This is a genomic window from Caenispirillum bisanense (genome assembly GCF_039523075.1).
Taxonomy (GTDB): Bacteria; Pseudomonadota; Alphaproteobacteria; order Rhodospirillales; family Rhodospirillaceae; genus Caenispirillum; species Caenispirillum bisanense.
Genome location: NZ_BAAAEP010000044.1, coordinates 1 through 43647, shown reverse-complemented (window position 1 = coordinate 43647; position 43647 = coordinate 1). Strand labels below are relative to the sequence as shown.

Sequence of the window (43647 nt, the reverse complement as noted above, 5' to 3'; positions counted from 1 at the left end):
CGCCCTTGGGCGAGGCCTTGCGCCGGCCGCCGGTCCGGGTGCCGCCGCCGCTGGAGGACGGCCGCCGCGTCTTGGTGGCACCGCCGGCGGCTGCCTTGGCGCCGGCCGGGGCGGCAGCCGCCTTCTTGCCCGTGCCCTTGCGCGCGCCGGCACTGCCGCTGCCGCCGCCGGCGGCCGAGGCGGTGGAGGAACGGGAACGGGAGCCGGAACCGGTCTTTTCAGCCACGAAAACGCATCCTGAGGGAAAGGCGACGGGCGGTGGACGGACCCCGCCGCCACCGCTTGCGCCGCAACCTTAGCACTTTCGTCCAGAGGCTTGAAGAGTCGCCGGAAAGTTTCATTTGCCGGCGATCTTTAGTGGCAGCCGCCGCAACCGTCGCCGGCCTCCGCCAGGCTTTCCAGGATCGGGCAGTCGGGGCGGTCGTCGCCGTGGCAGCGGTCCATCAGGTGGGTGAGGGTGTCGCGCATGGACTGCAGCTCGGCCACCTTGCGGTCGATCTCCTCCACCCGCCGGGCCGCCAGCGCCTTCACATCGGCCGAGGCGCGGGAGCGGTCCTGCCACAGGGCCAGCAGGTCGCCCACGTCCTTCACCGAAAAGCCGAGGCCGCGGGCGTGCTGGATGAAGCGCAGCCGCTCCACGTCCTTGTCGGTATAGACGCGATAGCCGCTGGCGGTGCGTCCGGCCTCGGGGATCAGGTCGATGCTCTCGTAATAGCGGATGGTCTTGGCCGGCACGCCGGACTTCTTCGCCGCCTGGGAGATGTTCATGCCGCACCCCCTTTCCACCGCCGCAGCAGCAGCGAGTTGGACACCACGCTGACGCTGGAGAAGGCCATCGCCGCGCCGGCGATCACCGGCGACAGCATGCCGGCCGCCGCCAGCGGCAGCGCCACCACGTTGTAGGCGAAGGCCCAGAACAGGTTCTGGCGGATCTTGGCATAACCCCGGCGCGACAGTCCCAGGGCATCGGGCAGCAGGCCGGGATCGCCGCGCATGAGGGTGATGCCGGCGGTGTGCATGGCGACGTCGGTGCCGGTGCCCATGGCGATGCCGACATCGGCGGCGGCCAGGGCCGGGGCGTCGTTGACGCCGTCGCCGACCATGGCGACCACATGCCCCTCGGCCTTCAGCCGGGCGACTTCGGCCGCCTTGTCCTCCGGCAGCACCTCGGCCACCACCCGCTCGATGCCGAGGGCGGAGGCCACCGCATGGGCGGCGCGGGGGTTGTCGCCGGTCAGCATCACCGGCACCACGCCGGCCGCCTGCAGGGCGGCGACGGCGCCACGGGCGCTGTCCTTCACCGTGTCGGCGGCGGCCAGGAAGCCGAGCAGGCGGCCGTCGGCCTGCGCCAGCCACATGATGGTGCGGCCCTGTTCCTCCAGCGCCGCCGCCCGCTCGGCCAGCGGCGCCGTCTCCACCGACCGCTCGCGCATCAGACGCGGCGAGCCGAGCAGGATCGACCGCCCCTCCACCACCGCCGCCAGACCGCGCCCGGCCAGGCCCTGGAACTCGGCCACCGGCGGCAGCGCCAGCCCGTGCCCGGAGGCGGCGGCCAGCACCGCCCGCGCCAGCGGATGCTCGCTGCCCTGCTGGGCGGCGGCGGCCAGGCGCAACACCTCGTCCTCGGTCGCGCCGGGGGCGGCGGCGACGTCGGTGAGTGACGGGCGGCCCTCGGTCAGGGTGCCGGTCTTGTCGAAGATGACGGCGGTGACGCCATGGGCGCGCTCCAGCGCCTCGGCGTCCTTGATGAGGATGCCGCGCCGTGCCGCCATGCCCGTCGCCACCATGATGGCGGTGGGCGTGGCGAGGCCGAGGGCGCAGGGGCAGGCGATCACCAGCAGCGACACGGCGGCGACGAAACCGGCCTCCGGCGCCCCGCCGACCAGCCACCAGCCGAGGAAGGTGAGCACCGACAGCGACACCACCACCGGCACGAAGATGGCCGAGATGCGGTCCACCAGCTTCTGCACCGGCGCCTTGGACGCCTGGGCGTTCTCCACCAGCCGGATGATGCGGGCGAGCGTACTTTCCGCCCCCACCGCCGTGGCGCGGACGCGGATCAGCCCTTCGCCGTTGATGGCGCCGCCGGTGACGGCCTCCCCCGGCTCCCTGGTCACCGGCATGCTTTCGCCGGTGATGAGGCTTTCGTCGACCGAGGTGCGGCCCTCCACCACCACGCCGTCCACCGGCAGTCGCTCGCCGGGGCGGACCACCACGATGTCGTCGGCGGCGACCAGTTCGGCCGGCACCTCCAGCACCGCACCGTCGCGCTCCACCCGCGCCGTTTCCGGCCGCAGCTTCATCAGCGCCCGGATGGCGGAGGCGGCGCCGCGCTTGGCCCGCGCCTCCAGCACCTTGCCGAGCAGCACCAGGGTGATCACCACCGCCGCCGCCTCGAAATAGAGGCCGTGGTGGTCGTCGCCGGCCAGCACCCGCCAGGTGGAGAGCCCCCAGGCGGCGCTGGTACCGAGCGCCACCAGCACATCCATGTTGCCCGCGCCGCCCTTCAGGCTGTTCCAGGCGCCGGTGTAGAAGCGCCAGCCGATGACGAACTGCACCGGCGTCGCCAGCGCCAGCTGCCACCAGCCGGGCAGCATGGCGCCGCCCAGCAGCTCCGCCACCATGCCGCCCACCAGCGGCAGGGTGAGCACGGCGGCGGCGGCCAGGATCAGCAGTTCGCGCCGGTTTTCGGCCTGCCGGCGGCGCTCCGCCTCCTCCCCCGCCGCGGCACCGGAAACCGCCGGCGCCGCCTCGAAGCCGGCGCGGCGGATGGCGGCGATGACATCGGCCGGCGTCGCCACACCGTCGAGCACGGTGACCGACGCCCGCTCCGTCGCCAGATTGACCGAGGCGGAACGCACCCCCGGCAGCTTGCCCACCACCCGCTCGATGCGGGTGGCGCAGGCGGCGCAGGTCATGCCGGATATGGCGAGGTCGAGGGTCGACTCGGGCACCGAGAAGCCGGCGCGGCCCACCGCCCCCGCCAGATCGGGCACGGCGACGGCGGCGGGGTCATAGCGGATGTCGGCACGCTCGGCGGCCAGCGACACCTGCGCCGCCGCGACGCCCGCCGTCTTCGTCAGCACCCGTTCCAGCCGGGTGGCGCAGGCGGCGCAGGTCATGCCGCGCACCGGCAGCACGACTCGGGCTGCGTCGGACCCGCTGACGGGCGCCGGCGACTCTGCGGCGGCGGTCTGTTGGGCCATGGTGATGATCCTTCCCAAAACTGGAATGTTGACCCCAATGTGGGCGTTCCAGCGGCTGGAAGGTCAAGGGCCTTGCGCCCCTTCCCCGGACGGGGTGCCCCCTTCGCAGCTAAATACCTGTGATAATTCGACCTTCTCAGTCATTGACATAAATCTGTAACCTGGGCGTCATAAAGCTTTCCCACGTCGCCGGTATAAGGGAGGGCGAACACTCGCCGGTGGTTTCGCGCAGGGGTACACAAGGCGCTCGGCGGGTTCGGCCTTAATCATCCTCCAACCGCAAGAGAGGAAACACCATGACCGTCCTGTCCACGCTGAGCCGCCGCACGCTGCTGAAGGCGTCCGCCGCCGGCGCCGCCGTTCTGGCCGCTCCCGCCCTGGTGCGCAATGCCCGTGCGTCGTCGGGCGAGGTGAAGATCTTCGCCTGGGCCGGCTACATCTCCGACGAGATGCTCGCCGACTTCCAGCAGAAGACCGGCATCAAGGCGACCTACACCCCCTACGGCACCAATGACGAGCTGCTGAACCAGCTGCGCGCCACCAAGGGCCGCGGCTTCGACCTGATCATGCCGACCGTCGACCGCGTGCCGAACTACGTCGACTTCGGCCTGGTGCAGCCCATCGACGACAGCAAGATCAAGTGGGACGGCGTCATCTCCGCCCTGGTGAAGGGCTCCGAGACCCGCGGCGCCATGGTCGACGGCAAGCGTTACCAGGTGCCGTCCGACTGGGGCACCGAGGCGCTGGCCTTCAACCGCGACAAGGTGAAGGCGGAATACGGCACCCTGTCCTATGGCGACCTGCTGCGCGACGACCTGGGCGGCAAGATCACCCTGCGCGGCCATTCCTCGCTCATCGGCATCGGCCTCTACCTGGAGAGCATCGGCAAGCTGCCGCACCCGCTGATGGAGCAGTTCAAGCCCGGCAACGAGGCGGTCGCCCGCGCCAACTTCGACGCCATCCTGGCCGAGGCCGTGAAGGCGAAGAAGAACGTGGTGCAGTTCTGGACCAACGAGAACGAAGCCCAGGGCGCCTTCCGCACCAACGGCGCCGTGCTCGGCCAGACCTGGGACTCCACCGCCTACGCCCTGCAGAAGGAAAACCTGCCCATCGGCTTCATGGCGCCGAAGGAAGGCGCGCTGGCGTGGATGGAAGGCTTCAGCATTCCGGCCGGCGCCGAGAACCTTGAGCAGGCCTATGCCTTCATCAACTGGTTCTACACCCCGGAAGCGGGCGCCATGTACACCGAGAAGAGCGGCATCGCCAGCGCCTCGGTCGGTGCCGAGGACAAGCTGGGCGAGACCTGGAAGTCCTTCGTCACCGAAGCCTATCCGGCCGATGCGCTGGACAAGCTGTGGTGGTGGCCGGTGCAGGACCCGGCCTATGTCGCCATCCGCAACGAGTACCAGGACCGCTTCCTGTCGGCCTGACCTGTCCCGTAAGGACCGGCCGCCCGCGGCGCTTCGGCGCCCGGGCGGCCGTCCCCGTTTCTGACGAGGCCCCATGAGCCAGAGCGTCGATCTCGACCACGTCACCATGCGCTTCGGCGACTTCACCGCCGTACGCGATGCCCACCTGACCATCAACGGCGGCGAGTTCTTCAGTTTCCTCGGCCCGTCCGGCTGCGGCAAGACCACCATCCTGCGCCTGATCTCCGGCTTCATCGAGCCGACCGAAGGCGCGGTGCGCATCGGCGGCCAGGACATGCGCGGCCTCGGCCCCAACCGGCGGCCGACCACGCTCATCTTCCAGAACCTCGCCCTGTTTCCGCTGATGACGGTGGCCGAGAACATCGCCTTCGGCCTGGAGGTGCGCGGCGTGCGCCGCGACGTGCGCCGCAAGCGCGCCGACGAACTGCTGGAGCTGGTGGCCCTGCCCGGCATCGGCGACAAGCGGGTGTCGGAGCTGTCGGGCGGGCAGAAGCAGCGCGTCGCCATCGCCCGCGCCCTGGCGGTGGAGCCGCAGGTGCTGCTGCTGGACGAGCCGCTGTCGGCGCTTGATCTGAAGCTGCGCCAGCACATGCGGTCGGAACTGCGGTCGCTGCAGAAGCGCACCGGCGTCACCTTCATCTACATCACCCACGACCAGGGCGAGGCGCTGGCCATGTCCGACCGGGTGGCGGTGATGGACGTCGGCCGCATCGAGCAGGTGGACACCCCCGAACGCCTCTACGACGACCCGGCCAGCCCCTTCGTCGCCGGCTTCGTGGGCGAGAACAACCGCTTCCCCGGCCGCGTCACCGACATCCTCGACGGCCTCGCTTGCGTCGACACCCCCGCGGGGCGGCTGGTGGCGCGGGCCGGCGACGGCGTGCGCAGCGGCGATGCGGTGATCCTGTTCGCCCGGCCGGAGCGCATGCGCATCATTTCCCCGCGCGACGGCAGCGTGGCGGAGAACCGCATCCCGGTCACCGTCGCCGACCGCGCCTTCGAAGGCGCCTTTGCGCTCTATTCCCTCGTCACCGCCGGCGGTCACCGGCTGAGCGCCCATCTGGTTCATACCGGCAGCGAGGGCATCCGCCCCGACATCGGCGAGACCACCGTCGTCGCCTTCCGCCCGCACGAGGCGGTGGTGCTGCCCGCCCCCGCCGACGGCCGCGTCGGCGCCGATGCCGACGCCGGGGCGGAGGCCGTGGCATGACCACCCTCGTCCGCCGCTACGGCTGGCCGCTCGCCGGCATCATCCTGCTGCTGTGCGTGTGGTGGGTGGTGGTGATGGTCATCCTGCCGCAGCTGGTGATGGTGGACTATTCCTTCCGCTTCAACCTGCTGCCCCGCGACATCGGCACCGAGAAGGACGTCTGGACGCTCAGGAACTACCAGACCCTGTGGGGCAACCAGATCCACCTCGCCATCTTCTTCAAGACCATCTGGGCGAGCTGCCTGGTCACCGCCGTCACCTTCCTGGTCTGCTATCCCATCGCCTATTACATGGCGCAGGTGGCGCGCGGGCCGCGGGCGGGGCTGTTCGCCGTGCTGCTCATCATCCCCTACTGGGTGAACGAGATCCTGCGTACCTTCGCGTGGTACATCCTGCTGTCGCGCGGCGGCCCCATCAACGAGGCGCTGATGGCCCTCGGCCTGATCGGCGAGCCCATCGACCTGAAGCAGGGCGATGTCGGCGTCATCCTCGGCATGGTCTATGCCTACATCCTGTTCATGGTGTTCCCGCTCTACACCGCCATGGAGAGCCTGGACCGCAACCAGATCGAGGCCGCCCGCGACCTTGGCGCCTCCATCCCGCGCATCCACTGGCGGGTGGTGATCCCGCATTCCAAGCCGGGCATCGCGACGGGCTGCATCATGACCTTCATGCTTGCCGCCGGCTCCTACGCCGTGCCGGCGCTGCTGGGGTCGCCGGGCAGCCGGTGGTTCACGGAAATCATCTACAACTGGTTCTTCGAAGGCGGCGACTGGCCGCAGGGGTCGGCCTATGCCTTCATCCTGCTGCTGCTCTGCCTCGGGTTCATCCTGCTCATGCTGAAGCTGTTCAAGGTGCGGCTGGGGGACATCGCGAAATGACCGACGTGGCCCCCGACCGCCTTGCCGCCCTGGCCGAAGCCCAGGCGCCCCGCCCTCACCCCCGGCCGCGCCGCTCCGCCGCCCCCGCCACCTCGGGCGCCGAGCGCCTGCGGCGCGGGCTGACGCGGTTCTATCTGGTGCTGTTCTTCGCCTATCTGTTCCTGCCGCTCGCCATCATGTCGGCGGCCACCTTCAACGACAGCCGCTTCCCGACCGTGCTGCCGTGGGTGGGCACGACCACCAAATGGTTCGGCGTGCTGCTGGACGACCGGCTGATGTGGGACGCCCTGTGGACCAGCCTGATCGTCGGCGCCGGCGTGGTGGCGGTGTCACTGCCCACCGGCGTCGCCGCCGCCCTGCTGCTGAGCAGCCTGCACGCGCGGGCGCGCAACATCGTCTATGCCCTGATGGTGTCGCCGCTGCTGACGCCGGGGGTGATCATCGGCATCTCGACGCTGATCTTCTGGGACCGCGCCTTCGGCATGGCCGGCGGCGTGGTGCTGACCATCCTGGCGCAGGCGAGCTTCATCACCGGCTATGTCATGCTGATGGTGCTGGCGCGCATGCAGCGCTTCGATCCGGGGCTGGAGGAAGCGGCGCTCGATCTGGGCGCCAGCCATGCCCAGGTGTTCCGCCGCATCACCCTGCCCTTCCTGATGCCGGCCCTGGGTGCGGCGGCCGTCATCGCCTTCCTGCAGAGCTTCGAGAACTACAACACCACCCTGTTCGTGAAGGGCCTCGACACCACGCTGACGGTCTATCTGGCGAGCCAGGTGCGCACCGGCCTGACGCCGGCGGTGAATGCGCTCGGCGTCATCCTCATCGGCATCACGGTGGCGGGGGCGGTGCTGTACGAAGTGAAGCGGCGGGCCGACCTGCGCCGGCAGGAAGGGCGGTAAGGCAGGCGGCACCGGCGCCGCCGCCACCCCCTACCCCTCCTGCTGCGCCAGGTCTGCCAGCGTCTTCAGCAGGCGCTTGGCGCCGTCGATGCGTTCCTTCGGCGTTTCCCACTTGCGCTGCACCACCAGCCGGTGATCGGGGCGGACCTTCACCGTCCCCACCTGCTGGCTGATGAAGCGCACCAGGCCGGCCGGGTTGGGGAACCTGTTCTCGCGGAAGCCGACCACCGCGCCCTTCGGCCCGGCGTCCAGCTTCTCGACGCAGGCGATGCGGCAGAAGGCCTTGATCGCCACGATCTCCAGCAGGTTTTCCACCTCCGGCGGCAGCGGACCGAAGCGGTCGATCATCTCGACGGCCAGCGCCTCGATCTCCTGGCTGTCGGTCACGTCGCCGATGCGGCGGTAGAACGACAGCCGCAGGCCGAGATCCTTGACGTAGGTGTCGGGGATCAGCACCGCCGTCCCCAGGTTGATGCTGGGCGCCCAGTCGCTCGCCACGTCGTCGCCCAGGCCCTCGCCCGACTTGGCGGAGGCGACGGCTTCCTCCAGCAGGTGCTGGTACAGCTCGATGCCCACTTCCTTGATGTGGCCCGACTGCTCGTCGCCCAGCAGGTTGCCGGCGCCGCGGATGTCGAGGTCGTGGCTGGCGAGGTTGAAGCCGGCGCCGAGCGTATCCAGCGTCTGCATCACCTGAAGCCGCTTTTCCGCCGCCGCCGTCAGCGGCTTGTTGGGCGGCAGGGTCAGGTAGGCATAGCCGCGCGCCTTGCCGCGCCCGACGCGCCCGCGCAACTGGTAGAGCTGCGCCAGCCCGAACATGTCGGCGCGGTGGACGATGATGGTGTTCACCGACGGCATGTCGAGGCCGGATTCGATGATGTTGGTCGCCAGCAGGATGTCGTATTCGCCGTCGGCGAAGGCGGTCATCACCTCTTCCAGCTGGGTCGGCGCCATCTGGCCGTGGGCGATGGCCACCTTCACCTCGGGCACCAGACGGCTGAGGCGGTCGGCCACCCGGTCGATGTCGGCCAGCCGCGGGCAGACGTAGAAGCACTGGCCGTTGCGGTAGCGCTCGCGCAGGATCGCCTCGCGCACCACCACGCCGTCGAAGGGCAGCACGAAGGTGCGCACCGCCAGGCGGTCCACCGGCGGAGTGGCGATGATGGACAGTTCCCGCACGCCGGTCAGCGCCAGTTGCAGGGTGCGCGGGATCGGCGTCGCCGTCAGGGTGAGAACGTGGACGTCGGCGCGGAACTGCTTCAGCCGCTCCTTGTGCGCCACGCCGAAGTGCTGTTCCTCGTCGACGATGACGAGGCCGAGGCGCTTGAAGGTCACCGACTTCGCCAGCACCGCATGGGTGCCGACCACGATGTCGAGGGTGCCGTCGGCCAGTTCCTTCTTGGTGGCCGCCGCGTTCTTCGCCGTCACCAGCCGCGACAGCTGGCCGATGCGCAGCGGCATGCCCTGGAAGCGATCCAGGAAGGCGCGGTAGTGCTGGCGGGCGAGCAGGGTCGTCGGCACCACCACCGCCACCTGCATGCCCGACATGGCGGCGACGAAGGCCGCCCGCAGCGCCACTTCCGTCTTGCCGAAGCCGACGTCGCCGCACACCAGCCGGTCCATGGGACGCCCCTTGCCGAGGTCGTCGATGGTGTCGGAAATGGCCTTCAGCTGGTCTTCGGTCTCGGTATAGGGGAAGCGGGCGCAGAACTCGTCCCACAGCCCTTCCGGCGGCGTCAGGCTCTGGGCCGGCTTCAGCTGGCGCACGGCGGCGATGCGGATGAGCTGTTCCGCCATGTCGCGGATGCGCTCCTTCAGCTTGGCCTTGCGCGCCTGCCACGCCGGGCTGCCCAGGCGGTCGAGCGTCACCCCCGCCGTCTCCGAGCCGTAGCGGCTGAGGACGTCGATGTTCTCCACCGGCAGGAACAGCTTGTCGCCGCCGTCGTAGATCAGGCGCAGGCAGTCGTGCGGGGCGCCGCCAACCTGCAGCGTCTCCAGCCCGTCGTAGCGGCCGATGCCGTGTTCCACATGCACCACCAGATCGCCTTCGGCCAGCGCCGAGACGTCCTGGATGAATTTGTCGCTTTTCTTCTTCTTGCGGGCCGGGCGGGCAAGCCGGTCGCCCAGCACGTCCTGTTCCGAGATCAGCGCCACGTCAGGGCCGGTGAAGCCGTGCTCCAGCCCCAGCACCAGCATGGCGACGCCCTTGGGGCCGACCTTGCGGGCGTCGGCCCAGGTATCGACGTACTCCAGCCCGGCGATACCATGCTCGCGCATGACGCCGCCGATGCGGTCGCGCGAGCCGGCGGAATAGCAGCACATGACCACCGTGCGGCCCTGCTGCTGCAAGCCGACCACATGCTGGCGCAGGGCGTCGTAGACGTTCTCCCCCGGCCGGGCGCGGACATCGGCGAAGTCGCGGCCCGGCAGGCCGCCGTAGTCCACGGCGGTGGAACCCACATCCGGCGCCGCGAAGGGCGAGAACAGGGCGTGCGGGCGGGCATTCAGCAGGCGGTCGAACTCGTCGCCGACCAGATACAGCCGCTCCGGCGGCACCGGGCGGTAGACGAAGCCGCCCTCGGCCATGTTCTGGTCGGAGAGGGTGCGGCGGGCCTCGTAGTATTCCTGCACCATGTCCAGGCGGGCGGTGCGCGCTTCCATGGCCTGGTGGTCGAGCGTCACCACCGCCTCGGGCACATAGGCGAACAGGGTGTCGAGGCCGTCGTGGAACAGCGGCAGCCAGTGTTCCATGCCGTTGAACTTGCGGCCCTCGGAGATCGACTCATAGAGCGGGTCGCCGCCCGTGGCCGCCCCGAACAGCTCGCGGTAGCCGGTGCGGAAGCGGGCGATGCCGTCGTCGTCGAGGAACACTTCCGACATGGGCTTCAGCAGCACCTGCTCAGCCTTGCCGGTGGTGCGCTGGGTCATGGGATCGAAGGTGCGGATGCCGTCCACCTCGTCGCCGAACAGGTCGACACGGAACGGTTCGTCGCTGCCGGGCGGGAACAGGTCGATGATGCCGCCGCGCACCGCGTATTCGCCGGGCTCCATCACCTGTTCGGCGCGGCCGTAGCCGTTGCGGGCGAGGTAGAGCGACAGCTCTTCCATGTTCACCGTGCCGCCGAGGCGGATGGCGAACACCACCTGCGCCAGTTCCTCCCGCCGCGGCACGCGCTGCACGGCGGCGCCCACCGTCGCCAGCACGATGCGCGGCCCCTCGCCACCGGTTCGCGGCTGGCCGAGGCGGGAGAGCGCGTCGATGCGCCGCGCCACGATGTCGACGTTGGGGCTGACGCGGTCGTAAGGCACGCAGTCCCACGCCGGGATCTCCAGTACCTCCACATCCGGCGCAAAGACCGCCAGCGCCTCGCGCAGGGTGGCGAGGCGCACGTCGTCGCGGGCAATGTGGAGGAGTTCCGGGGCGACGCCGGAGCGGGCGAGGTCGGCCAGGAACAGGGCGTCCATGCCTTCCGGCAGGCCGGCGACGGTGCGGCGGCCGGCGGCGGCGAACAGCCTTTCGAAGTCGGACACCGGCCGGCTCACCGATAGGCTTCGCGGTCGGCGGGCTCGAAGGCCTTCAGCATGGCGAAGACATCGTGATCGTGGCGGGCCGGCACCGGCTGGCGGTCCATCACCCAGTCCATGATGTCGAGGTCGAGTTCGTCCATCAGGTTTTCCAGCCGATCCACCTGATCGGGCGTCAGGCTGTCGATATGGGTCTCGACGAAGCGGCCGATCATCACGTCGGCCTCCTTCATGCCACGGTGGTTGGCGCGATAGATCAGGCGCTTGCGGCGAATCTCGTCCACGGGGGCTTGTCCTGCTCTGCTGGTACGCGGGCGGTGCGGTAGGATATATAGCCTCCACACCCTCCTGTCAGCAGCCGTCCGACCCGAGACATGCGCCCCGAGATCCTCTACCCCCTGTTCGCCCCCCTGACGGTGCTGCCGGGCGTCGGCCCCAAGCTGGCGCCGCTGGTGGAGCGTCTGGTGGAGGGTCCGCATGTGGTGGACCTGCTGTGGCACCTGCCGAGCGGCATGATCGACCGCCGCTTTTCGCCGCCGCTGACCGAGGTGCCGGAGGGCCGCGTCTGCACCTTTGTCGTCCGCGTGCTGGAGCATCACAGCGGCTTCGGTCCGCGCTCGCCGACGCGGGTGGTGTGCGGCGACGGCTCCGGCGGGCGGCTCCATCTGGTCTATTTCCACCTCAAGCGCGGCTTCATCGAGAAGATCCTGCCCATCGGCGCCACCCGAGTCGTTTCCGGCAAGGTCGAGTTCAGCAGCTATAACGAGCCGCAGATCGTCCACCCCGACCACGTCGGCCCGCCGGAAGACCTGGAGGGGTTGCAACGGGTGGAGCCGGTCTATCCCATGACCGCCGGCGTGCAGCCGCGGGTGCTGGGCAAGGCCATGCTGGGGGCGCTCGGCCGGGTGCCGGTGCTGCCGGAGTGGCTCGACCCGGCGCTGAAGGCCCGCCACGGCTGGACCGACTGGGACGCCGCCCTGCGCACCGCCCACGCGCCGGAGGACGACGAGGACCTGAGCGCCATGGCCCCGGCCCGCATGCGGCTGGCCTATGACGAGCTGCTAGCGAACCAGCTGGCGCTGCTGCTGGTGCGGCAGAGCCAGCGGCGCCTGTCCGGCCGGGCGCTGACGGGCGACGGCCGGCTGCGCGACACGGTGCTGGCCGCCCTGCCCTTCGCGCTGACCGGCGCCCAGGCGCGCAGCCTGGAGGAAATTTACGCCGACATGGCGGAGCCGACGCGCATGCTGCGGCTGCTGCAGGGCGATGTCGGCTCCGGCAAGACGGTGGTGGCGCTGCTCGCCATGCTGAACGCGGTGGAGACCGGCGCCCAGGCGGCCATGATGGCGCCGACGGAAATCCTCGCCCGCCAGCATCTGGCGACCCTGGAACCGCTGGCCAGGGCCGCCGGCGTGCGCATCGGCCTGCTGACCGGGCGCGACAAGGGCAAGGCGCGCGAGGCGCTGCTGGCGGAACTGGCGGCCGGGTTCATCGACATCGTGGTCGGCACCCACGCCCTGTTCTCCGAGGACGTGGCGTTCAAGGATCTCGGCATGGCGGTGATCGACGAACAGCACCGCTTCGGCGTCCACCAGCGCCTGCAACTGGCTGCCAAGGGCCGGGCGCCGGACGTGCTGGTGATGACGGCGACGCCCATCCCGCGCACCCTCACCCTGACGCTCTACGGCGACATGGATGTCAGCCGCCTGGACGAGAAGCCGCCCGGCCGCAAGCCGGTGCAGACCCGCACCGTCTCCACCAGCCGCCTGGACGAGATCGTCGGCGCCGTCGACCGCGCCGTGCAGGGCGGTGCCAAGGTCTACTGGGTGTGCCCGCTGGTGGAGGAGAGCGAGGTTTCCGACATGGCCGCCGCCGAAGAACGCTGGGCGCACCTGCGCGAGCACTTCGGCGACCGCGTCGGCCTCGTCCACGGCAAGATGAAGCCGGCTGACAAGGACCGGGTGATGGAAGCCTTCGCCGGCGACGGGCTCGACGTGCTGGTGGCGACGACGGTGATCGAGGTCGGCGTCAACGTGCCGGAGGCGACGGTGATGATCATCGAGCACGCCGAACGTTTCGGCCTCGCCCAGCTGCACCAGCTGCGCGGCCGCATCGGGCGTGGCGACCAGGCCTCCACCTGCCTGCTGCTGTTCGCCGAGCCGGTGAGCGAGACGGCCCGCGCCCGCCTGACCATCATGAAGGACACCGAAGACGGCTTCCGCATCGCCGAGGAAGACCTGCGCCTGCGCGGCGGCGGCGAAGTGCTGGGCACCCGCCAATCGGGCCTGCCGGAATTCAAGCTGGCCGACCTGGCGGTCCACGGCGAGTTGCTGGCGATTGCCCGCGACGACGCCCGCCTGATCGTCGACCGCGACCCCGACCTGCAAGGCGACCGCGGCAAGGCGCTGCGGGTGCTGCTCTACCTGTTCGAACGCGACGAAGGCGTGAAGACCCTGCGCAGCGGGTGAGGCTGTTTTCTTTCACCACCAAGACACAAAGACACCAAGGGGGCTGTGCAGGCGGCAGGTACTCCCCAAGCCCGCATGCAGAAGGATTCCTGCGCGCTGCGCGCGCACCGGATCATGCCGGACAGGAAGGTGTGCGACCACCATCCCGCCGCAGCCTCTTTGTGTCTTGGTGTCTTGGTGTCTTGGTGGTTCAACAAAACCCCTACTTGAGCCCCCGATCCCGCTGGATCTGGTCCCACGCCGCGTTGATGGTCTTCATCTTTTCCTCGGCGACGGAGATGAATTCCTCCGGCAGGCCCTGGGCCGCCAGAGCGTCCGGGTGGTTTTCCCGCAGCAGTTTGCGGTAGGCCGCCTTCAGCTCGTCGTCGGAGGCGGAGCGGGCGGCGCCCAGCACCGCGTAAGGGTCCGGCCCGCCGCCCATGGCGCGGGAGCGGCCGCCGTCTCCGCCGCCGCCGGCGCCGCCATAGCCGGTGCCGGCCGAGCGGGCGCGGGCCACCGCCGCCGCATCCAGCCCGAAGATCTCCGCCACCCGGGCAAGGAAGGTTTCCTCCGCCGGGTGCAGGTCGCCGTCGGCGCGGGCGATGAGGTAGAGGGCGGTCAGCAGTTCCTCCAGCACCGCCGGGCTGTCGCGGAACAGGCCGGCGATCTGGCGGGCGTAGACCTCGAACCCGTCCGACGACTGGCGGGCGGCATCGAACACCTTGCCCACCGTCGCCACTTCCTCCGGCGGAATGCGGAAGATGCGCTTGAAGGCGTCGATTTCCGCCCGCGTCACCACTCCGTCGGCCTTGGCCATCTTGGCCGCCAGCGTCACCACCGCCACCGTGAAGGCGACCTGGCGGGCGCGTTCCTTCATCGCCCCCAGGGCATCGCCGTCGAACAGGCGCGGCTTGTCGTCGCCCTGGCGGTTGCGGTCGTGCGCCATGTGGCCCACCGCCACGCCGATCAGCGCCCCCAGCGGACCGCCGAGCAGCAGCCCGGCCGCACCACCGATGATCTTGCCCCAGATGCTCATGCCTGCGTCGTCCGTTACCCGCTGTTCTTGACGGAAGGTTTCGCGAGCCTGCACCATGCGGGCCGCCCGTTCCAGTCCCAAACGCGAAGGACCCGCCTGTCGTGCCCGCCACCCGCGAAGACCTGCTCGCCCTGCTGGACCGCCTGGGCGTCGCCCACACCACCTACGACCACATCCCCGTGTACACGGTGGAGGAGGGCAATCAGGTGTGGCACACCATCCCCGGCCGCCACTGCAAGAACCTGTTCCTGAAGGACGGCAAGGGCAAGCTGTGGCTGGTCACCGCCCCCAGCGACCGCGCCATCGACCTCAAGACCCTGCCGGAGAAGATTGGCTCCAAGCGCCTGTCCTTCGGCAAGCCCGAGCTGTTGATGGAAGTGCTGGGCGTCGCGCCCGGCTCGGTCACGCCCTTCAGCCTGGTCAACGACACCGAACGCCGCTGCACCGTGGTGTTCGACGCCGAGATGATGGCCGAGCCCCTGTGCGGCTACCACCCGCTCGACAACGCCGCCACCACGGTCATCCACCCCGACGGCCTGCGCGCCCTGGTCGCCCACACCGGGCACGAGATGCACGTCGTCGACTTGCGTTGATTAAGTAACCCCCCGTTTCCCCCTTTGCCCGTGAGGCTGCCATGCCCGAAGGAACCGCCGCCCTGACGCCCCGCACCGCCCCCGACGCCCTCATCGCCGAGCTGAAGAGCCTGCTCGGCGACCGCCTCTCCACGGCGGCCGCGGTGCGCGAGCAGCACGGTCGCGACGAGAGCTTCCACCCCGTCGCGCCGCCCGATGCCGTCGCCTTCGCGCAGTCGACCGAGGAGGTGGCGGAGATCGTCAAGGCCTGCGCCCGGCATGGCGTGCCGGTGGTGCCCTTCGGCACCGGCACCTCGCTGGAGGGGCATGTGGCGGCCATCCACGGCGGCATCTGCATCGACGTCAGCGGCATGAACCGCATCCTGGCGGTGCGGCCGGAGGACATGGACGTCACCGTGCAGGCAGGCGTCACCCGCAAGCAGCTGAACGAGCACCTGCGCGACACCGGCCTGTTCTTCCCCATCGACCCCGGCGCCGACGCCAGCCTCGGCGGCATGGCGGCCACCCGCGCCAGCGGCACCAACGCCGTGCGCTACGGCACCATGCGCGAGAACGTGCTGGCCCTGACCGTGGTGCTCGCCGACGGCCGCATCATCCGCACCGCCCGCCGCGCCCGCAAATCCGCCGCCGGCTACGACCTGACGCGGCTGTTCGTCGGCTCGGAAGGCACGCTGGGCGTCATCACCGAGGTGACGCTGAAGCTCTACGGCATCCCCGAGGCCATCCTGTCGGCCGTCTGCCCCTTCCCCGGCGTGGCGGAGGCGGTGAACACCGTCATCCAGACCATCCAGACCGGTGTGCCCATCGCCCGCATCGAGTTCCTGGACGACAACCAGATCCGCGCCGTCAACAGCTTCTCCAAGACCTCGTATGCTGAGGTGCCGACCCTGTTCTTCGAGTTCCACGGCTCCGACGCCGGCGTCGCCGAGCAGGTGGAGATGGTGCAGGCCATCGCCGCGGAGCACGGCGGCACCGACTTCCAGTGGGCCCGCTCCACCGAGGACCGCGAGCGCCTGTGGCACGCCCGTCACAATGCGTACTATGCCGGCCTGAGCATGAAGCCGGGCGGCAAGGGCTTCTCGTCGGACGTCTGCGTGCCGATCTCCCGCCTGGCCGAGTGCATCGTCGAGACCAAGAAGGACCTGGAGGCCTCCGCCCTGTTCACCGCCGTGGTCGGGCACGTGGGCGACGGCAACTTCCACGTCCTCTTCGTCTTCGACCCCGACAACCCCGCCGAGGTGGCCGAAGCCAAGCGCCTGAACGCCCGCGTGGTCGACCGCGCGCTCGCCATGGACGGCACCTGCACGGGCGAACACGGCGTCGGCCTCGGCAAGATGCAATACCTGGAAGCCGAACACGGCCGCGACGCCCTGGACGTCATGGCGGCCGTGAAGCGGGCGCTCGACCCGGCGAACATCATGAATCCGGGGAAGGTGGTGGGGGTGTGAGGGCCGGGGGCGGCCGCTGCCGGGTGACGGTGGCGGTCGCTTCGTTCTCAAGGGCATCTGCTGCGGGAGGGAGCCTATGACGCGACGGCCGGTGACGACCGGGTGCGGAGGCGGAGTGGTGAGGTGCGGCAGGCCCGCATCGAAGACCCGGAAGACATCCTCGCCGCCCGCGATGCTTCGGGCGGCGAGGCCCTGCCCCTGGACTACGCCCGCCGCATCATCATGGACGAGTCCCACCCTGTCCGCGTCTGGCGCGAATACCGCGGCCTGACGGTGGACGCGCTGCCCGAGCGGGCGGGGATGGAGCCTGGGTACGTGGCGGAGATTGAAACTGGCGACAACGTCGGCAGCACCACTGCCTACCACCAACTTGCAGCGGCGCTGGAGACGACTGTGGTTGCGCTGGTGATGCGCAGCAAGCCAGACAGCATATAGTTCTTGCTAGCCAAGCAGCGCTGACAGGCTTGTTAGGTTATCAACCCAAGGTTTATTTAGCGGATGGCTCAATTCCACCGTCGGCGCATTATGTTTATTCTAGATTATGACTAAGTTGAAAAAGGTGCTGCATTAATGAATTATGCACTTTCGTTTTGAGTGGTTGCGTGAGACAGTATCTTGAGCAAACCATCAGGAGGGGGGGGGGTGTGGTGGCGGTTGTTGGCATCGAGATGAAGCAAGGAGAAGTAAGGTACTGTGTCCTAGATGGAACAAGGCAGAGCCCGACCTTCGTTGAGCACGGCGTTAAGCATTTTGGCTTACCTGCGGAAGCGCCAGAGTTGATGGATTTTTTCCGGCAGACCTTTGAAGAAATCATCAATACATATAAGCCTGAAGCGGTAGGATATCGGATTGCTCTGTCGGTGCCGCCGAGTGTTAAGAAGGCAGAGCAGTATCCATATCTCTATTTCTCTTGCGGGATGCTCTGCCTTATCTGTCATGACAACAACATTCCGGCGACGATGTTTAATGGAAATTCTTTTGGCGCGGCGTTTTTTGGTGGTGCCAAGGGAAACAAGATGACTTTGTGTGACGGGATTGTCGGCCAGCACCCACCGAAGTGGGATGATTCTGCTCGGATGGCAGCTTTGGCGGCGTTGGGGGTTTTGTCGTGATTCCGGTATGCCATCCTGATGCGTTTCGCGAAGACGAAGAGGTCCTGTCTAAGTATAGGATCATCAAGGGCTTAAAAAGTGGTGCTCATGGGAGCGTCTATCTGGCCTATAATTTCATCGCAGATAGGCAGGTTGCCTTAAAAAAGATACCGATTAATGGGGAACATGAATATTCAAGGATAATTGAGTCCAGAGCCCAAAGTCTTTGCGATCACCGAAACGTTGTTAAATTTTACTCTGGTGATGTCGCTGAGAGGAATAATAAGAGCTTTCTACTCATAGAAATGGAGTATATTCCTGAGGGGTCTCTGGCTGATAGGATCGAATGCGAGTTTGTTCCAGTCGTAGATTCTGTTGGATATATTAAGGACGTTCTTTTTGCACTGGAACGTGCCAATAGCTTGGGAATAATTCATCGTGATGTTAAGCCGGCAAACATTATGTTGTCCAGGCCAAACGCAAAATTGTCTGACTTTGGGGTTGCCTACGACATGAACCTCGGAATGGAGGTTCTGCCGAACCGTTTCTATCTGCCGCACGGATCGCCAGAGGCAATTTCAGGTGACAATTTTGGGCCTCAGTCGGATGTTTTTTGTTCTGGTGTTGCTCTTTTTTCTGCCGTCAATAATATTTCAGGTATTAGCGGTATTGTTAATGCGCGTATTTCGGACGCGGACTTTTGGTCTGCTGTCAAGGCAGGTTCTCTGATTAATAAAATCGGATTTGAAAAGTACGTTCCGAATAAAGTGAGGCGTATAATATCGACGGCTTGCGCTATTGATCTTGGCGTTCGCTACAAGGTATGTCGTGAATTTAGAAATGCCCTGGAAAGAATCCGTTTTAAGAACGACTGGGTCCCCACTAGCTCAGATCAGACGCAATGGAGATCTTCGCTTGATAAGGGTTCCGAAATTGTCATATCTGGAACGAAGCGATATACAGTTGATTTGGTTGTAGGTGGGCGCAGGGTTCGTCCGCGCCAGACTCAGCATGACCTTCTGTCAGATGCGAAGGCAGCCGTACTAAAATTGGTTCGTGACACTACGGCGGAATAGAATCACCTCTCCCACAAAGGCAATGGTAACTATGCCTGGAACTCCGTTCTTCCCACCCTACCCCAACCTCCGCTACCCTCCCGCCCCAGCACCAACAACCGCACCCAAGGGAGGGGCATCCCCATGAGTCATCTGCGCAAATACCCCGATGCCGAGGGGTTCTTCGGGAAGTTCGGCGGCAGTTTCATTCCGCCCGAGCTGGTGCCGCACATGCAGGCCATCACCGATGCCTACCTGCGCATCTCGCGGTCGGCGCAGTTCGTCAATGAGCTGCGCCACATCCGCAAGCACTTCCAGGGCCGGCCCACCCCCGTCTCCTACGCCGCCAACCTGTCGGAGCGGCTGAACGGCGCGCGCATCTACCTCAAGCGCGAGGACCTCAACCACACCGGCGCCCACAAGCTCAACCACTGCATGGGCGAGGCGCTGCTCGCCAAGCATATGGGCAAGAAGAAGCTCATCGCCGAGACGGGCGCCGGCCAGCATGGCGTGGCGCTGGCGACGGCGGCGGCCTACTTCGGCATGGAGTGCGAGATCCACATGGGCGAGGTGGACATCGCCAAGGAACACCCCAACGTCGTGCGCATGAAGCTGCTCGGCGCCACCGTGGTGCCGGTCGGGTTCGGCGGCCGCACCCTGAAGGAGGCGGTGGACAGCGCCTTCGTGTCCTACCTGAAGGACCCGGAAACCACCCTCTACGCCATCGGCTCGGTGGTCGGGCCGCACCCGTTCCCCATGATGGTGCGCGACTTCCAGTCGGTGGTCGGCTTCGAGGCGCGCGACCAGTTTGCCGAGATCACCGACGGCCGCCTGCCCGATCACGTGGTGGCCTGCGTTGGCGGCGGCTCCAACGCCATGGGCATCTTCGCCGGCTTCATCGATGACCCCGACGTCGCCCTGCATGGGGTCGAGCCGCACGGCACCGGCACCGAACTCGGCCAGCACGCCGCCACCATCACCTACGGCGAGGAAGGCGTCATCCACGGCTTCCGCTGCCTGATGCTGAAGGATGCCGAGGGCAACCCGGCGCCGGTGCACTCCATCGCCTCGGGCCTTGACTATCCGGGCGTCGGGCCGGAGCACAGCTTCCTGCACGAAAGCGGCCGGGTGCAGTACGCCGCCGCCTCCGACGAGGACACGCTGAACGCCTTCTACGCCCTGTCGCGGCACGAGGGCATCATCCCGGCGCTGGAAAGCGCCCACGCGGTGGCCCACGCCATGAAACTGGCGAAGCAGCGCCCGGCGGGCGAGTGCATCCTGGTCAACATCTCGGGCCGCGGCGACAAGGACATCGACTACGTGGTCGACACCTTCGGCGACGGGCGGGATCGCGCGCTGTTCGGGTGACAGCGGCGGTTTCACCACCAGGTGACAAGTGTAACCTGTCGAGTGGTTCCTGGGCTCCATGAGGCGTAGAGGGAGCACCAGGAATCTCGACAGGCCGCGAGATGCAAGCTTTCAGGAGGTTGTCCATCCGGCCCTGAGCGAGGATCCTGAAGTTGCTAAGACTTCGGCATTCCGAGAGGAGCCGGGTGGACCTCCACCGGCGGCCCGGCCGCCGATCGCACCGGGGCCAAGGCATGCAGGAAGGCGACAGTCTTTTGGCCGACAAGGGCTAACACACCTCCCCTCCGTCGCGGTCATAGGTCGCGGCGAGGACGTTTCTAGCACTCGATCGGCATGATCTCGTCGATTCGCCTCATGACTAGCCGGTGCGGCTGATGCTGGCGCCCGGGCAGACCTCGGATAAGGCGGCGGTGGCATCTTCGCAGATGGCTGACTTGCCGCCGGCCGAGGCCATTGATCGGCCACCGCGGCCATGCCTGCAGCACCTGGTGGACGGGGTAACCGCCAAAGAAGGGAATGGCCGGATCCGACGCAGGTCAATAAGCCGCGTTCCGAAATGCCATCCGCTTCGACCGTGATGCTGGCGTCGCGCCGCCTGTGGCGCAGACGTTATGAGGCCACGGCCCAGGTGCCACGATGCGACACAGGCCCTCCATCGCGCTCTCGCCTACTGGCCGAACAGCGCCGCCAGCGGTGACGTATCGGAGGATGGGCTGCGCAGGGCGGTGAACAGCTGCAGGAAGCCGTCGGCCGGCAGCGGCTTGGCGAACAGGTAGCCCTGGCCGGTGTGGCAGCCGTTCTCGCGCAGGAACGATGCCTGCTCCGGCGTCTCGATGCCTTCCGCCACCAGCTTCATCTCCAGCGACCGCGCCATGGAGATGATGGCCTTGGTGATGGACATGTCGTCGGCGCTGTCGGGAATGTCCTTCACGAACGAGCGGTCGATCTTCAGCTCGTCGATGGGGAACCGCTTGAGGTAGCTGAGCGACGAATAGCCGGTGCCGAAGTCGTCGATGGACAGGGTGATGCCGAGGCCCTTCAGCGCCCACAGGGCCTGGATGGCCTCGTCGGCGTTTTCCACCAGCATGGACTCGGTCAGTTCCAGTTCCAGCAGCTCGGCGCCGACGCCGCTTTCGTCCAGCGCCGCCATGATCTTGGCCGCCAGCTGCGGCTCGCGGAACTGGCGGGCGGAGAGGTTGACGCCGACGCGGATGGGCGGCAGCCCGGCCTGCATCCACTGGTCCAGCTGGCGCAGCGACTGTTTCAGCACCCACTCGCCGATGGGAACGATGAGGCCGGTTTCTTCCGCCACCGGAATGAACTCCACCGGCGAGACGAAGCCCAGTTCGGCCGAGTTCCACCGCAGCAGCGCCTCGCAGCCGACGATCTCCTCGTTGGCGAGGTTGACCTTGGCCTGGTAGTGAACGGCCAGTTCCTGCCGCTCCAGCGCCCGGCGCAGGCCGTTTTCCACCTGCAGGCGGCGGACCATGTCGGCCGAGAGCTTCTCGGTGTAGAACTGGAAATTGTTGCGGCCCTGCTTCTTGGCGTAGTTGACCGCCGTGTCGACGTGCTTCAGCAGGTTGGCGATGTCTTCCGAATTCTGCGGATACATCACGATGCCGATGGAGCCGGAGGTATAGATCTCCCGCCCCTCGATCTCGAACGGCTGCGCCAGCCGGTCGAGCAGCTTGTCGGCGATGGTGGAGGCTTCCTCCGGCCCCGAGACGCCGTTGAGGATGACGGTGAACTCGTCGCCCGACAGGTGCGCCACCGTGTCGCCCGCCCGCACCGCCGCCTCCAGCCGCTGGCCCACCGCCTGCAGCACGCGGTCGCCCATGGGGTGGCCGAGGGTGTCGTTGATGTTCTTGAAGTGGTCGAGGTCGAGGAACAGGATGGCGACGTGGTGGCCGCGGTCGTCGGCGGCGGCGATGGCCTCCTCCAGCCGGTCCTGGAACAGGGCGCGGTTGGGCAGGCCGGTCAGGTGGTCGCGGGTGGCGAGGTAACGCAGCCGTTCCTCCTGCGCCCGCCGTTCGGTGATGTCGCGCAGCACGCCGATGAACAGCCGCGTCTCGCCCAGCGTCAGGTCCGACAGCGCCAGTTCCACCGGGAAGCTGGAGCCGTCCTTGCGGCGCCCTTCCACCACCCGGCCCATGCCCACCACGCGGCTGCGGCCGGTTTCGATGAACTTGCGGACGTAGCTGTCATGCTCGGCGCCGATGGCCGGCGGCATCAGCATGTTCACCGAGCGGCCGATCACCTCCTGCGCCTTGTAGCCGAAGATGCGCTCGGCCGCGCGGTTGAAGGTTTCGATGATGCCGCGGCTGTCGATGATGACCAGGGCGTCGACCATGGTCTCCATGATCTTGCGCAGCCGTTCCTCGCGCTGGACGATGGCGCGGGTGGCGCGCTGGCGCTCGGTGACGTCGCGGGCGACCAGCATCACCGCCGGCTTGCCGTCGTCGGCCTCGAACGGCGTCGCCGCCACCTCGGCATCCACCGGCAGGCCGTCGTCGCGCACCATCTTCATCGGCACACGGGACCGTTCCCGCACCAGGATGTCGAGGCCGTGCTCGACGATGGGGCGGTAGTGGGCGGCGACGAAATCCTTGAACATCCGCCCCACCGCCGCATCCGGCCCGTCCAGGCCGAGCATGGCGGCGCCGGCCGGGTTGATGAGGGTGATGCGGCCCTCGCTGCACACCGCGATGCAGTCCGGCGCCAGGTCGATCAGGTGGCTGAACCCGCTCTCCCGCCGGCCCATGGCCTGCAGGCGGCTCATGTCCAGCATGCCGTCGACGATCTCCACCAGCGCCTCGGCCGCCTTGTGGATGTTGCCGACGTAGCCCTTGTACTGCGGATGCGGCAGCGGGCCGTAGACTTCCGAGGTGATCATCTCGGCAAAGCCGCGGATGGTGTTGAGCGGCGTGCGCACCTCGTGGCTGAGGCCGCGCAACAGCGCCGACTTGTCGGCATCAGCCTTTTCCGCCCGCGCCTTGGCGGCCTTCAGCGCCTCGGTCTGCTGGTGGGTGGCGGTGACGTCGTGGCCGATCAGCACCACGCCCTCGTCCACCCGCGAGGCGGTGAAGTGCACCCGCACCGGCGCCGCGCCGGACACCAGGGTCAGCGTCACCTCCACATCGGGGGCGAGGCCGGTCGCCTCCGCCAGCCGCAACTGCTCGAACACCCCGGCATCCACCAGCGCCGGCAGCACCTCGCGCAGGCCGTGGCCGGCCAGCTCGCGGGCGTGCAGGCCGAGGATGGTGCCGCAGGCGGCATTGCCCAGGCGGAAGATGAAGTCGGTGACGCGGCCGCCGGCATCGCGCTGCACGTCCAGCAGGCACACCAGCGCCGCCATGCTGTTGAGCAGCCCTTCCACCAGCCCGCCGTCGGCGTCGCGGGTGGCGTTCAGGCGGGCGCGGCGCTCCATGGCGTAGGTCAGGCTGCGGGTCAGCCGGTCCACCGTCAGCCCGGTCTTCACCAGATAGTCCTGCGCCCCGGCCCGCAGCGCCTGGGTGGCGATGGAGTCGTCGTTGACACCGGTCAGCACCACAACCGGCAGCGTCGGCGCCAGGGCAACGGTTCTCTTGACGGTTTCAATGCCGGTGCTGTCGGGCAGCCCGAGATCGAGCAGCACCGCATCCACCGGTCGTTCGGCCAGGCGGTCATGCGCCTCCGCCAGCGTGCGGGCCTGCACCACCTCGAAGCCAAGCCCCTGCCCGCCGGTCAGCAATCCGCGGATCAGCTGGGAGAATACCTGGTTATCCTCGACGACGAGTACGGTGGTCATGCTCGCTTGTTCCGGCCGCCGGCAGCCTCCGGCACGGGAGACACAATAACGTCATCACGCGCGTGATCTCAAAGGGATATTACGCTTTTGATCGAAGCGGAACTACCCCATAGGGAGAAAAACGCCTGATCGTGCACACCCGCACCGCACAACCGACGACAGTCAGGCGGAGGCACCGGACAATCGGGCCGCCGCCCGCTCGCGCCCGATGAGCGGCAGCAGGGCTTTCAACTCAGGCCCATGATCGCGCCCGGTGAGTGCCAGACGCAAGGGAAGAAACAGCCCCTTCCCCTTGCGGCCGGTGGCCGCCTTCACCGCCGCGGTGAGGGCGCCCCAGGTTTCCTGGTCCCACGGCTCCGGCGGCAGCGCCTCCAGGGCGGCGGCGGCGACGGCGCCATCCTCGGCGGCGATCACCGGAACCACCGGCCCGGTCACCACCCGCCACCACTCATAGGCGTCGGCGAAGCGGGCGAGGTTGGGGCGCACCGCCTCCCAGAACGATTCGGCGACGGCGGTCGCCACCCCCATGGCCACCAGACGCGGCCCGGCGGCGCTGAACGGCATGGCGTGCAGGATGGCGGCGTTGAGCCCCGTCAACTCCGCCGGGTCGAAGCGGGCGGCGGCGCGGCCGAAGCGGCCGAGGTCGAAGCCCGCCGCCAGTTCGGCCAGGCCCTGCTCCGCCACCACCGGATCGGCGGTGCCCAGGCGGGCGAGCAGGCTGCACACCGCCATGGGCTCCAGCCCGTCGCCGCGGATGTCGGCCATGGACAGGCTGCCGAGGCGCTTGGACAGGCCCTTCCCTTCCGCATCCACCAGCAGCGGCAGGTGGGCGAAGCGCGGCGGCTCCGCCCCCAGGGCGCGGAACATCTGGATCTGCACGGCGGTGTTGGTGACGTGGTCTTCGCCGCGCACCACGTCGGTGATGGCCATGGCGATGTCGTCCACCACCGATGGCAGCATGTAGAGGTACGTGCCGTCCTCCCGCCGCACCACCGGGTCGGAGATGCTGCCGGCCTGATAGTGGCAGGGGCCGCGCACCCCGTCCTGCCACGCCACGTCCTCCGCCTCCAGCAGGAAGCGCCAGTGCGGCCGCCGGCCCTCCGCCTCCAGCGCCGCCCGCTCCGCCTCGGTCAGGTGCAGGGCGGCGCGGTCGTAGACCGGCGGCAGGCCGCGGGCGCGCAGGCGGTTGCGCTTGAAGTCCAGTTCCTCCGGCGTTTCCCAGCACGGGTAGATGCGCCCGATGGCCTGCAGCCGGGCGAAGGCGGCGTCATACTCCGCCAGCCGCCGCGACTGGAAATGCTCCTCGTCCCAGGCGAGGCCGAGCCAGCCGAGATCACGGCGGATGCCCTCCACATACTCCGGCCGCGAGCGGTCGGCGTCGGTATCGTCGAAGCGCAGCACGAAGGCGCCGTGGCCGCCGCGGGCCAGCAGCCAGTTCACCAGCGCCACCCGGACGTTGCCGACGTGCAGCTCGCCGGTCGGGCTCGGCGCGAAACGGACGCGAACGGTCATGGACTCAGTGTCTTCCGGCAGTGGGGGGACCGACGGCAGCAGCGGCGGCCGCAGCCGGCGGTCACTTGAAACGGGTGGTGATCGGATAGCGCCGGTCCCGCCCGAAGGCGAGGCGCGTGATCTTGACGCCGGGCGGCGCCTGCCGGCGCTTGTACTCCGCCCGGTTCAGCAGCGTCCAGACCTTCTCGACGGTGGCCTGGTCGTAGCCGTCGTGGACCAGGTCGCGGACGCCCTTCTGGTCCTCGTTCAGGCCGCGCAGGATGGCGTCCAGCACGTCGTAGGGCGGCAGGCTATCCTCGTCCTTCTGGTCCTCGCGCAGTTCGGCCGAGGGCGGCTTGGTGATCACCCGGTCCGGCATCACCGGGCCGGACGGGCCCAGCACCCCTTCCGGCCGGTTGGCGTTGCGCCAGCGGCAGACGGCGAAGACGTCGGTCTTGTAGACGTCCTTCAGGGGGTTGTAGCCACCGTTCATGTCGCCGTAGAGGGTGGCATAGCCGACGCTCATCTCCGACTTATTGCCGGTGGAGAGAACCATCGGCCCGAACTTGTTGGACAGCGCCATCAGCACCATGCCGCGGGCGCGCGACTGGATGTTCTCTTCGGTGATGTCCGGCGCCCGGCCCTCGAACAGGTCGCCGAGCATGGTGTCGAAGGCGGCCATGGCAGGGCCGATGTTGACGGTATCGTACCGAACCCCCAGCGCCTGGGCGACGGCGCCGGCGTCCTCCAGGCTGTGGCCGCTGGTGTAGGGCGACGGCATCATGACGCAGCGCACCCGGTCCGGCCCCAGGGCATCCACCGCCACGGCGGCGCAGAGCGCGCTGTCGATGCCGCCCGACAGGCCGAGGATGACCCCCGGAAAGCCGTTCTTGTTCACATAGTCGCGGGTGCCCAGCACCATGGCGTTGTAGATCTCGGCGCAGCGGTCCAGCTGCGGCTCGATGCGGGCCGCCTCCACCGCCCAGCTGCCGAAGCGGGCGCTGCGGCTCCAGCGGGTGAGCAGTTCGTCCTCGCCCCAGCTGGCGGCGCGGGCGGCCAGGGCGTAGTCGCCGTTGACCACGAAGCTGCCGCCGTCGAACACCAGTTCGTCCTGACCGCCGACCTGGTTGACGTAGACCAGCGGCAGACCCGATTCCGACACCCGCGCGACGGCGTGGTTGAGCCGCACCTCGTGCTTGTCGACCTCGAAGGGCGACCCGTTGGGCACCACCAGGATCTCGGCGCCATGGGCCTTCAGGTGGCTGGCAACGTCGGAATACCACATGTCCTCGCACACCAGCACGCCCAGGCGGGCGCCCTTGAACTCCACCGGTTCGGGCAGCGGGCCGGGCACGAAGACGCGCTGTTCGTCGAAGACGCCGTAGTTGGGCAGGTGATGCTTGGCGCGCACCGCCTGGATGGCGCCGTCGGCCAGCAGCAGGGCAGCGTTGACCACGCCGATGTCGCAGCGCCACGGCGCCCCCACCAGCAGCGCCGGGCGGCCGATGGTTTCCTCGGCCAGCGCCTCCACCCCCTGCTCCACTGCCTCCAGGAAGGCGCGGCGGTAGACCAGGTCTTCCGGCGGGTAGCCGCAGATGGACAGTTCCGGTGTCACCACCAGATCGGCGCCGGCCGCCTGGGCGCGGTCTAGGATGCGGCGCATCTTGTCCACGTTGCCGGCGATGTCGCCCAGCGTCGGGTTCATCTGGGCCAGCAGGATGGACAGGCGGGCGACGGAGGCATCGGTCATGGAGGCGACCCCAGGGAAGAGGATGGCAGGGAGGCTATGGGCGGCGCCTGCCCGTGTCAACGCCGCGAGGCAGCGGCAGGATCGGCGGCGGCGCGCACGCCGTCGGTGGTTCTATGACTTTAGGCCCATTCTTTAAGTCCTATCGCCTCCGACCGCCGAAAGGGGTACGCTGCCACAAATAAGCGCATATTCCGAAGGGAGATCGCCCATGGCCGCCGTGCCATCCTCCGAGGCCCATGCCGAGGATCGCGCCTGCCCGTTGTCCATGAACCGCCGGCTGCTGACCGCGTTCCTGGATCATCTTCAGGTGGAGGCCTGCGGCGGCCCGGACGACGGCTGCTTCGACATCGCCCGGCTGCGCAGCCTGGCGGAAGACTTCCTGGCGGCCACGCCGGTCGCCGCCCGGGCGCCGGTGGAATGCCTGCGCGTCCACGACGCCATGCTGTGGGAGGACCGCCGCCACCGGGCGTTCGAGCGGCTGCTCACCCGCCGCTTCAGCCACCTGTTCCCCAAGCGCATGGGTGACGACGGTACCGCCGGCGCCGGCGCCTCGCTGTCACGGCGGCTAATTCCCGGCTTCATGGCGGCGCTCGCCATGATGGTCGGGCCGGATACCATGAACCGCTGCAGCCGCGAGGCCAACCGCCTGCTCGGCCGCCACCGGGAGGAGCGGCTGGGGCTGGTGGACTGGCTCGACCTCAGCCAGACCGACGGCGCCCGCGCCCTGGTTTCCGAGGTGCTGGTCGCCGCCGCCGCCCATTTCGAGCCGTTCGAGCGCCGCCGCGACTGGCTGTGCCTGGTGGTCAACAACCACCTGCCGCCCGCCCTGCCGGAGGACCGCGACCCCGCCTGGCGCTGCACGCCGGCGGTGGCCGACACCATGCTGCGGGCGCTGTATGAACCGTTCCGCCGCGAACTGGCGGCCGACGGCGGCCTCGCCCTGCGCGACCGCTTCGGCGATCAGGCGGTGGCCTCGGTGACGGTGCTGCTGGAGCACGTCTGCGCCCCGGCCGCCCTGTCGGCCTGAGGCCCCTTCGTTCGAACGGCGGCTCAGGCGCCCGCCGTCGCTGCGGCCACTGGCGGGCCGATCACCCAGCCGTCGGCGATGCCCACCGGCACGGTGGCGCCGGGATACAGGGTCTCGGCGGTTGCCGGGTGCCACAGGCGCAGCGGATCGTGGCCGCCGCCGCGCAGGGTGAGCGTCACCTCCTGCCGCGGCCCCTGGTACACCACCTCCGTCACCGTCGCCTGCAGGCTGCCGCCGCCGTCCATGGCGCCGAGACGCAAGCCTTCCGGCCGCAGGCAGATGTCGGCGGCGCCGGCGGGCTGGTCGGCGCGGCAGCGCAGCCGCAGCGCCACCCCCTGGATGTCGGCCTCGCACCAGCTGTCGTCGCCGGCCGCCTGCACCCGCCGCACATGGCCGCGCACCACCGCCCCCTTGCCGATGAAGCGGGCGACGTCGCAGTCGGCCGGGCGACCGTAGAGCACGCGCGGGCTCGCCACCTGCCGCAGCCGGCCGCCCATCATCACGGCGATGCGGTCGGCCAGCGCCAGCGCCTCCGCCTGATCGTGGGTGACATAGAGCATGGTGGCGCCGGTGCGGCGGTGGAAGGCCTTGAACTCGCCCTGCATGGTTTCGCGCAGGTGGGCGTCCAGGTTGGCCAGCGGCTCGTCCAGCAGCACCAGCCGGGGGTCCATGGCGAGGCAGCGGGCCAGCGCCACCCGCTGCCGCTGGCCGCCCGACAGCGCCGCCGGCCGCCGCCGCGCCAGGGCGTCGAGGCCGACCATGGCCAGCGCCTCCTGCACCCGGCGCGACACCTCCGCCCGCGGCAGACGGCGGATGCGCAGGGCGAAGGCGACGTTCTCCCACACCGTCATGTGCGGCCACAGGGCATAGGACTGGAACACCATGCCGATGTTGCGCTGTTCCGTCGGCACATGGGTGTCGGCTGCCGACAGGATGGCGCCGTCGAGGGCGATGCGGCCGTCGCTGACGGCCTCGAACCCCGCCACCAGCCGCAGCAGGGTGGTCTTGCCGCAGCCCGAGGGGCCGAGCAGGGCGACAAATTCGCCGCTCGCCACCTCCAGGCTGACGCCGTCGACGGCGGTGGCGGGACCGAAGCTCTTGCGCACGCGGTCGAGCGTCACGCTTGCCATGGCAGCACTCCCTTGGGCAGCCGGCGGGCCAGCAGCGAGGCGGCGGCGGCGGCCAGCAGCGGCAGCGCCACCGACAGCACCGAGGCCGCCGAGGCGGCGGTGGCGTTGCCCTCGTCATACAGGTTGAAGATCATCACCCCGACGGTTTCCTGGCCGGTGCTCCACAGCAGGGCGGAGACGGTCAGTTCGTTGAAGGCGCTCATGAAGATCAGCAGCGCCCCGGCCACCGCCGCCGGCGCCGCCAGCGGCAGGACGATGCGCCGCAGCCGGCTGAAGGTGCCGGCGCCGGCGATGCGGGCCGCTTCCTCCAGCGCGGGGTCGAGCTGCGCCATGCCGGCCAGCGTCGGCCGCAGGCCAAGGGCCAGGAAACGCGCCAGATAGGCGATGAGGATGATCCAGAAGGTGCCGTACAGGCTCACCCCCACCACCGGCAGCGGCGGCAGGAAGGTGAGGATGCAGGCGATGGACACCACGATGCCCGGCAGCGCGAAGGGCGCATCGGCCACCAGGCTCAGCAGCCGTGCCGCCGCCTGCCGCCGCACCGCCACCAGATAGGCGAAGGGCAGGCTCACCACCAGCGTGGCGGCGGCGGCGGTGGTCGCCAGCAGGCCGCTGTTGAGGAAGGCGCGGCGCACCGCATCGTTGGCCCAGGCGGTGGCGTAATGGGCGAGCGTCACCGTCTCCGCCGTCAGCGCCACGCCGAGCGCCTGGCTCACCGAGGTGCCGATCAGCGCCAGCAGCGGCACCACCGCCATCACCAGCAGCGACGCCCACACCGCCGCCTCCACCGGCAGCCGCCAGCGGCCGAGGGCGAAGGGCGGCACGGTAGCACCGTCGCCCCCCACCACCACCCGGCCGCCGCTGCCGGAGCGGCGCAGGGCCAGGGCCTGGATGGCGAGGCCGATCACCGCCAGCGCTGCCAGGATCATGGACAGCACCGCCACCTCGCCCAGCACCGACGGACCGAAGCCGCTGAGGCGCTGGTAGATGAGGGCGGTGAGCATGGTGTAGCGGGCAGGAATGCCGAGGATGGCCGGAATGCCGAAGTTGCCGATGGCGGCGACGAAGGCCAGCGCCGCCCCCGCCAGTACCGCCGGCCGCAGCAGCGGCAGGATGATCGCCGCCACCGTGCGCAGCGGCCCGGCGCCGGCGGCACGGCCGGCCTCCACCAGATCGCGCGGGATGGACCGCAGCCCGGCGCGCACCGCCAGGAAGACCATGGTGGAATGCTCGATCCCCATCAGCAGGATGATGCCTTCGCGCGAATACAGCCAGTTGCGCGTTCCCGGCGGCGGCGCCAGCCCGAGCGGCCCGAGGATGGTGCTGGCCGGCCCGGTCATCTCCAGCCACGCCAGCGCCGAAATCTGCGCCGGCACCAGCATGGGCAGCAGCAGCAGGGACACCAGGGTGGTGCGCGCCCGCACGTCGGTCAGGCCGACCACCAGCGCCATGGCGGTGCCGATCACCACCGACACCACCGTCGCGCCCAGGCTGGCCTCGATGGTGCGCCAGGTGGCGAGGCGCACGGCGCGGCTGTCGAACACCCGCAGGATGTCGTCCACGCCGCCCATGGCGACGGCCTCGCCGAACAGCCGCAGCAGCGGCAGGCAGCACAGCGCCAGCACGTAGACGCCGATGCCGGCCAGCAGCAGCCGGCCGCCATCGGGCCACGGCCGGCGCGGCGCCAGGGGCGGCCGCGCCGGCAGGCTCACGCTCACGCTCAAGCCCTCAGCCGCCATAGAGATCGGCGAAGCGGCGCTTGGTGTCTTCGGTGGACTCGATCAGGTAGCCGGCATCGGCATCCATGATCTTCAGCGTCGCCGGATCGGGGTAGCCGGCCGGCGGCGTCACGCCCTCCAGGATCGGGAAGTACTTCTGCTGCACCGACTGCTCCGCCGCCGCCGGCGACAGCTGGAAGTCGACGAAGGCCCGCGCCGCCTCGACGTTGCGAGCGGTCTTCAGGATGGCGACCGGCTGGTTGATGGCGGTGACGCCCTCCGCCGGGAACACGAAGTCCACCGGCGAGCCCTGGTCCTTCTGGCCGTAGGCCATGTACTCGATGATGACGCCATAGGCCTTCTCGCCGCGCGCCACCGCATCGCGCACCGATCCGTTGCCCTTGCCGGCGACGGCGCCGTTCTCGGCCAGCTTTTCGAAGTACTGCCAGCCGAACTCCGGCTGCGCCGCCATGGTGGCGACGTGGATGACGGCGGCGCCCGAATACAGCGGGCTCGGCATGATGACCTGATCCTTGGCTTCCGGCTTCAGCAGATCCTGCCACGAGGTCGGCGCCGGCAGGCCGGCGGCGGTGTTGTACATGATGCCGGTGGTGATCAGCTTGGTGCCGAAGAAGGTCTTGTCGGCATCGTACTGGCCCTTCGGCAGGCGCGAGACGTCGGCGCCCTCGTAAGGCTGCAGCAGGCCCTCGGCCTTCAGCTGGGTCATGGCGACGCTGTCGGCGATCAGCAGCACGTCGGGCTTGGGGTCGCCGGCGGCCACTTCCGCCTGCAGCTTGTTCATCACCTCGGTGGTGCCGGAGCGGAACATCTCCACCTCGATGTCCGGCCGCTGCTGTTTGAACAGCGCCAGCACCTGATCCATCTGCTCGCTCGGCTGCGAGGTGTAGAGCACCAGCTTTTCCGCCGCTGCCGCCGTCTGCACGCCGGCCACCAGGGCGCCGGCGGCCAGGGCCGCGGCCACAACCTTGCTCAGGGACTTGCGCATTTTCCGCCAAACTCCGTGTCGGGTGGGGTGAACCTGGGGTCGCGGCAGAGGGGCCGCGTCGCAACCGGACGGTACGGAGGGCGCCGCGGCGGCGCAATCGCCTTTGCAATCACCGTTGCAAAAATTCACACTTCTGCAATACGAATTGAATTACCACTAGGCGCCGACGCCACCCTCTGCGAGGCCGCATGTCGTTCAAGGAAATCATCCGCCAGCACGCCGGACGCCTGACGCCCGCCGACCGCCGGCTGGTCGATGCGCTGCTGGAGAACCCGGCCGGGTCCGCCATGTCGTCGGCGTCGGAAATCGCCCAGCGGGCCGGCGTCCATGCCGCCTCGCTGGTGCGGCTGGCGCGCAAGCTGGGGTTCGAGGGCTTCTCCGACCTGCGGGCGCGGCTGCAGGCCGACATCCTGGCCGGCGAACAGCCGCACGACCGCCTGCGCAAGCGGGTGCAGGACCTGCCGCCCGATCAGGTGCTGCAGGCGGTGGTGGAGCGCGAGCAGGCCTTCCTGCGCGACCTGCCCAACCACGTCAGCCAGGAGCAGATCGCCCGCGCCGCCCGCCTGATCGCCGATGCCCGCCGCATCCTGCTGTTCGCCGAAGGCTCCTCCCGCCTGCTGCGCGACATGATGGCCCGCCGCCTGCGCCGGGTCGGCCGCCCGGTGGAGGTGCTGGAGGCCCAGAGCCGCGATCTGGCGGAAGGGCTCAACACCCTGGCCGGCACCGACGTGCTGATGGCCTTCGCCTTCTCCGCCGTGCCGCCGCTGCTGCCGCCGGTGCTGGAGGAAGCGGACCGCTGCGGCGCCGCCTCCATCCTGGTGGCGGACCTGATCGGGCCGCTGGTGCGGCCGGCGCCCGACCTGCTGCTGTCGGCGCCGCGCGGGGTGGCCGGCGAGTCCCAGTCGCTGACCATCCCCATGGCCCTGTGTACCTCCATCCTGCTCACCCTGCCCCTGGTCGATGGCGGCGCGTCCATCCGGGCGGTGGAACGCTACGGCAGCCTGCGCCGCCAGTTGGAAGACGACAGCCGATGACACCTCCCCGCTCCGCCGGCAGCCTGCGCCTGACGCCGCTGTCCGGCCTCGGCGGCAAGCATGCCGCCTGTTTCCTCATTGATGACGGCGACACCCGCCTGCTGCTCGACCTCGGCGCCGGCAGCGGCGACGCCCCGCCCCGGCCGGACCTGTCGCGGCTGGACGGGCGGCCGGTGGATGCCGTGCTGCTCAGCCACCAGCACGAGGACCACATCGGTGGCCTTGACCTGCTGCCGGTGATCGGGTCCCCGCCGGTGCATGCCACCGCCGCCGTGGCGCGGGCCGTCGGCCGCCAGTTCGCTGTCGACTGTCGGCCGCTGCCCCTGCGCGGGCGGCTGGAGATCGGCGGCCTCACCATCCGCACCGGCCGCTCGGGCCATGCTCCCGGCGGGGTGTGGCTGCATGTGAGCGCGACGGGTACGGCGGAGGTCGGCGGCATTCTCTACATGGGCGACCACAGCGGCGAGTCGCGGCTGTTCGCGCAGGACGCGCCGCCGCCGGCGGCGGTGGTGGTGCTCGACGCCTCCTACGGCGTCGACGACGTGCCGCAGGGCGAGCGGACGCCGCAGGTGCTGGCCGCCCTGCGCGACGGGCCGGTGCTGCTGCCGGCGCCGCCGGCCGGACGTGGCGTCGAGATGGCGGTGGCCGCCCTTCAGGCCGGGCTGCCGGCCCCGGCCCTGTGCCCGGTGACGCGGGAGGCGGCGGCGCGGCTGCTCGATGCCGATGCCGCCACCCTGCGCCCCGGCATCGCGCCGCTGCTCGCCCGGCTGGTGGAGACGGCGCCGCTGGCCGGCGGCGCCACCCGCCCCACCATCGCCGTCGGCGCCACCCTAGAGGCCGGGCCGGCGGTGGGACTGGCCGAGCAGTGGCGGGCGGCGGGGTTACCGATCCTGCTCACCGGTCATGTGCCGGCCGCGACGCCGGCCCGGGCGCTGCTGGATGTGGGCGCGGCAACGTGGCGGCGGTGGAACGTGCATCCGCCGCTGCGGGAGAACCGGGCGCTGGTGCAGGCGGTGCGGCCGCGGGTGGTGGTGCCGGCTTTCGGCCGCCTGGAGCACGCCGCCGTCTGGGCCGCCGCCTTCGCGCCGGCGACGGTGCGGCTGGACGGCGCCGAGGTGGAGGCCTCGGCGGCATGAGCCTGTCCTTCCTCCACCGCCCGCTGGTCTTCGTCCGCCACGGCCAGACCGCCTGGAACGCCACCCGTCTGGTGATGGGGCAGATCGACATCCCGCTGGACCCGACCGGCGAGGCCCAGGCCGCCGCAGCCGCCGCAGAAGTGGCGGCGCTGCCGGTCACGTCGGTGTGGTGCAGCCCGCTCGGCCGCTGCCGGGCCACCGCTGCCGCCCTGCTCGCCCTGCGGCCGGACCTGCCGCTGACCGTGCTCGACGATCTGGCGGAGCGCCATTGGGGCATCCACCAGGGCGGCGACGACCGCCTGCGCCCGCCCCGCCACCACACCCCGCCGGAGGGCGAGAGCGCCGCCGCCTTCGCCGAGCGCACCCTGCGCGCCCTGGCGGCGGTGGACGATGCCGGCCTGCCGGTGGTCGTCGCCCATTCGGGCACCTTCCGGGTGGTGCTCGACCTCTACGGCCGCGACAGCGACGGGCCGCCGGTCGCCAACGGGGCGCCGATACTGCTGACGGTCGACGGACCAAAGTCTGTGAAGCATTTGCACCCGAAATTACAGGAGGGTTACGCCCCGGATAGTAATGACCCTGATCTTTAGCCCATTCGATCACCCCTTCCCTTGGCCCCATCGCACAACTTTGGCGTTTCATGGCACGAAGTCTGCGTATTCAAGTGGGCGAGACATGCGGAATCCTTCTGGCCCCCCTGCATTTCGCAGCTGCAAAATCATAACCGGAAGGCTAAATTCCTCATTTATCATACGCCTTTGGATCGGAAGGACCGGGGACCAGACGGCCACCGCAGAAGCGTATGACCGGGCAAGAGTCCCCGAGGGGGTATGATGAACCTGAAGAACATGAGCATTTCCCTGAAGATCGGCGGCCTTGTGGGCACGCTGGTGGCCGCCCTGGTGGTCTCCATCACCGCCGGCCTGATGGAGGTCCGCAGCGTCCTGCTGGAGGACAAGCGCGCGCTGGTGCGAGAAGTGGTCAGCGTCGCCGTCTCCATCGCCGCCGAGTATGACCGACAGGTCAAGCAAGGCCTGCTGAGCCAGGAAGAAGCCCAGGCCGTGGTCAAGGCCAGCTTCCGCGCCCTGCGGTTCGAGGATGATGAATACCTGTTCGTCTACGACGACCGCGGCATCAACCTCGTCCACGGCATGCGCCCGGAACTGGAGGGCAAGGACCTCAGCGGGGTGAAGGATCCCGACGGCGTGCTGGTCATCGCCGGGCTGCTGAACGCGGTGCGCGGCGACGGTTACTTCAGGTACAAGTGGGAAAAGAAGGGCGCGCCGGAGCCGGTGGACAAGCTGTCCTACGCCACCCGTTTCGCCCCCTGGGGCTGGAACATCGGCACCGGCATCTACCTCGACGACCTGGAAGCCGAGATGTGGCAGCGTGAAAGTCCGCTGGTGATCGTCGGCGCCCTGTTCGTGCTGACCATCAGCGTGCTCGCCTACCTGCTGGTGCGGTCCATCACCCGGCCGCTGCGCCAGGTCACCGACTCCATGTCCGCCCTGGCCGACGGCCGCACCGACATCGAGGTCGGCGACCAGAACCGCGGCGACGAAATCGGCCGCGTCAACAAGGCCATGGCCCGCCTGCGCGCCTCGGTCAGCGAGGCCTTCCGCCTCAACCAGATGGTCGAGCGTCAGCCCGCCAAGGTGATGCTGTGCGACAGCGACCTCAACATCACCTACGTCAACACCGCCGCCAAGTCCCTGCTGGCCAAGCTGGCCGGGTTCATGCACTGCAACCCGGACGAGGTGGTCGGCCGCTCTGTGCTGTCGTTCCACCGCAAGCCCGAGTTCGTGAAGCAGATCCTCTCCGACCCGTCGAAGCTGCCCTATTCCGGCCGCTTCACCATGGGCGACGTGGTGATCGAGAACACGGTCATCCCCATCTACGACGAAACCGGCAAGTACATCGGCCCCATGCTGAACTGGACCGATGTGACCAAGTACGTCGCCATGATGACCAACTTCCAGGAAAACGTTCAGGCCTCGGTGCATCAGGTGTCCGATGCCGCCGATCAGCTGTCGGGCCTTGCCCAGCAGATGCAGCAGGACTCCGGCGATGTCGGCAGCCGCTCCAGCTCCGTCGCCTCGGCGGCCGAGCAGGCGGGCGCCAACGTGCAGACTGTGGCGGCGGCGGCCGAGGAACTGTCGGCCTCCATCTCGGAAATCGGCCGCAGCGTCGCCCATGCCTCCGACATCTCCACCCGCGCTGCCGGCCGCATGGACAAGGCCCAGCAGGTGATCGCCGGCCTTGACGCCAGCGCCACCCAGATCGGCGACGTGGTCAACCTCATCAACGACATCGCCAGCCAGACCAACCTGCTGGCGCTGAACGCCACCATCGAGTCGGCCCGCGCCGGCGAGGCGGGCAAGGGCTTTGCCGTGGTCGCCAACGAGGTGAAGAACCTCGCCGGTCAGACCGCCCGCGCCACCGAGGACATCGCCAAGCAGATCGCCACCGTGCAGTCCGCCACCCGCGATGCCGTCGCCGCCATCGGCGAGATCGCCTCCGACATTCACGAGGTCAGCCAGGTGTCGGCCACCATCGCCTCGGCGGTGGAGGAGCAGAACGCCGCCACGGCGGAAATCAGCCGCAACATCCAGGAAGCGTCGCGCGGCACCGAAGTGGTCACCAGCGACATCACCGCCGTCGCCGCCAGCGCCGACTCCGCCGCCCGCTCCTCGGGGCAGGTGCTGGAGGCGGCCCGTCAGCTCGGCATCCTCTCCACCAGCCTGTCCGGCGAGGTGGAAAAGTTCCTGGCGTTCATGGAAGATACCGGCAACGCCGCGTAAGCCTTTGTTAGTAAAGGCCGAAAAGGCCGCTCCGGCGCAGTGCCGGGGCGGCCTTTGCCGTGTCAGGGGCCGGTCTGCCAGCTGCCGCCGAGGGCGCGGAACAGGCCGATGCCGGCGCTGAAGCGATCGGCCTCCGCCTGCACCAGCGAGTCCTCCGCCGACAGCTGGCTGCGCTGGCTGTCGAGCACGGCCAGGAAGTCGGCGGTGCCGGCCACATACTGCTCGCGCGACACCCGCGTCGCCTCGCGGGCGCGATCGGCGGCGACGCTGAGAAGGTCGGTGCGGCGGGCGCTGCTGTCGGCGGCGACCAGGGCATCCTCCACATCCTTGAAGGCGGTCAGGATGCTCTGGCGGTAGCCGGCCACCAGTTCCGTCTCGCTCGCCTCCGCCCGCTCCAGCGCCCCCTCCAGCCGGCCGCCGGAAAACAGCGGCGCCGCAAGGCCGGAGGCAAGGTCCAGCGCCGTGGTGGTGCCGCCGGTCAGCACGCCCGTCAGCCCCCCGGTCAGCGACAGCGACACCGACGGCAGGAAGGCCGCCCGCGCCGCGCCGATGTCGGCATTGGCCGCCCGCAGCGAGGCCTCGGCGGCGCGGATGTCGGGGCGCCGCACCAGCAGGTCGGCGGGTTGGCCGGCGGCCGGAGCCGGCAACGACAGCTCCGCCAGGCTGGAGCCGGCGACGCGGAAGCCCTGCGGCGGCTGCCCGGTCAACACCGCCAGGGCCGTTTCCGCCGCCCGCAACTGGCGCTGCAGCGCCGGGATGCTGGCTTCGATGGTGGCGACGGTCGCCTGCTGCTGCGCCAGTTCCAGTGGCGGGCTCAGGCCCTCCGTCACCCGCGTCTCCACCAGGGCGAGAGTCTGGCGGGCGGCATCCAGGTTATCGGCGGCGATGCGCAGGCGATCCTTGAGGGCGAGCGCCAGGATGTAGGCCTCCGCCACCTCCGCCTGCACGGTCAGGGCAGTCGCCTCGCGCTCGAAACGGGCGCGGTCGATGCCGAAGCGGGCGGCATCCACCGCCGCCCGGTTGCCGCCCCACAGGTCCAGTTCCCACGACGCCCGCAGGCTGCCGCTCCACGCCGTGTCGGCATCGGAGGCGCCATCGCCGGCCGCCCGCCGCGACAGGCTGCCGCTGCCGTCGAGCGTCGGCGACAGGCTGGCGCCGGTGCTGCGCAGGACGGCGCGGGCCTGGGCGATGCGCTGTTCGGCGGCGGCGAGGGTCTGGTTCGCCGTCAGCGCCGCCTCCACCAGCCCGGTCAGCTCCGCATTGCCGAACCGCTGCCACCACGCCCCGGCATCGGCGCGGGCGGCGGCGGCCTCCTGGGCGGCACCGTCCCAGGCGGCGGGCACGGTCACCTCCGGCGCCCGGTAGTCGGGGGTCTGGGAGCAGGCGGCGGCCAGCAGCAGCGGCAGCAGGGCCAGGGCGGTGGCGGGGCGCCGGGGGCGGGGCATGGTCGGGAACCTCCTCATTCGGATGCGAGCGCCACCACGGGGTCGAGTCGCGCCGCCTTGCGCGCCGGCAGGTAGCCGAACACCAGCCCGGTGACGAAGGCGCACGAAAACGCCAGCAGCGGCGGCCACGGCGAATAGACGACGGAGACGCCGAACACCGAGGCGGTCCACGCCGCCGCCAGCCCGAAGGCGATGCCGAGCAGCCCGCCGATGCCGCAGACGACAATGGCCTCGGTGTTGAACTGCAGCAGGATGTCGGTCATGCGGGCGCCGGTGGCCATGCGCACGCCGATCTCGCGGGTACGTTCTGTTACGCTGACCAGCATGATGTTCATGACGCCGATGCCGCCCACCAGCAGCGAGATCAGCGCCACCGACCCCAGCATGACGGTCAGGGTGTTCTGCGTCCGCTCCGCCGTTTCCAGCAGCGAGGCGGTGTCGCGGATGCGGAAGTCCTCGCTGCCGTGGCGGGCGGTCAGCAGCTCGGTCATGGCCGCCTGGGTCTGCGGGTTGAGCGCCGTGTCCGCCACCCGCACGGTGATGCCGTTGACGTAGTCGCCGCCGAACAGCCGCGTGCGGCCGGTGGACAGCGGCACCAGGGCGATGTCGTCCTCGTCGCGGCCGAAGGCTGAGGCGCCCTTGGCCGCCAGCACGCCCACCACCTCGAACGGCACGTTGCGGATCAGCACGTACTCCCCCACGGGGCTGCGGCCGTCGGGGAACAGGGTGCGGGCAACCGTCTGGCCCAGCACCACCACCGGCGCATAGGCCGCCAGATCCTCCCGGCTGAAGAACAGCCCGTCGGCCATGGGCCAGTCGCGGGCGTCGGCAAAGGCCGGCCAGGTGGCCTGGACCGAGGTGCGGTAATCGACGCCGCCGAAGCGGATGGTGGCGCTCAGGCTGCGTTCGGGCACCACGGCGGTGACGTTGGGCACCGCCCGCAGCGCCTCGGCATCGGCGAAGGTCAGGCTGGCATTATCGCCGCTCGGTCGCACGCCGGGGGCGCCGGGGCGGATGACCATGAGGTTGGTGCCGAGCGAGGCCATGCGGTCCATCACGTCGCGCTTGCTGCCGTCGCCGATGGCCAGCATGGCAACCACGGCCGCCACCCCGATCACCACCCCGAGCAGGGTGAGCGCGGTGCGGAAGGGGTTGGTGCGCAGGGACCGCAGCGCCATCTTGGCCGCCTCCGCCACGCTGGCGAGGCCGCCCAGGCTGCCGCCGCGCACCGGCGGCGGCGGGGTCGGCGCCTCCGCCTCCGCCACGGCGGCGCGGCGGACCTCGTCGGCGACGATGCGGCCGTCGTGGATGTGGATGATGCGGTCGGCCCGCGCCGCCACCTCGGCATCGTGGGTGATGAGGATGATGGTGCGGCCCTCGCCGTGCAGCGCCTCCAGCAGCGCCAGCACGTCCTGGCCGCTGCGGCTGTCGAGCGCGCCCGTCGGCTCGTCGGCGAGGATGACGGCGGCGTCGTTCATCAGCGCGCGGGCGATGGACACCCGCTGCTGCTGGCCGCCCGACAACTGCCCCGGCCGGTGGCCGCCGCGGTCGCCGATGCCCAGCCGATCCAGCAGCGCCAGTGCCCGGTCCTCGCGGTCGTCGCGCGACAGGCCGGCGTAGATGGCCGGCACCTCCACGTTCTCCACCGCCGAGGCATCGGCCAGCAGGTTGTAGCGCTGGAACACGAAGCCGAAGGTATCGCGCCGCAGGGCCGCCACCGCATCGGCATCCATGGCGGCGATGTCGTGCCCCGCCACCCGGTAGCGCCCGGCCGAGGGACGATCAAGGCAGCCGAGGATGTTCATCAGCGTCGACTTGCCGCTGCCCGACTGGCCGATGATGGCGACGTACTCGCCGGCGGCGATGGTCAGGTCGATGCCGTCCAGGGCCCGCAACTCGCTGTCGCCGCTGCGGTAGACCTTCTCGACGCCCGACAGTTCCAGCAACGGCCGCCGGCTCATGGCCGCGGCCCCATGCCGGGCGCGGCGTTGGCGCCGGGGCTGCCGGTGCGGCGGGCGGGGGCCTGTTCGCCGACGATCACCGTTTCGCCGGCGGCCAGGCCGTCGCGTATGGCGGCCTCCGTGCGGGTGCGCAGGCCGACCGTCACCGCCCGCGTCTCGACGCTGCCGTCGCCCTTCAGCACCCGCACGCTCGGCGCTCCGTCGTCCCGGCCGCCGCCTTGCAGCGCCGCCAGCGGCACGGTGACGACATCGCTCTCGCGGCCCTCGATGAAGAAGACCTGCGCCGTCATGTCGGTCATCAGCACCATGTCGGGGTTGGGCACGTCGGCCAGCACGTCGTAGAGCACCACGTCGTTGACGATCTGCGGCGTCGGCCGGATCTGGCGGACGCTGCTCGACCACCGCCGGTCGGCCATGCCGAGGGTGGAGAACTCCAGCACCATGCCCGGCGACAGGCGCACGATGTCGGCCTCCGCCACCTGGGCCTTCAGGGTCATGGTGTCCAGTTCGGCGATGCGCATGATCACCGGCGCCGACTGGTTGGTGTTGAGGGTCTGGCCCGCCACCGCTTCCTGCGACACCACCGTGCCGGCCATGGGCGCATAGATGCGGGTGTAGCTGAGGTTGGCCTCGTCGGCCTCCAGGTTGGAGCGCGCCTGCTCCAGCTGCGCCTGCAACGAGGCGATGCGCGCCCGCGCCACGGCGGCATCGGTGCGGCTGATGTCGAGCGCATCCTGGCTGGCGGCGTTGGAGCGGAACAGGCGCTCGTTGCGGCGGTACTGCGCCTCCGCCAGTTCCAGCTGCGCCTGCTGCATGGCCCGCTGGGCCTCCAGGTCCTTGATCTGGGCCCGGTTGGCCTCCACCCGCGCGGTATAGACGCGGGCGTCGATCTCGGCCAGCAGCTGGCCTTCCTCCACCTTATCGCCGATCTCCACATGCAGCGCCCGCAGCTGGCCGGAAACCTGGGCGCCGACATCGACATAGTTCTTCGGCTGCAGCGAGCCGACGGCGGTGACCGTGCGCTCCACCGTGCCGACGGCGGCGGTGGCGGTGCGCCAGGCCGGCGGCGGCGGCGGCGAAAGCAGGCTCCAGGCGTAGGCGGCGCCACCGGCGGCCACCAGCAGCAGCACGACGACGGCCAGCACCCGCCCGCGCCCCCGCCGCCGCCGGGAGCGGCACGAGGGCTCGGCGGTGGTGGCGGCGGTGGCGGGCGTCGTCTGCGGACGGTCGGCAGTGGTGGTTTCGGGGGATGCGGTCATGGTCGGGGCTGGGTCACCGGAGCGGGACGAAAAGGGGTATGTGCGTCTAACGACAGCCGCCGGCAAATCCGTCGCGACGGATTTTCTTCTCCCGCCCGTTGGAGGTTGGCAGGATCGCCGCGATCCCCGTCGCACGCCAGAGGAGCCGTTGTCCCCCACCGCCGAACCGGCCGTCCACGATCCCGACGGCGAGCTTGTGCGCCGCGCCGCCGATGGCGACGGGCAGGCCTGGCAGGCGCTGGTCGACCGGCACCTGGGCATCGTGCATGCCCTGGCGGCGCGGTTGCTCGGCAGCCGGGCGGAGGCGGAGGACGTGGCGCAGGAAGCCTTCCTGCGGGCGTGGCGGCACATCGACCGCTGGCAGCCGGGGCAGGCCCGCTGGGGCACCTGGCTGTGCCGGGTGGCGCTCAACCTGTGCCGCGACCGCCTGCGCCGCCCGCGGCCGCTGGCGCTGGACGAGGCGCCGGAGATGGCCGACGGCCGCCCCTCCCCGGCGGCGGCCCTGCAGGCGGGGGCGGTGGCGGCGCAGGTGCGGGCGCCGCTCGACCGCCTGCCGGAGCGTCAGCGCGAGGCATTGGTGCTCTGCTACTACGAACAGATGAGCAATATCGAGGCGGCGCAGGTGATGGAGGTATCGGTGGAAGCCCTGGAATCCCTTCTGTCCCGCGCCCGCCGGGCGCTCCGCCGCGACCTGGCCGGCCAGGCCCCCGATCTGCTGGGAGAGGTGACATGATGACGCCCGACCGCTTCGCCGCCCTGGTGGCCGCCCATGGCGCCGATCCCGCCCGCTGGCCGGCGGCCGAACGCGGTGCCGCCCTGGCGCTGCTCGATGCCTCGGCGGCGGCGCGGTCGGTGGCGGCGCGGGAACGGGCGCTGGAAGCCGCCCTGGCCGCCCTGCCGCCGCCGGTGCCTCCCTCCGCCGCCCTGGCCGCCCGCCTCGGCGCGCTGGCGCCGGACAACGACCTGCGCGGCCTGTGGCGGGAGATCGCCGCCCTGTTCGGCGGCTGGCGGCTGGCCGGCACCGCCCTGGCCGCCTGCGCCGTTGCCGGCGTGCTGCTGGGCGCCACGCTGCCGGTGGATGGCGGCGGTGGCCTTGGCGCCGATCCGGCGGCGGCGGAACCGTCGCTACTCACCTACGCCATCCTGACCGACAGCTATCTGGATCACTGACATGCCGCTGCCGCGCAACAGGCGCACGCTCGTGCTGATCGCTTCGCTGGTGCTGAACGTGGTGCTGGTGGCGGCGGTCGGCACCGCCGGGGTGAAGGGCGCCTTCGACGACGACCCGCGCCCGGACCACCGCCGGCCGCCCTTCTCCATCCCCGGCCCGCACCAGCTGAAGGAGGCCCTGCCGCCGGAGGATCACCCGGTGCTGGAAGCGGTGCTGGCCGCCCACCGCCCCGCCCTTTCCGCCCGCATCGGGGCGGTGCACGAGGCGCGGCGGGCGGCGGCGGAGGCACTGCGCCTCGACCCGCCCGACGCCACCCGCACCGCCGCGGCGCTGGAGGCCCTGCGGCAGAGCGAGGCGGCGGTGTCGGAAGGGGTCTACGCCATGGCCTCGGACCTGCTCGCCCGCCTGGACGGCGACGGCCGCAAGGCGGTGGCGGCCCTGGTGGAATCCCCGCGCGGCCGCCGGGGCGGTGGTGGCCCGCCGGCGGCGCCACCGGCGGAATAGCCGTTCACCCCACCGCCATCGCCTCGTGCTCGCTGCGGAGGGCGGACAGCGCCGCGTGCAGGCGGTCGTCGGCGAGGCGGGGCAGCAGGCGGCGCAACACCGCCGCCACCTCCCCATGGCGCGCCGCCACCGCCCGCCTCCGGTCGCCCGGCGGCAGGTGTCGCAGGCTGGCGAGGAAATCGGGGCCGACCCGGCCGCCCGCCGCCGCCCCCCGCCGCCGCACCGTCAGCGCCCGCGCCACGGC

General features: G+C 69.8%; 35 protein-coding genes. 19 read left to right on the top strand and 16 right to left on the bottom strand.

Going from position 1 to position 43647, the window contains the following annotated elements; translation table 11 throughout:
• The 3 genes from ABD056_RS17230 to ABD056_RS17220 form a co-directional block, all read right to left on the bottom strand.
• Positions 1–226, bottom strand: a 226-nt coding sequence (locus tag ABD056_RS17230) for a hypothetical protein (RefSeq protein WP_343868643.1), incomplete at its 3' end; no start/stop codon positions are given.
• 128 nt (positions 227–354) lie between these two features.
• A complete protein-coding gene (cueR, locus tag ABD056_RS17225; RefSeq protein ID WP_343868641.1) occupies positions 355–768 on the bottom strand; it encodes a Cu(I)-responsive transcriptional regulator in 414 nt (137 codons plus the stop codon).
• On the bottom strand, positions 765–3206 hold the full coding sequence (locus ABD056_RS17220) for a heavy metal translocating P-type ATPase (RefSeq protein ID WP_343868639.1): 2442 nt from the start codon (positions 3204–3206) through the stop codon (positions 765–767). Before ABD056_RS17220 ends, cueR begins: the two co-directional genes overlap by 4 nt.
• 296 nt (positions 3207–3502) lie before the next feature.
• Here ABD056_RS17220 and ABD056_RS17215 point away from each other — a divergent pair, with 296 nt between their 5' ends.
• The 4 genes from ABD056_RS17215 to ABD056_RS17200 all read left to right on the top strand — a co-directional run bounded on the left by ABD056_RS17215 (position 3503) and on the right by ABD056_RS17200 (position 7626).
• Entirely contained in the window at positions 3503–4636 is a 1134-nt protein-coding gene (locus ABD056_RS17215) for an extracellular solute-binding protein (RefSeq protein ID WP_343868637.1), read from the top strand.
• A gap of 73 nt (positions 4637–4709) precedes the next feature.
• Positions 4710–5846 (top strand): ABC transporter ATP-binding protein, encoded by a 1137-nt coding sequence (locus ABD056_RS17210; RefSeq protein WP_343868636.1) that lies wholly within the window; start codon positions 4710–4712, stop codon positions 5844–5846.
• A complete protein-coding gene (locus ABD056_RS17205) occupies positions 5843–6727 on the top strand; it encodes an ABC transporter permease (protein WP_343868634.1) in 885 nt (294 codons plus the stop codon). Before ABD056_RS17210 ends, ABD056_RS17205 begins: the two co-directional genes overlap by 4 nt.
• Positions 6724–7626 carry an ABC transporter permease gene (locus ABD056_RS17200; RefSeq protein WP_343868633.1) on the top strand — a complete coding sequence of 301 codons (903 nt, stop codon included), beginning with the start codon at positions 6724–6726 and terminating at the stop codon, positions 7624–7626. Before ABD056_RS17205 ends, ABD056_RS17200 begins: the two co-directional genes overlap by 4 nt.
• Before the next feature lie 30 nt (positions 7627–7656).
• Here ABD056_RS17200 and mfd read toward each other — a convergent pair whose 3' ends face one another.
• Entirely contained in the window at positions 7657–11154 is a 3498-nt protein-coding gene (mfd, locus tag ABD056_RS17195) for a transcription-repair coupling factor (protein WP_425545050.1), read from the bottom strand.
• Between the two features lie 8 nt (positions 11155–11162).
• Positions 11163–11432 (bottom strand): FAD assembly factor SdhE, encoded by a 270-nt coding sequence (locus ABD056_RS17190; RefSeq protein ID WP_343868631.1) that lies wholly within the window; start codon positions 11430–11432, stop codon positions 11163–11165.
• 90 nt (positions 11433–11522) lie between these two features.
• On the opposite strand from ABD056_RS17190, the gene recG reads away from it, so the two are divergent.
• Positions 11523–13613 carry an ATP-dependent DNA helicase RecG gene (gene recG, locus ABD056_RS17185; RefSeq protein ID WP_343868629.1) on the top strand — a complete coding sequence of 697 codons (2091 nt, stop codon included), beginning with the start codon at positions 11523–11525 and terminating at the stop codon, positions 13611–13613.
• Between the two features lie 202 nt (positions 13614–13815).
• On the opposite strand, the gene ABD056_RS17180 is transcribed toward recG, so the two are convergent.
• On the bottom strand, positions 13816–14628 hold the full coding sequence (locus ABD056_RS17180) for a TerB family tellurite resistance protein (RefSeq protein WP_343868628.1): 813 nt from the start codon (positions 14626–14628) through the stop codon (positions 13816–13818).
• Positions 14629–14729: 101 nt separating this feature from the next.
• Here ABD056_RS17180 and ABD056_RS17175 point away from each other — a divergent pair, with 101 nt between their 5' ends.
• The 6 genes from ABD056_RS17175 to trpB all read left to right on the top strand — a co-directional run bounded on the left by ABD056_RS17175 (position 14730) and on the right by trpB (position 20183).
• Positions 14730–15221, top strand: a complete 492-nt coding sequence (locus ABD056_RS17175; protein ID WP_245913623.1) for a prolyl-tRNA synthetase associated domain-containing protein — start codon at positions 14730–14732, stop codon at positions 15219–15221.
• Positions 15222–15262: 41 nt separating this feature from the next.
• The gene (locus tag ABD056_RS17170; protein ID WP_343868626.1) at positions 15263–16669 is read left to right on the top strand and encodes an FAD-linked oxidase C-terminal domain-containing protein; all 1407 of its coding nucleotides are present in this window, start codon (positions 15263–15265) and stop codon (positions 16667–16669) included.
• A gap of 123 nt (positions 16670–16792) precedes the next feature.
• Entirely contained in the window at positions 16793–17104 is a 312-nt protein-coding gene (locus ABD056_RS17165) for a helix-turn-helix domain-containing protein (RefSeq protein ID WP_343868624.1), read from the top strand.
• Positions 17105–17313: 209 nt separating this feature from the next.
• The gene (locus ABD056_RS17160) at positions 17314–17781 is read left to right on the top strand and encodes a hypothetical protein (RefSeq protein ID WP_343868622.1); all 468 of its coding nucleotides are present in this window, start codon (positions 17314–17316) and stop codon (positions 17779–17781) included.
• On the top strand, positions 17778–18836 hold the full coding sequence (locus ABD056_RS17155) for a serine/threonine-protein kinase (protein ID WP_343868620.1): 1059 nt from the start codon (positions 17778–17780) through the stop codon (positions 18834–18836). Before ABD056_RS17160 ends, ABD056_RS17155 begins: the two co-directional genes overlap by 4 nt.
• Before the next feature lie 123 nt (positions 18837–18959).
• A complete protein-coding gene (gene trpB / locus ABD056_RS17150; protein WP_343868618.1) occupies positions 18960–20183 on the top strand; it encodes a tryptophan synthase subunit beta in 1224 nt (407 codons plus the stop codon).
• A 667-nt stretch (positions 20184–20850) separates the two neighbouring features.
• On the opposite strand, the gene ABD056_RS17145 is transcribed toward trpB, so the two are convergent.
• From ABD056_RS17145 to ABD056_RS17135, 3 genes are all read right to left on the bottom strand, one after another.
• Positions 20851–23970 (bottom strand): EAL domain-containing protein, encoded by a 3120-nt coding sequence (locus tag ABD056_RS17145; RefSeq protein WP_343868616.1) that lies wholly within the window; start codon positions 23968–23970, stop codon positions 20851–20853.
• Between the two features lie 162 nt (positions 23971–24132).
• Positions 24133–25482 carry a glutamate--tRNA ligase gene (gene gltX, locus ABD056_RS17140; RefSeq protein ID WP_343868614.1) on the bottom strand — a complete coding sequence of 450 codons (1350 nt, stop codon included), beginning with the start codon at positions 25480–25482 and terminating at the stop codon, positions 24133–24135.
• Positions 25483–25543: 61 nt separating this feature from the next.
• Positions 25544–27211, bottom strand: coding sequence for an NAD+ synthase (locus ABD056_RS17135; RefSeq protein ID WP_343868612.1), 1668 nt, complete (start codon positions 27209–27211; stop codon positions 25544–25546).
• A gap of 208 nt (positions 27212–27419) precedes the next feature.
• On the opposite strand from ABD056_RS17135, the gene ABD056_RS17130 reads away from it, so the two are divergent.
• Complete coding sequence (locus tag ABD056_RS17130; RefSeq protein ID WP_343868611.1) at positions 27420–28238, top strand: hypothetical protein; 819 nt, start codon at positions 27420–27422, stop codon at positions 28236–28238.
• A gap of 23 nt (positions 28239–28261) precedes the next feature.
• Here ABD056_RS17130 and ABD056_RS17125 read toward each other — a convergent pair whose 3' ends face one another.
• The 3 genes from ABD056_RS17125 to ABD056_RS17115 are packed head-to-tail and all read right to left on the bottom strand — an operon-like array spanning position 28262 to position 32092.
• Positions 28262–29368, bottom strand: coding sequence for an ABC transporter ATP-binding protein (locus ABD056_RS17125; RefSeq protein ID WP_343868610.1), 1107 nt, complete (start codon positions 29366–29368; stop codon positions 28262–28264).
• The gene (locus ABD056_RS17120) at positions 29356–31086 is read right to left on the bottom strand and encodes an ABC transporter permease (protein WP_343868608.1); all 1731 of its coding nucleotides are present in this window, start codon (positions 31084–31086) and stop codon (positions 29356–29358) included. The genes ABD056_RS17125 and ABD056_RS17120 overlap by 13 nt, the downstream gene beginning before the upstream one ends.
• A 10-nt stretch (positions 31087–31096) precedes the next feature.
• Positions 31097–32092, bottom strand: a complete 996-nt coding sequence (locus ABD056_RS17115; protein ID WP_343868606.1) for an ABC transporter substrate-binding protein — start codon at positions 32090–32092, stop codon at positions 31097–31099.
• A 188-nt stretch (positions 32093–32280) separates the two neighbouring features.
• Between ABD056_RS17115 and ABD056_RS17110 the strand changes: the two genes are divergently transcribed.
• From ABD056_RS17110 to ABD056_RS17095, 4 genes are all read left to right on the top strand, one after another.
• Positions 32281–33126, top strand: coding sequence for a MurR/RpiR family transcriptional regulator (locus ABD056_RS17110; RefSeq protein WP_343868604.1), 846 nt, complete (start codon positions 32281–32283; stop codon positions 33124–33126).
• A complete protein-coding gene (locus tag ABD056_RS17105; RefSeq protein ID WP_343868602.1) occupies positions 33123–34262 on the top strand; it encodes an MBL fold metallo-hydrolase in 1140 nt (379 codons plus the stop codon). The genes ABD056_RS17110 and ABD056_RS17105 overlap by 4 nt, the downstream gene beginning before the upstream one ends.
• Positions 34259–34852: a histidine phosphatase family protein gene (locus tag ABD056_RS17100; protein ID WP_343868600.1), complete on the top strand. Its 594-nt coding sequence runs from the start codon at positions 34259–34261 to the stop codon at positions 34850–34852. The genes ABD056_RS17105 and ABD056_RS17100 overlap by 4 nt, the downstream gene beginning before the upstream one ends.
• 258 nt (positions 34853–35110) lie before the next feature.
• Positions 35111–37063 (top strand): cache domain-containing protein, encoded by a 1953-nt coding sequence (locus tag ABD056_RS17095; RefSeq protein ID WP_343868598.1) that lies wholly within the window; start codon positions 35111–35113, stop codon positions 37061–37063.
• A 62-nt stretch (positions 37064–37125) separates the two neighbouring features.
• Here ABD056_RS17095 and ABD056_RS17090 read toward each other — a convergent pair whose 3' ends face one another.
• From ABD056_RS17090 to ABD056_RS17080, 3 genes are read right to left on the bottom strand one after another with little or no spacing between them, the layout of a single operon-like run.
• The gene (locus ABD056_RS17090; protein ID WP_343868597.1) at positions 37126–38508 is read right to left on the bottom strand and encodes an efflux transporter outer membrane subunit; all 1383 of its coding nucleotides are present in this window, start codon (positions 38506–38508) and stop codon (positions 37126–37128) included.
• Between the two features lie 14 nt (positions 38509–38522).
• Complete coding sequence (locus ABD056_RS17085) at positions 38523–40469, bottom strand: MacB family efflux pump subunit (protein ID WP_343868595.1); 1947 nt, start codon at positions 40467–40469, stop codon at positions 38523–38525.
• Positions 40466–41728 (bottom strand): efflux RND transporter periplasmic adaptor subunit, encoded by a 1263-nt coding sequence (locus ABD056_RS17080; protein WP_343868593.1) that lies wholly within the window; start codon positions 41726–41728, stop codon positions 40466–40468. The genes ABD056_RS17085 and ABD056_RS17080 overlap by 4 nt, the downstream gene beginning before the upstream one ends.
• Before the next feature lie 148 nt (positions 41729–41876).
• On the opposite strand from ABD056_RS17080, the gene ABD056_RS17075 reads away from it, so the two are divergent.
• The 3 genes from ABD056_RS17075 to ABD056_RS17065 are packed head-to-tail and all read left to right on the top strand — an operon-like array spanning position 41877 to position 43403.
• The gene (locus ABD056_RS17075) at positions 41877–42461 is read left to right on the top strand and encodes an RNA polymerase sigma factor (RefSeq protein WP_343868591.1); all 585 of its coding nucleotides are present in this window, start codon (positions 41877–41879) and stop codon (positions 42459–42461) included.
• A complete protein-coding gene (locus ABD056_RS17070) occupies positions 42458–42898 on the top strand; it encodes a hypothetical protein (protein ID WP_343868589.1) in 441 nt (146 codons plus the stop codon). Before ABD056_RS17075 ends, ABD056_RS17070 begins: the two co-directional genes overlap by 4 nt.
• Before the next feature lies 1 nt (position 42899).
• A complete protein-coding gene (locus ABD056_RS17065) occupies positions 42900–43403 on the top strand; it encodes a periplasmic heavy metal sensor (RefSeq protein ID WP_343868587.1) in 504 nt (167 codons plus the stop codon).
• Between the two features lie 4 nt (positions 43404–43407).
• Here the strand turns inward: ABD056_RS17065 and ABD056_RS17060 are convergent.
• Positions 43408–43647: hypothetical protein (locus ABD056_RS17060; protein WP_343868585.1), on the bottom strand; the 240-nt coding region annotated here is incomplete at its 5' end.

Coding starts and splice junctions, on each gene's coding strand:
- cueR (WP_343868641.1), bottom strand. CDS start 768: ATGAACATCTCCCAGGCGGCGAAGAAGTCCGGCGTGCCGGCCAAGACC.
- ABD056_RS17220 (WP_343868639.1), bottom strand. CDS start 3,206: ATGGCCCAACAGACCGCCGCCGCAGAGTCGCCGGCGCCCGTCAGCGGG.
- ABD056_RS17215 (WP_343868637.1), top strand. CDS start 3,503: ATGACCGTCCTGTCCACGCTGAGCCGCCGCACGCTGCTGAAGGCGTCC.
- ABD056_RS17210 (WP_343868636.1), top strand. CDS start 4,710: ATGAGCCAGAGCGTCGATCTCGACCACGTCACCATGCGCTTCGGCGAC.
- ABD056_RS17205 (WP_343868634.1), top strand. CDS start 5,843: ATGACCACCCTCGTCCGCCGCTACGGCTGGCCGCTCGCCGGCATCATC.
- ABD056_RS17200 (WP_343868633.1), top strand. CDS start 6,724: ATGACCGACGTGGCCCCCGACCGCCTTGCCGCCCTGGCCGAAGCCCAG.
- recG (WP_343868629.1), top strand. CDS start 11,523: ATGCGCCCCGAGATCCTCTACCCCCTGTTCGCCCCCCTGACGGTGCTG.
- ABD056_RS17180 (WP_343868628.1), bottom strand. CDS start 14,628: ATGAGCATCTGGGGCAAGATCATCGGTGGTGCGGCCGGGCTGCTGCTC.
- ABD056_RS17170 (WP_343868626.1), top strand. CDS start 15,263: ATGCCCGAAGGAACCGCCGCCCTGACGCCCCGCACCGCCCCCGACGCC.
- trpB (WP_343868618.1), top strand. CDS start 18,960: ATGAGTCATCTGCGCAAATACCCCGATGCCGAGGGGTTCTTCGGGAAG.
- ABD056_RS17145 (WP_343868616.1), bottom strand. CDS start 23,970: ATGACCACCGTACTCGTCGTCGAGGATAACCAGGTATTCTCCCAGCTG.
- gltX (WP_343868614.1), bottom strand. CDS start 25,482: ATGACCGTTCGCGTCCGTTTCGCGCCGAGCCCGACCGGCGAGCTGCAC.
- ABD056_RS17135 (WP_343868612.1), bottom strand. CDS start 27,211: ATGACCGATGCCTCCGTCGCCCGCCTGTCCATCCTGCTGGCCCAGATG.
- ABD056_RS17130 (WP_343868611.1), top strand. CDS start 27,420: ATGGCCGCCGTGCCATCCTCCGAGGCCCATGCCGAGGATCGCGCCTGC.
- ABD056_RS17125 (WP_343868610.1), bottom strand. CDS start 29,368: ATGGCAAGCGTGACGCTCGACCGCGTGCGCAAGAGCTTCGGTCCCGCC.
- ABD056_RS17115 (WP_343868606.1), bottom strand. CDS start 32,092: ATGCGCAAGTCCCTGAGCAAGGTTGTGGCCGCGGCCCTGGCCGCCGGC.
- ABD056_RS17110 (WP_343868604.1), top strand. CDS start 32,281: ATGTCGTTCAAGGAAATCATCCGCCAGCACGCCGGACGCCTGACGCCC.
- ABD056_RS17105 (WP_343868602.1), top strand. CDS start 33,123: ATGACACCTCCCCGCTCCGCCGGCAGCCTGCGCCTGACGCCGCTGTCC.
- ABD056_RS17100 (WP_343868600.1), top strand. CDS start 34,259: ATGAGCCTGTCCTTCCTCCACCGCCCGCTGGTCTTCGTCCGCCACGGC.
- ABD056_RS17095 (WP_343868598.1), top strand. CDS start 35,111: ATGAGCATTTCCCTGAAGATCGGCGGCCTTGTGGGCACGCTGGTGGCC.
- ABD056_RS17090 (WP_343868597.1), bottom strand. CDS start 38,508: ATGCCCCGCCCCCGGCGCCCCGCCACCGCCCTGGCCCTGCTGCCGCTG.
- ABD056_RS17085 (WP_343868595.1), bottom strand. CDS start 40,469: ATGAGCCGGCGGCCGTTGCTGGAACTGTCGGGCGTCGAGAAGGTCTAC.
- ABD056_RS17080 (WP_343868593.1), bottom strand. CDS start 41,728: ATGACCGCATCCCCCGAAACCACCACTGCCGACCGTCCGCAGACGACG.
- ABD056_RS17070 (WP_343868589.1), top strand. CDS start 42,458: ATGATGACGCCCGACCGCTTCGCCGCCCTGGTGGCCGCCCATGGCGCC.
- ABD056_RS17065 (WP_343868587.1), top strand. CDS start 42,900: ATGCCGCTGCCGCGCAACAGGCGCACGCTCGTGCTGATCGCTTCGCTG.